Raw genomic sequence first — 41,713 nt, forward strand, 5'->3', positions numbered from 1 at the left:
GTGAAGCAAACCATCAGATGAACAGAAGGTCAGAGCTGATCCTGGAAGCCTTCCCAGATCCAAGTAAGCAATATGAAATTCCTGAGAGCTTTAAAGATCTTAATTTCTGTGATCCGGAGTCTTTATTTGAAGATATTCAGAAAGAGCTTGCTGCAATTCCTACCATCTACTTTGACTTTGACAAATCAATGTTGAGATCGGTACACAAGAAAGAGCTTGAGCGTACAGCCATAATGTTGAAGCGCATGCCGAACCTAATGCTGTACATAGAAGGGCATACAGATCAACGGGGATCGGACGAATACAACAAACCCTTATCAGAGCGCAGAGCAGAAGCAGTGAAGAAATACCTTACAGAAAGAGGGATCGAAGAGAACAGAATGGAAGATACCTGGTTTGGGGAAACCAAGCCAGTCAATGACTGTACTGAAATTACCTGTACTGAGGCGATGCACCAGTTGAACAGACGCACCGAACTTCGGGTAGGCAAGACATCCTTTACCTATACAGGCAGGAAAAAGAAAGTTGATACGTTGTAATACGTTATTGATGTGAATAGTAAAATGTAAAAAGAGGCTACCGTTTGGAAGCCTCTTTTTTGTTTAAATTTTTCTAAGAATTAGGGGTATTTTATAATTTTTGAAAATCTAATTAATTACATTTTGTAAGTAATGGTTCACTCTATGTTTTTAGAATATTACCAATAAATACAGATATACATTCTTCTAATAAAATCTTTAATAGGTGGCTTTTAAAAAGTGTTTTCAATTATCTTAGGAAAAACTAGGTAATAAACCATTTGAAATGATCAATAAAGCACTTTTCTTGTTTTTTATCGTGTTCGTCATTGGAGAAAAGGTGATGGCACAATTCGACACGAGAGGAACTGACTACAAACTAGTCTGGCAAGATGAATTTTATGTTAATGGTCAAGTGAATGCAGACAAATGGTCATTTGAAAATGGCTTTGTAAGAAACAATGAACTCCAATGGTATCAGCAGCCAAATGCCATCGTAGAAGATGGTAGGCTGGTAATTACAGGACGCAGAGAACAAGTAAAAAACACGAAATTTGATGCTGAGAGTACCGATTGGCGACGAAACCGTGAGTTTGCAGAATACACCTCCTCCAGTATCAATACCCGTGGGAAGTACGAATTCCAATATGGCATTATGGAAGTTCGGGCAAAGATAGATACTGCTTTAGGTATGTGGCCTGCGATTTGGACTTTGGGAATTACGAAGCCCTGGCCGTCGAATGGTGAGATCGATGTGATGGAATTTTACCGGGTAAAAGGCGAAGCTACTATCCTAGCCAATGCAGCCTGGGCCGATGAAGGACAATACAACGCCAAATGGGATGACGCGAAAATCCCATTGAAAAACTTTCTTCAAAAGGATCCTGAGTGGCCAAGTAAGTTCCACCTCTGGAGAATGGAATGGACCGAAGATTCCATAAAACTCTTTTTAGATGATGAATTATTAAATGAAATCGATCTAGCTAGAACTGTAAATCCCGATGGTTTTAACCCCTTTCACCAGCCTCATTATATCCTGTTAAACCTTGCCATTGGAGGTAATAATGGTGGTGATCCTGCATTTTCTGATTTCCCGAGTGAATATGTAGTGGATTATGTCCGGGTTTACCAGAAGTAGAATCGCTGCGACAACAGATTAACAGATCGTCATTTCGACCAACGGGAGAAATCTCCCTAAGAAAAAAAGTTTTTTATCATAGATTTCTCAGTCGTGCCTCCTTCGAAATGACTACGTTTTCAAGTCATTTGGGCTTTAGTCTTTTGTGCCCTCCGCGTTACTCTCTGTGCTCTCTGCGGTTAGATCAATCAATCAATCAAAAGTCTTCGAACTATCCGAAACCATTTCGTTGATTTCAGCCATCTCCTTTTCTGTCAAGTCCCGCCATTTTCCTACGGGAATATCCAAGTGTACATTCATGATTCTGATTCTTTTCAATTGAACCACTTTAAATCCAAAATGCTCGCACATTCTACGGATCTGCCTGTTCAAGCCTTGCTTCAGGATAATTCGAAACTTGAATTTGCTGATGCGTTCTACTTTGCAAGGATCAGTTACCGTATCCAAAATAGGAACTCCAGCTCCCATCAGTCTGATGAACTCATCATTCACAGGTCGATCAACGGTGACGATGTATTCTTTTTCGTGGTTGTTCTTGGAGCGAAGAATCTTGTTAACAATATCACCTTCACTTGTCAAAAAAATTAATCCTTCACTGTCTTTATCTAATCTTCCGATTGGGAAAATCCGCTGTGAGTGACCAATATAATCTATGATATTATTTTTTTCCCCTTTCGTATCAGTCGTGCTGACAATTCCCACCGGCTTATTAAAAGCGATATAGGTATGCACTTGTTTTGGCTTTCCTAGTGACTCTCCGTCAACTGCCACCACATCGCTTGGGCCTACTTTAGTACCAAGTTCAGGAACTTTTCCGTTGATGGTGATCCGGCCTTCTTCCAACAATTTGTCTGCGGCTCGTCTGGAGCAAAAGCCAACTTCGCTTAGGTATTTATTGATTCGTATGTATTGTTCTTCTGCCACTGGAAATCGAAAATGGATTAAGGACGCAAGTTACGTAATTGATTTTAACCGCGGTGGACACGGAGGATAACACAGAGAACACAGCTAATCAATATTGCGTCATTGAGAGTCTTATTAAATCATGAAAATTACAAAAAAGACATTCCACGGTCAGCCTGGGCGAAGTCGAAGGCCCGTTAAACTGTAAGTGAAATTACTGTGCACGATTTCGCGACTTCTGTCTCTCAAGTGCCCCAATTGGTTCAAGTCTTCAGACTTGGACCTGGACAAATTCAGCCTCCTGACTCCACAAATTAATTATAACACATTAATCCCGAGCAGTCTGAAGACTGCATTAAAAAAGGTCCAAGTCATGAGACTTGGACCAAAAAAAGCGCAAATCCGAAGACCTGCGCTTTTGAAATGATGTATTTGAAAACTACTCGCTTTTAGCAGGGATAACTGGCTTAGGAGTCTCCGCTACCAAAGTTTCAGGCTCACCTGGAATACTAATCGTTGCCAGTCTTTCCATATACTCTGCTTTGGTAGATTCAAAAGCAAGCTTGTTAGCTGATGAAATAGGCTCAGAAGGTGGAATCTTCTCTCTCAACCAATCTTCCTGCTTGCCATTTTTCCAAAACCTAAAGCAAAGATGTGGACCTGTAGCCAAGCCTGTGCTCCCCACATAACCAATTACTTGACCTTGCTTGATTCGCGTGCCAGGTTTGATGCCTTTGGCGATCTTAGACATGTGCAGGTATTGCGTGGTATAGGTGCCGTTGTGCTTGATTTTTACATAATTGCCGTTTGCAGAAGAGTAGCGTGCATCGGTAATTGTCCCCTCACCTACCGATCTGATTTCTGTGCCAGTAGGAGCTGCGTAATCTGTCCCTAAATGTGCTTTGTAACGCTTTTGAACTGGGTGAAATCTTTTCAAACTATACCTAGAACTGATTCTTGAGTATTTCAAAGGATCTCTCAGGAAGGCTTTTTTGAAGCTGTCACCATTTTGATCGAAGAAGGCGATTTCGCCATTTTGCTCAAAAGGAATCGCATAATATGGCGTTCCTTTGTGTTCAAAAAATGCTGTTTGGATGTCTGAAACACCGACAACCACCCCGTCAATCACTTTTTCTTGGTAGGAAACCTTGAATTTGTCACCTTTTTGCAAGGCTCCAAAATCAATTGACCATCCATACAAATCGGCAAACTGATCAATGATGTCATAGGTGATTCCCAAACCGGTCATATCAGCCGAGAGATTGGAATTGATAATTCCGCCAGCTTCCTTGGTTCTGAATTCTGCAGGCTTCTCTGCTTTGTAAATGTCAATCGAGTCCAAATTGAAGACTACATATTCTGCCGGATTTGGCTCGTAGATAAAAAATGCTGCCTGTGCAGAATCGGCTGGAGTAACTACTGTGAATTTCTTGTTTGCTGCTATCCCCCGTACGTCAAAAATCTCTTTTGACTTCTTTGCGATTTGATCAATAATCTGGTAGGGGACGTTGAAAGGTGCTAGGATTGACCCTAAGGTCTGATTTTTACTCACTGTGCCTTCTACAATATTCAACCCAGTAACGTTGATTCCGTAGAGAAATACCTGATTTTCAAGGGAATCAATAAGCGGCGGTTCTACGATCTCAGCTTCCTTTTCTTTCTGAAAAGGCAGGTCGAAAAATTGGAGTGAAGATGCTGCACCAATGGTGATAACGAGTGCAACAATTCCTATCCAGATCTTTTTCATTAATCTATTTCTATTTGGGGGAGGTGAAATTTATCTCAATAAGGCAAAAAAGGGCTTTTTATCCAAGACTTGGGGTATAAACCTTTCGCTCGCACTATTTCAACTATCATACCAACGATGAAAAAAGGCTGTTATTTTTTATAAATATGTTTTAGGCATTTTTTAAAGTTTAAAAGGGCTACCAAACTGCCTAGACTTCGCTCGGCCATGCTGCACTTTCCCCTTCCATCCTAAGAACTAGCCTTCTGGATACCGTGAGAAGCTGATGTGCGAGTATTTTTATTATGATTAGTGATCTAATTGCAAAAAGGTACATAAATCACAAGGCTTACTTCTTATTTCACTTTTCATAAAGAATCGAGGGGTTTTTCGGGAAAAATGTAAGGAAATCACTGAAATAAATGCTAATCCTTCAATGATTCGTGTGTTCTCACGGTCATTTCTTTATCTTTGACCTCCCAAAAAAAACTAAAATAACATGCTGAGAACGCATACTTGTGGCGAACTACGCCTGGATCACGTAAATCAAGAAGTAAGGCTTGCCGGCTGGGTTCAGCGGGTGAGAAATAAAGGAGGACTTATCTGGGTCGATCTGCGCGATCGTTATGGTTTGACCCAATTGATTTTTGAAGAGGATTCCAGTGAGAAAGCATTGTTGGAGAAAGCAGCAGAGCTTGGACGTGAATTCGTGGTGCAAGCAACCGGAAAAGTAATAGAGCGAACTTCCAAAAACGATAAGATTCCAACGGGGTCTATCGAAATCAAAGTGACTGCACTTGAAGTGTTGAATGCTGCGAAAGTTCCTCCGTTTATCATTGAAGATGAAACTGACGGAGGCGATGAGCTCCGTATGAAATACAGATACCTGGATCTTCGTAGAAATGTAGTCCGCGAAAAACTTCAATTGCGTCACAAAATGATGCAGGAGACTCGCAAATACATGGATGCGCAGGACTTTATAGAGGTGGAAACGCCAGTTCTAATTAAGTCAACTCCAGAAGGAGCAAGAGATTTTGTGGTACCAAGCCGTACCAATCCAGGTGAGTTTTATGCATTGCCTCAGTCTCCACAAACCTTCAAGCAGCTGCTGATGGTATCTGGTTTTGATCGTTATTTCCAGATTGTCAAGTGTTTCCGTGATGAAGATTTGAGAGCTGATCGTCAGCCTGAGTTTACTCAGATTGACTGCGAAATGGCTTTCGTAGATCAGGAAGATATCCTAAATACGTTTGAAGGCTTGACCAAGCATCTTTTTAAAAATGTTAAGGGCGTTGAGCTGGAAGAAGTGAAACGCATGACTTATGCGGATGCCATGAAATTTTATGGTAACGATAAGCCGGATGTACGTTTTGATATGAAGTTTGTTGAGCTGAATGAATTGGCTCAAGGCAAAGGATTCAGCATTTTTGACAGTGCAGAATTAGTAGTTGGGATATGTGCCAAAGGTGCTGCTGAGTACACCCGTAAGCAATTGGATGCGCTGACTGACTGGGTGAAGCGCCCTCAGATCGGAGCAAAAGGCATGGTTTACGCCAAGTACAATGCAGACGGGACCATCAAATCTACCGTGGATAAGTTCTTTTCTGCCGATGATCTTCAGGATTGGGCGGATGCCTTCGGAGCTACTCAGGGTGACTTGATGTTGATCCTAAGCGGAGATGCTGATAAAGTGCGCAAGCAGCTTTCTGAGCTTCGTCTGAAAATGGGTGAAGACCTAGGACTTCGTGATCGTTCGATTTTCAAGCCACTTTGGGTCATGGATTTTCCACTGTTGGAATGGGATGAGGAAACTGCCAGATTCCACGCGATGCACCACCCGTTCACTTCTCCGAAGAAAGAGGACATGGCTCTGCTAGATACCGATCCAGGAGCTGTAAGAGCCAATGCTTACGATTTGGTAATTAATGGCGTCGAAATAGGCGGTGGTTCCATACGTATTCACGATAGAGCTACTCAGCAATTGATGTTCAAGCACTTAGGTTTCTCTGAAGAAGAAGCGCAAAAACAATTCGGATTCCTCATGGAAGCCTTTGAATATGGAGCACCACCACATGGAGGAATTGCCTTTGGTTTCGATAGATTGTGTGCGATTTTCGGTGGTTCCGACTCGATCAGAGATTACATCGCCTTCCCTAAAAACAATTCCGGAAGAGATGTGATGATCGATTCTCCTAGCAGCATCGCAGACGAGCAATTGAAGGAATTGTCCATACAATTGGCGGTGAAATCGTAAATGCGAAATATTAGATTCCGTGGGCTGTGTCCCCACAGACCTTAACATAAATTCATTTCGGTCGGTATAGACTCCGATCTAGGCAAAAAAAGCTGTTTCAGAGATGAGGCAGCTTTTTTTGATTAGTTTTTAAGTTGTTTAAAGCTCTATTAGTTTTCTAGCTATCAAGATGCCCCCGCTGAATTCCTAACTTCTATTTTCTATAAGCTTCGATAAGTAAGAATTCTTGGTAGACTATAAGCAAATGGAAATAGCTGATCTTTAGTGAAGCGAAGGGAATTTAGCTGCACGATGCGTGCGCTGAGTATTACTAATTTCTTTAGTTACCAAAACTATTTATTATAAGTAATGCGCTTTGGCTAGCTTATTTTTAAATACTTTTCGTTAGAGTATAACAATCTTTTCCGCTATGAAACTAGTCATTTATCAAATTCATGTTGTACTGCTCTTCGTCATTGCAGCCTGTGGTAATTCTGGAGTATCTACAGATTACCTAGCTGAAGTATCCAATTATTCAGAACTCGAAGGCTCAGACCAAACGGCATCAAGCCAGCCTCCTACCGAGTTCATAGAGCGAAAAGTTATTCGCGAAGGCAGCATTAACTTTAAGTGTGGAGATATCTTGGAGACTGAGACGTTTTTGAGAAAAGAGGTGAAAGTACTTAATGGTTTTATTTCCATGGAATCCAAAAATGCCTACGGAGAACGAACCGAGAAAAGTATGACGATCAGAGTACCTTCGGAAAACTTTGATTTATTGAATGAAAAGATAAATCTACATGCGTTGAAAATTGATAACGCTACCAGTAGCAGTGAAGATGTGACAGAGCAATACATTGATGTAGAGGCTAGGCTTAACGCCAAAAAAGAGTTGGAAAAGCGGTACACCGAATTAGTGCAACAAGCGGAAAATCTGGAGGAGGTTCTCGGATTAGAAAGAGAGTTAGCCACTGTGAGAGGAGATATAGAGTCACTTCAAGGCCGTATAAACTACCTTCGAAACCGGATAAGCCTAAGCACGCTGCATGTCACTTTCTATCAGGAATCAGAAAAAGCCTTTGGGTTCATTTCTAAGGTAAGAGAAGGAATCAAAAATGGCTGGAAAAATCTCCAATGGTTCGTGATATTCCTAGTTAATCTTTGGCCGTTTTTTCTAGTAATGGCAGCGCTTCTATTTCTTCTTTTGCGAAGAAAGAAAACTCCCCCTCCAGTAAAATAGCCACACGTTAAAATTGAAGAATGAGTGCTAGACTTTGTATAAAACTATTTTACCTTCCCCTATGAAATCGAGCATGACTAAAAAGTCACACACTGGCATGATTATAATCGCTGCGAGATTCTCCCGAAGAAAAATCGGGACAGGCTATGTGGCCTATAAAAATCAAATTATAAACACATGAAATGCCCATGAGAATGGCATCTCACTCAGGGAAATGATTATTCAGGGCATTACATATGACCGCTAAAAAATAATTATAAACAGATGAAATGGATACACACCTTCCTAGTCCTCATTCTATTTACAGCCTGTCTTCCAGAGAAAAGGGAATTTCAGCTTGATCTTGAAGAGCTTTCGATTGAGAGAATCCACGAGCTATATGCTTCGGGTGTAATGACCTCCGAATCGCTAGTCCAAGCTTACCTGGCTCGTATAGATTCCGTAAATCCTAAAATCAATGCGTTGACAATTGTAAACCCCAAAGCATTGGAAATCGCAAAAGCCTTGGATGCTGAATATCAGAAAACAGGAATTCTTCGTCCGCTTCATGGCATTCCCATGATCGTGAAGGATAATATCAACACAGTTGGTATGCCGACAACTGCAGGTTCACTGGCTTTGGCAGATTTCTATCCTGAGACAGATGCATTTATCATACAGAAATTAGAGCAGGCGGGCGCAATTATTATTGCGAAATCAAATATGGCTGAATGGGCATTTTCTCCCATGCATTCCGAAAGCTCTACAGCTGGCACTACTCGAAATCCATATAATTTAGACTACGTACCTGCAGGGTCAAGCGGAGGAACAGGTGCTTCAGTGGCTGCAAACCTTGGAACTATTGGACTGGGAACAGATACTGGTAATTCCATTAGAGGACCTTCCTCACATAATTCTTTGGTTGGATTCAGAAGTACACTTGGACTGGTGAGTAGGGAAGGGATTGTCCCGCTTTATCTTCGAAATGACGTCGTTGGACCTATGTGTAAGACAGTTGAAGATGCTACCAGAACCCTTCAGGCGATGGTAGGAATTGATCCGAAAGATCCTTTGACTTCCTATTCCCAAGGAAAAGCTGAGACTGATTACATCCAATATCTTGATAAAGATGGTTTGATAGGAGCGCGAATAGGCGTATTCAGAACGCTAAGTGAGCAGGATCCAGATCCTGAGATCTCAGCACTTTTTAATCAGGCTTTAAAAGACATGGAAAGTTTGGGAGCCTTGATTGTTGACTCAGTCGCAGTTCCAAATTTCGATGAGTTGAGGCAAGATCAATGGTGTCCTGCTTTTCGAGAAGACTTGGTAGATTTTCTACAAACCTATGTCAAAAGGGATACAATGAGTAGTTTGGAGGATGTGATTCGGGTAGGGACCAAATCGGATTTTGCACGACAGCGGATAAGTTCCTTCCGAGGAGATTCTTTTCGCAGAGGAAATCCAGAAATCCCATGTGGAAATGCCTATGAGGATGAGCGCAGAGTTGCTTTTCGCGATGCGATCGAGAAGACTATGGATTCCTTGCAATTGGACGCATTGGTTTACCCATCCTGGAATAATCGTCCTGCGAAAATTGATCAATTTCAAGAAGAATATCGAGGTGACAATTCCCAGATTATTTCTCCTGCTACAGGTCAGCCTGCCTTCACTGTGCCGATGGGCTTTAGCTCAGGAAATCTTCCTGCTGGCCTTCAGTTTCTGGGAAGAATGTATGCTGAGCCAACATTGATCCGGTTGACCTACAGCTACGAGCAAGGAACTAAGCATAGAGTGGCTCCGAAACTTTAAGAATAGCTACTCGCCATTAGGTGCAAATGGAGTTTCGATTGCTGATTTATTTCTAATGGATCAGAATCATATAAGTTTAATTATTAATCTCGTGTCGATCATAACGACTTCAAGCCTGTTTTCTTTCCAGCTTGGTCTGCCAAGGTCAATAATTTCAATATTGCCATTAAATAGTGTTCTGAAATTCGAAATAGATAAGTATTATTCCTAATTCATTTATCTCATTGTTCCTAAGTTAGCTTAAAGTTGGCTGGATTATATGCGACCTTATGCCCATGACTATCATCAACTGGGCGATAGCATATGTGCCCATAATCAGAATGCCAGCATCCTGAATTGGAAGATAGAATTTATCCAAAGCGATCAAACCATCGGAAATAAAGAAGAGACTAGCTCCAATGAAAACCTGCCAAAAGGAGGCTGGATTGCACTTGCCATATCGCTCTCTGGCTGTAGTCACCATGCTTACAATCGTAATAATGTAGACAATCACAGGAATCTTCAATGCGCCAAGATTCGGATTGATCATGTAGAATGTGAAGGCTGCCAAAAAATAAATTGGGAGATTGACAAAGAAGGTTTTTACAAAATTCACATTAAGAAGAGATTCCGGAGCTTTTTGAGCAACCTTGAATCCTATGATATAACAGACATGGGCAAGTAGGAAAGCTCCGATTCCATAGATGAACAGGTGATCCCATAATAGTAGAATATCCCCAAGTAGGGAGAAAATCAAAGCTCCTAAAATAGATTTGGATAGTAAAGTGGAGGAAATAGGTTTGGTGATTTGGTAGAAATACCCAATTAACCCCAAAATAATCAGAGGTTTGGAAAAAAATCTCAGCTCTATTTTTTGCTCAATAATAAAGGCTAAATCGATTAAAGTCGCGAATAAAAACAGGTAAAGCCAAAGGACATTTTTCTTTTTCAAGTGAAGGATAATTTTGAGTAATTTTTAATAGACGTAATTTTTATTTGAGTTATCAACTTATTCAAAATATATTATCGATAACAGCTCATTTTCCAGTTTTCAGTAAATCGGGGTTTTTCTGAAATTTTATTCTAAAATAAGCCTACTTTTCTAGGCAAAAAGAATGTGAAACAAATCTTTTTGGACTTTTAGCAGAATTTTATTCACCTCTCTATGTTAAGAAATAGTTAAAATTAGTGAAATTTGTATCGAAAAACTTAACGGTATGTACCCGCAGTTCAGCGCGGGTGAATTTACCTTTGCAGGGAATAATTTCAAACCAGTTTATATCAAATCGTACAAATTATGAGGAAAAATTTACTTAAAAGTTTGGTTTCACTCGTATTGGTGGTCATTGCCACTATCGGTGTATCCCAAGCACAAGTGACTACCAGTTCTGTTGTAGGGCTAGTAGTTGACGCACAGGGGGAAACACTTCCCGGCGCAAATGTTGTTGCAACACACGTGCCTTCAGGTACGCGTTATGGTGCTGTCACAAACTTAGACGGCCGCTTTACCATTCCTAATATGAGAATTGGTGGGCCTTACACAATTCAGGTTAGCTTTATTGGATTCCAAGCTGCATCGTATAACAACGTGGTGCTTAGACTTGGAGAGCCTTTTGCACTTTCGGTAACGCTAAACGATGATAGTACAGAACTTGGCGAGGTAATCGTTTCCGCGTCTAAATCGTCAGAATTTGATTCCAACAAAACAGGTACTTCCACTAGCATCTCTACTAAGCAGTTGACTGATCTTCCTCAGATCAACAGATCTGTCACAGAATTTACCCGATTGACACCACAAGCAAATGGTACTTCTTTCGCTGGTCGTGATTCTAGGTATAACAACCTTCAAGTGGATGGAGCTAATTTCAACAACGGCTTTGGTCTGAGCAGTAACCCTCTTCCTGGTGGAAGTTCTCAGCCGATTTCTTTGGATGCAATCGAGCAAATCTCTGTAAACATTGCACCGTTTGATGTAACGCAATCTGGTTTTACAGGAGCTGGTATCAATGCGGTAACTCGTAGTGGTACAAATACATTCACTGGTTCTGCTTACTATTTCAATAAAAATCAAGACTTGCAAGGCAAGAAAATTGGTGAGACTGAACTAGAGGCAACAGAAGCTGCTACCAATAATTTTGGTTTCAGATTAGGTGGTCCAATCATCAAAAACAAGTTATTCTTCTTCGTTAATGCTGAAAGAGAAATTAATACTGGAGCAAATGCTTCTGGAGCTAACCTTTGGAAAGCTTCAACAAATGGTGTTGCTGATCCTGACAATAACATTGCAAGAACTACTGTAACTGATCTTGAAGCTGTTCAAAGTCACTTACGTAACCAGTGGGGATATGATCCAGGCAGATACCAGGGATTTGCAAATGAGGCAGAGCAAGCAAGCACTAAATTTTTGGCTAGAATTGACTGGAATATCAGTGATAAACATAAGCTTGCTGTGAGATACAACCAAGTTGTGGGTACTTCTCCTCAAATAACTAACGGATCTTCTGGTCCAAGACCAAGAACTCCAGGTTCAGCACAAAGAGTTAGTCAAAACTCTATTTCTTTTGAAAACGCAGCTTACGGTTTCGAAAATACTGTGAGATCTTTAACTGCAGAATTGAACTCCTACTTCAGTCCTAAGATTTCTAACCAGTTCTTGGCGACTTATTCTAAAATCCAGGATACCAGAACTACTCCAGGTGCTGAATTCCCAATGGTAGATATTTGGGATGGTGGAGGAAGAGGTGATGGAAACGCTAACTACATGTCTTTTGGTACTGAGTTATTCTCTTATAACAACGATGTGATCAATGATAACTTCTCTTTCATCAACAATTTAACTTATACTGAAGGTCGCCACACAGTGACTGCAGGTGCTGCTTTTGAGATACAAAAATTTGGTAACTCATTTGTAAGAATGGGTACTTCCTATTACAGATATGCTTCTGTTGAAGACTTCTTGACTACGGGTACAGGATCTAATGAAGTGGCTCCAATCATGTTCGGTTTGACTTACCCGTATGAAGGTCAGGAGACTTATGCTAGAGTTAACTTTGGTTTGGCTTCTCTGTACGCCCAGGATAAATTCGCCGTTAATGATCAATTGACTTTAACGCTAGGTATAAGAGCTGAATTACCAATTTATTTGAATGACCTTACTCCAAATGAGGCGATCAACGATCTTACTTTATTAGATACAGAATATCAACCAAAAAATTACGATTCTGGTAGCTGGCCTAAATCACGTGTGATGTTGTCTCCAAGGTTCGGATTCAACTATGACGTAATGGGAGACAGAAGCCTAATCGTAAGAGGTGGTACAGGTATTTTCTCTGGTAGAGTGCCATTCGTATGGTTAACAAATATGCCAACTGGAGCAGGTGTCCTTCAAAATACAGTTGAACCTGGTAGCTATAATGATGTTGCTGGTTGGATTGGGAATGTAAATTTCCAGCCTGAGAAATACTATTATGTAGAAAACCCTCCACAAGGTGCTGAAAGTGTATTCATCAAGAATCCAACTCAAGGAGCGCCAAACTCTTTTGCTTTGGTGGATACTGATTTCAGAATGCCAATGGTATGGAGATCAAGTTTGGGTGCGGATTACCAATTAGGTGATTCTCCATTTATGTTGACGGCTGATCTCCTTTACACTAAAGATATAAATGGCGTATTCCAATTCGGAGCAAACAGAACTATTTCTACAAATACTATGAATAGTGCTGGTGACAACAGAGAGGTTGTATTGCCTGGTACCAGCGTAGCTTATAATTCAGCATTAGGTGCTAATAATGCAACTATCTTGACTAACACCGATATAAAAGGTCATGCAGTAAGTGCAACTATCGGTTTGTCAGTTCCTGAATACAATGGCTTCTCAGGAAGTTTATTCTATACTTACTCTGCTGCAAAAGAGGTTAGTTCTAATTCTGGATCTAGTGCAAGTTCTGCTTGGGGAGCATCTCCAAACATCAACTCGCCAAACGATCAGCGTTTGAATATCTCAGATTTTGCGCTACCAAATAGAGTAGTTGCAAACATGAGCTATAGAGTGGAATACGCAAACTTCCTAGCAACTACTATTGGTGTATATTACACAGGTGAAAATCAAGGTAGACTATCTTACACTTATGGAAATGATCTAAATGGTGATGGTATCAATGCTGATCTGCTATACATTCCAGCAAGTACAGCTGATTTCAACTTTGTGGATATTGTATCTAATGGCAATGTAGTTTACACTGCTCAACAGCAAAGAGCTGCCTTCGATCAGTATGTGGCTGAAAATGACCTTGAGCAGTACAGAGGTGGGTATGTTCCTAGAAATGCGATCGTTCAGCCTTGGTTGAGTAGATTTGATGTGAGAGTGCTTCAAGATATCTTCACAAATATCGGTGAGAGAAGAAACACACTTCAAGTAAGTTTGGACGTAGTGAACTTCGGTAACTTATTGAACAAAGACTGGGGAATTCAGCAGAGAACTAACGGAGCTCAGAATCTTCTTTCTCGCTCTGGTGCTGTTAGTGCAAATCCTAACTATGTGATGAACCAAGTTTCTGGTCAGTTGCCAACTTCTCCTTATCAGAATGTAAGTAACTTCTCTACTACCTGGAGTATGCAGATAGGTTTGAGATATATCTTCTAAGAATAAGAAGTCTTATAATTGTGAAAGCACCTCAGAAATGGGGTGCTTTTTTCTTTTAAACTTGTGTCCTGTCTTAAAATGGCGTTACGCAAAAAGTAATGTTCTGAAAGAAGAACCAGTGAGTAAGTAGGTTAAGTGCATTCAGCACGATTACAATTATGCTTCTAAATTGTCCATGGTTTCAGAGGTTGAGCTTTGAGAATTGGGGATAAAAATAAACTATGGTAATCAGCCAGTCGCTGGATCAGCCACACTGGATAATATTATTCAAACTACGGTGGGTTGGCAGCTTTAGGCTAAATCCTATTTTACCCAATCCCAAATACCCGATATCTTGTTTGATCTTAGGTATTTTTAAATTAAGTATCCTCATTTTCCTCCATTGGTGGCAAAGATTTGCCTTCAGTATGTTTTGTTCCTTTTTCCTGTATTTACTAAGTTATTTTTGTATTCTGACAACCTTAAGCAGGTCCTAAAAGTTAAGCTACCATGTTGTATTATAAAATATTTTCTCATTCAGTGAGTAAGGAATGGGTCGTGTTTATACATGGTGCTGGAGGATCATCTGCGGTTTGGTTTAAGCAGTTAAAAGATTTCAGGGAGAAGTATAACCTTTTACTTATTGATCTTCGTGGGCATGGCAAGTCAGCCGACCTTCCACAGCAGATTTATAATGAGGAATATACGTTTACGGGAGTCACTAATGATGTCATTGAGGTTCTGGATCATTTGAAAACTCCTCCGGCTCATTTCATGGGGGTGTCATTGGGGACGATTATCGTTCGGCAATTGGCAGAGCTAGAGCAGTGGAGAGTGAAATCACTTGTCTTGGCAGGAGCTATAACCCGGCTCACCGCGCAATCAAGGGTATTGGTTTCATTAGGCAACGCCTTTAAGCGTGTGATCCCCTATATGTGGCTTTACAGATTATTTGCATTTATAATCTTACCTCGGAAGCAGCATGTAGAATCTAGAAATTTGTTTGTCCGTGAAGCTCAAAAACTTTGTCAGAAGGAATTTATTCGCTGGTTTCAATTGACTAAGGATATTAATCCACTCTTGAAATATTTTAAGGAATCTGACCTTGGAATTCCTACTCTCTATGTGATGGGAGATCAGGATGTTATGTTTTTGGAGCCAGTTAAAAAGATTATCAAAACTCATAAAAGCTCAGTACTGAATATATTGAAAAAATGCGGACACGTAGTGAACGTAGAAAGACCTGATGAATTCAATAAACTTTCGCTCGCATTTATTCAAAATCACCACAATTAAGCACATTATTTTTCTCAATGAAGAAGCAAACTAAAGCCATATTGATCATTGCAGTTATCGTGATTGCAGCTGTTGCATATTTCTACCCAAGAATGGACACTCGCAAAAGCAATGATACAGGTGTCGCGTCGGTAGGTGCGGGTCCTGGCACACCGTCTAATCTGCAAGTAAAAGTAGTAAAGCTTCAGCGTGAGACTTTAAGAAATCAGCTTTCTATTACCGGTACAATTATGCCAAATGAATCCGTAGATCTACGTACCGAGATCACTGGTTTAGTCACCAAAATTTCCTTTAAGGAAGGTCAATATGTGAGTAAAGGAACTCCCTTACTTTACCTGAACGACGATGAACTCCAAGCTCAATTCCAGCGTCTTCAGTTTACACAGAAGCTTTTTGAAACTCAAGAGAATAGACAAAAACAACTTTTAGCACGCGAAGCTATTAGTCAGGAAGAGTACGATATCGTACTCAATGAATATAACACGACCCTTTCTGATTTGAAGTTGGTGGAGGCTCAGCTTTCGAAAACGGTCATCAGAGCTCCCTTTAATGGGATTTTAGGTTTGAGACAAGTGAGTGAGGGGTCGGTGATAGGCACCAATGATGTAATCGCAAACTTCGTAAATATAGATCCAATCAAAATAGAATTTTCTATTCCCGAACGCTATGCCAATCAGGTTACTGTTGGGACTCCAATTTACTTTTCGAACGAATCTTCACCTGAGGAAATGATCGGGAAAGTTTACGCTTTTGAGCCACAGATAGATGCTGCTACTCGTACATTGAAATTAAGAGCAGAAAGTCCAAATAAAGACCGGAAATATTTACCTGGAATGTTCGTAAGGATTCGCTTTGTATTAGGAGAAACTGAAGATGCCCTTATGGTGCCATCTGAGTCAGTAGTTCCTGAATTGCAAGGGTATAAAGTTTTCGTAGTTGGTGCCGATAACAAAGCCGTGGAACGTACGGTGGAGATTGGTACTCGTACAGATACGCAAGTTCAGATCACGAGTGGTTTGGAAGTAGGAGATCTGGTACTCACCACAGGTGTATTGCAAGCAAGGACGGGAACGCCTGTTGAATTCACACAAATCAACTAACATGTCGAGCTTATCAAATGTAAGTATCAACAGGCCTGTATTGGCCATTGTGATGTCTCTGGTCATCATGCTTTTTGGTGCTATTGGTATTACACTTTTGGGAATCAGAGAATTTCCCAGTGTTGACCCCCCAGTCATAAACGTACGGACTACCTACGTAGGAGCTAATGCAGATGTCATTGAAGCTCAAATCACTGAGCCTTTAGAGGAAGCCATCAACGGTATTCAGGGAATTAAATCACTGACATCAACTAGTAATGATGGTGGAAGTAGCATCACAGTAGAATTTGACGTTGGAGCAGATTTGGAAGCCGCTGCAAATGACGTGCGTGATAAAGTTTCAGGTGCCCAGCGAAATCTTCCTCCCGATGCGGAGCCTCCTGTAGTTTCCAAAGCTGATGCAGATTCCGAGCCTATCGTTTTCTTGAACGTAAAAAGCGATGAAAGGAGCCTCTTAGATCTCTCAGATATTGCGGAGAATATTTTCAAAGAAAGGCTTCAGACCATTCCAGGTGTGAGCCGGATTCAGATATGGGGGGAAAAAGAATACGCGATCCGCCTAAGGATGGACCCGCTAAAGATGGCTTCCTACGGAGTGACTCCCTTAGATGTACTTTCTAAAGTGCAAAGTGAAAACGTCGAATTGCCTTCTGGAAAAATAGAAGGGGAGACGATTGAGCTATCTGTTCGAACAAAAAGTAGATTGAGCAGCCCCCAGGAATTCAATGACCTGATCATAAAAGAAGATCAAAATAACATTGTACGTTTTCAGGATGTGGGTAAAGCTGAGTTGGCCGCTCTCAATGAACGTAGTATTTTGAAGCGGGACGGAGTACCTATGGTGGGAATAGTTTTGGTCCCACTTCCTGGGTCCAACAGTATAGAAATTGCTGATGAGTTCTATAGGAGATTGGAATTTATCGAGAAGGATCTGCCGTCTGATGTAGGATTGGAGATTGGATTTGATAAGACCAACTTTATCCGAAGCTCCATATCTGAAGTAAAAGAGACAATTATCACAGCCTTTATACTTGTTGTTGCCATTATCTTTCTATTCTTGAGAGACTGGCGAACTACTTTTATTCCAGTATTGACAATTCCTATATCACTCATTGGAGTATTCTTTGTCATGTATTTGATGGATTTTTCCATCAACGTACTTACACTTCTGGGAATAGTCCTCTCGATTGGATTAGTAGTCGATGATGCGATTGTCGTATTGGAAAATATTTACTCTCGAATTGAAAAGGGGGAAGACCCGCAGGAAGCAGCTGAAAAAGGTTCAGAAGAAATATTCTTTGCAGTTATTGCTACCACAGTTGCGCTGGCCGCAGTATTCCTTCCGGTAATTTTCCTTACAGGAACGACAGGTCGACTTTTCAGAGAATTCGGTGTAGTAGTTGCCGGAGCCGTGATCATCTCATCCTTTGTCGCGCTGACGATGACTCCAATGTTGAGCTCAAAACTTCTCAAGAAAAGAGAGAAGCATAATGCATTCTATAATTTTACTGAGCCGGGTTTTGTATGGATAAATGACAAGTATGACGGAGCGCTCGCATGGTTTATGCAATTCCGATGGGTGTCATTTTTATTGGTAGGATTTATGGGATTTGGGATTTATTGGCTTTTCAATGAGATTCCTACAGAACTTGCTCCTACAGAGGATAGAGGTGAAATCGTAATCAGAATGTCAGGCCCGGAAGGAGCCACTTTCGGATATATGGATCGTGTAATCGATCAAATGGTGGCTGATTTTGGCGCAGATTACCCAAAAGATGAGGTAAGAGGAATGGTATCAGTTACCTCACCAGGTTTTGGTTCATCAAGCACGAACTCTGGTTTCATGCGATTTATTTTGACAGATGCTGAAAACAGAGAAAAAACCCAAGAGGAATATTTCAATGAAATTAACCAAAAGCTTAAAAAGTATACCGGTGTAAGAGCTTTTGCATCCCAGGCACAATCCATAGGAAATAGTCGTGGAGGTCTTCCTGTTCAGTATGTTTTGCAAGCGCCTACATTGGATAAATTGAAAGAAGTGATTCCTACTTTCATGGAAGAGGTAGGCAAGAGCCCAGTATTTATTTTCTCTGATATCAACCTGAAGTTTACCAAACCTGAACTTGAAATCGAGATTGATAGGGAAAAATCAAGAAATATTGGAGTATCTATTCAAGAAATCGCTAGAACATTACAGTTATCTTATTCAGGACAGAGGTTCGCGTATTTCATCAAAAATGGTAAGCAATATCAGGTAGTAGGAGAAATGAGGCTAGAAGATAGAAATGAACCTATAAACCTAAGAATGCTGTATGTGCGTGCCGAGAATGGTTCTCTGGTTCAGCTGGACAACCTAGTCACAGTAACTGAGAAGAGTACTCCACCGCAGTTGTATAGATTTAATCGATTTGTTGCCGGCACTGTTTCTGCCAACTTAGCCGAAGGTTATACCATCGGAGATGGATTGGACGAGATGGATCGAATTGCAGGAGAAGTCTTGGATGACTCTTTTACTACAGACGTTTCAGGTCCTTCAAAGGAGTTTAGAGAAAGCTCCAACAGTTTGTTATTCGCATTCTTATTTGCGTTGATTTTGATCTATTTGGTACTTTCAGCACAATTTGAGAGCTTTTTGGATCCACTTACCATCATGTTTACCGTACCTCTGGCAATCTTTGGAGCTCTGCTGACCTTATGGTCATTTGGGTTTACACTGAATATTTTCAGTCAGATTGGTATTATTATGTTGATAGGTCTGGTGACCAAAAATGGTATCCTGATTGTAGAATTTGCTAATCAGAGAAAGGCTTCTGGCATGTCTGTTCATGAAGCGATTTTTGGAGCGGCTGTTGCCAGATTCAGACCTATTTTGATGACTAGTTTATCTACTATTTTGGGGATTCTACCGATAGCACTTGGATTAGGAGCCGGTGCTGAAAGTCGTGTTCCTATGGGGGCAGCTGTCATTGGCGGATTGGCCTTTGCGACTATATTGACCCTTTTTGTGATCCCAGCTATTTATACTTATCTCACTTCCAAAGAAGGAAGATTAGCCAGAATTTAATGAAGAATCTTAGCCTATTGCTCTTAATGAGCATTATTGGAACTAGCCTTTTTGCCCAAAGTAATGAGTCTCTGGATTTGGAGAAGGCAATTACTATTGGTCTTGAAAAAAACTTGGATATTAAAATTGCCGTGGAAACGGTTGAAATTCAGGAAGGAAATCAGCGTATCGGCTCGGGTGATTACTTGATGCCAATCGTGGATGCTACCTATACCCGGTCTTTCAGTAATGAAGATGTGGAGCAGGTTTTTGCTACCGATCCCAATCCGAGGACTATCGACAATGCGCAATCTAGATCCAAGAACTTTAGCGTTGTAGGTATTTATGGGTTTCGTCCTGAGAGTTTTATTGTGATGAAGCGGTTGGGTGTGCTGACGGAAATTTCTGAATTGGATGCCAAGATCGCTGTAGAAAATACTGTGGCAAATATTTCATCGGCTTATTATCGCCTGGTGCTGGAGTTGCAACGCTATGAAGTTCTAAAGCGAACGCTGGAACTCAGTCAGGCTAGATTGAATATAGCAGAGGCTCAATATTCTCTCGGAGGAGCAGGTAAGCGTGATTTTCTGACGGCAGAAGTTGATTACAATTCCGATTTGAGCTTGGTACTTGGCCAGGAGCAGGTGATCCAAAATGCACGGGTAAATCTAAACGAATTGATGGCGCTGAATCCGGAAGAGCAATTTCTGGTTAATGATACCATCACCGTAGGAGAGCCTTTGCTTTTGCAGAATCTAGTTGAAAATGCATTCCTTGAAAATAAAACCTACCTCATTACCCAGCGCCAGGAAAATGTTGCCTTTCTCCAACTGAAAGAATTACGGGCAAGCAGACTGCCGGTCATCAACCTAAACGCAACCTATGCCACCAATACTTCCAATTCTGACGCAGGTATTCTAATTCAAAACCAACGATCAGGATTCAACTACGGAGGAAATGTCGCTTTAAATGTATTTAACGGCTTCACCTTGAACCGTAGGATCCAGAATGCAAAGGTTCAGCAGAAAATACAAGGTTTTGCTGTGGATCAATACGAGATTCAACTTCGATCTGATATCCATCGAGCTTTCAATACCTACACCACCAATCGAAACTTGCTAGAGGTGGAGCAGAAGAACTATGCTGTAGCCAAGGAAAGCTCCGAAATTGCGCTGGAAAGGTTCAGACTCGGGATTGCTTCTTACTTGGAATTCCGGGATGCACAGGTGAATTTGCTAACTGCTGAAAACCGATTGATCACCTCCATTTTCAACATTAAAGAGCAGGAAATCGAGTTGAGACGTCTTTCAGGCAAGATTTTCTTTGATAATAGTTTTGAGGAGTTGAACCTTCCTTCAGAGGATTAATTCCGAAATGGAGGCTTTGAAAAGAGCCTCCGTTTTATTTCCTGCTTTTTAGTACGAATGCTTACTTTTTCAATTGGCATAGCATTTGCCAAATGGGCATGCGTGTAACATCCAGAGTCTTACGACTCTAATGAATGAAAAAAGCGATAATTCTATTTTCCTCCATAGCAGTACTTCTCCTCTTCGGTGTGCAATGCACTTTTATTGAGAAGCATTTTGGGTCTATTTCTAAGGAAGATGCCTACGTACTTGACCTTCCGGGTATTCAAAATAGAGGTTTTATCCGCGCAGCAGTTGATAATAACTCAACGGGGTATTATATCTACCGAGGCCGTAGAATGGGCTATGAATATGAGCTTCTTCGTGACCTCGCAAAGCGTTTGAATGTTCAGTTACACCTAGTTTTGGTTTCAGATATTGATCGTGCCTTCGATTATTTGCAGGAGGGGAAAGTGGATATAATCGCTATGAACCTCGAAAAAAGCATGGAACGATCTGAAAAGACTTCCTTTTCACTTCCACTCGGTAAAATGAACACAGTGCTGGTGGGCAATGAGAATTCCGGTAAAATCACTGCTTGGGATCAACTTGATTCTGATACTATTTATGTACGTGAAGGAGCAGTTTACAAAACCCAACTGTGCAATTTGAAGGATTCGCTACAATTAAATTATACCATAATTCCTACTCCAGATCACGAAGAGACGCTCATCGATAAAGTGGCTGAAGGTGAAATCAAATGGACTATTGCTGATCAAAATATTGCTCAAGCCAATGCCACTTATTACGGAAGTTTGGATATTTCATGGAAAGTGCAGAAGGAAGGAGATGTGTCTTGGGTAGTGAGGGAAAACGCTCCAAAACTTCTTACTTCGCTGAATAATTGGTTGGAGGATAAGCAAAAAAGATTTATTCCAGATTTATACGCCAAATACTTCCTGAATTCTAAGAATAGTTATTTCAGAAGCAATAGTCCATTCTCCTCTTTAGCAGGGAACCAGATTTCTGTTTACGATGAGATTATCAAAGATGGTGCTGAGCAGTTAGGATGGGATTGGCGTTTGCTGGCTTCTTTGGTTTACAAAGAGTCTAGATTCGATACTGTTGCGACATCCTACGCTGGTGCCAGAGGGTTGCTGCAACTCATGCCAGTGACGTTAGAAAGATTCGGAGTGGATAATCCAAATGATCCAGCGCAGTCGCTTATGGGTGGAGTTCGCTACTTGAGATACTTGGATAAGTTTTGGATGGAAAGAGTCCCTGATACCTCGGAGCGCTTGAAATTCGTGTTAGCGTCCTATAATATAGGCCATGGCCATGTGGAAGATGCTTGGAGATTGACGTTGAAGTATGGAAAAAACACCCAGTCTTGGTCTTCAGTCTCAGAGTTTTTGGAGTTAAAAAGTGATCCCGATTATTACCGGGATCCTATTGTCAAGAGTGGCTTTGCCAAAGGGCATCTGGCAGTAAATTATGTCAAGGATGTGATGAGCGTATTTGAATCGTACAAGGCACTTGTGGAGCCTTAATTTTTCCTGTAGTGTTAAGTGTCTTCCACATTCCACTGTTTCAGCAATATCTCATTTGTCTCTTGTTCCCTTTGTTGCTTTGTGGTGTAATCTTTTACCACAAAGTAATAAAGGACATAAATTTTCGCATCGTAATTCTAAAAGATGTTACCGTGGTCTTATTCCCACAGACCACTTAATTTATTATTTCTAAGCACCTTCGTGTAGCTCAAACATGGCTTCTACTTCCACTGGAATATTTCCTGGTAGAGAACCCATTCCTGCAGCAGATCTTACTCCTACACCATTTTCCTCCCCCCAAACCTGCATGAATAGCTCGCTGCAGCCATTGACTACGTAGGGGTGTCGCTCAAACGAGGATTCGCAGTTTACCATTCCTAGAACTTTTATCACCCGCTTCACTCTATTGAGAGAGCCTAAGTTGGCTTTGATGGTGGACAGCATCGCCAGTCCTACTTGTCTGGCAGCGAGTTTCCCAGCTTCAATATCCAAATCTTGCCCTATTCTTCCAACGATCAAACTGCCATCTTCTTGAACAGTTCCGTGACCTGAGAGATAGAGGTATTTGCCATCTATCAGGCATGGTTTGTAAACACCCAATGGTTTTGGGGCTGGAGGTAGCGTGAGACCAAGCTTATTGAAGTTGCTTTCTGGAGTTTCCATAGGAATATAATATTTGATTTTTATATGAAAATGTCAAGTATAAGAACTCCAATTAAGCCTGAGACTGCTACAATCGTTTCCATCACTGACCAGGATTTGATGGTGTCTTTGATGCTTACATTGAAAAACTCTTTGTACATCCAAAACCCAGCATCGTTGAAATGCGAGAACATCAAACTACCTGCACCAATGGAAAGTACCAATAGATTAGGGTCCACATTCATGGTTGTTACCAGCGGAGCAATTATCCCGGCTGTAGTCAGCCCAGCCACAGTCGCTGAACCTACACAAACTCTAATGATAGCAGTAATGATCCAAGCCAAAATCAATGGGTGAATATCCCAGCTTTGTAGCCCTTCAGCAATCACCATACTCACTCCGGTATCTGTGAATATTTGTTTCAAAGCCCCTGCACCAGCCACGATCAACAGAATCATAGCGATGTCTTTGGTGGCTACCGTATAGAGTTCCATGATTTGTTTCATGGAGAAATCACGTCTCAGACCGAGCGTAAACGTAGCAATCAGCACTGAAATTAACATGACGATTCCTGGATCTGCCACAAAAGCAATCACAGGAGCCAAGCTGCTGTCTGAGGAAATATTTAGATTCAAAGCCGTGGTTCCTACCAGAAGAACTACAGGAAGCAAAGCTGTGAAAAAACTGTTTGATGTGGAAGGCAGCTCAGACTCAGGCTTTGTTTCTGCCTGAAAAGTCTTTAACGGTTTAGCTTCCATATTTTTGAGCGTTCTAGCGAAAATAGGCCCTGCCAGCGCAATGGTTGGAATGGCTATCGCAAAGCCATAGAATAGTGTCAAGCCCATGTTGGCATCAAACTGTGCAACTAGGGCTGCTGGTGACGGATGTGGAGGTAAAAAACCATGGGTAACAGACAGTGCTGCCAAAAGTGGGATACCCACATACACCGCGGAGATTTTGTATTGATAGGCTACGGTAAAAGCCAGAGGGACTAGGAGCACAAAGCCAACATTGTAGAACAAAGGGATTCCCACGACCAAACCTGTGATAGACATGGCCCAGGTGATGTGCTTTTGTCCGAAGATCTTCATCAGAAAACCGGCAATACGCTGAGCTGCGCCGGATTCTGCGACCAGCTTACCCAGCATAGCGCCCATCACGATGACTATGACCAAGTCGCCCAATAGGCCACCCATACCGCGCTGTACAGATCCGGCAATCTGATCTGCGGGAAGGCCGAGTAGAAATCCTGCAGAAATGGAAGCAATCAGAAATGCTAAAAAAGGATTGAGCTTTGCCCATACGATCAGCAGCACGAGAATGGCAATGCTGAGCAATACAAGAAGAATGGTCATAGGAATAGGTTGGGTTTAGCCGACTAAGATAAAAAACATTGGTGGATTTGGGTTTTACAGGTGGAGATTGTTGGTGAAAATAGGGCCTGTAGTTTGCAGTCCCAGTAATCAGTCTCAGGCTGTTAGGATACCGATTGTAGTAAATGACCAGGCTACAATCTAAATTTGACTATCTTTTGATCCATCTGATTTGAAGAGTTGTCACAGTATTTGAAAAAGTAATAAGGTATAGACCCGGTTTCAATACTTCCAGATGTTCGGAAATATCGAATTCATTATAACTGAAAGAGGAGAGCAAACTGCCTTGACTGGTGTAAACGATAACTTTTGTCTCTTGAGAAAGGAAGGTTTCAGGAAGATTTACTCTGATTTTTCCAATGGAATGAGGATTTGGAAAAATTGAGATTTGATCAGGGGATATGGTCGGGTTGTTTTCTAACCGTACAACTTTACTCCAAGACGATTGGCCTGAAAGGTCTAAAACCTTGATTTGATAGTAAGTTGAGGTTGATTTTGAAGTTACTGTATCTATAAAGGAATAATAAGCTGGAAGGTCAGAATTACCATGACTCAAAACTTCTCCTATTTTTTTCCACTCCTTCAAAGACCTGTCGGAACTATAGATTTCAAACTTTTCATTGTCTGTTTCACTTGCTACAGTCCAGCTAATTTCTTTTGAGGTTATATGGTTAGTGGCAATAAGGGAAAGCCAGGTGACTGGAAGAATACTTAAAGTTCGAAAGCTTCCAACAGTGAAGTTTTTACCTGGTAAATCATCAAAAGTCAAGTTTCTAATGGCCCAAAGGTTAATTGCATCGCTGCTTTCGACATGGGTTCCTGGAGCGGCATACCCTGTACATACCAAGCGAAGATCTTCTGGCTGATCTACAATTAAATTCATTGCAGAAACCCGCAACTCAAGTGGATTAGAAGAGGCATTAAGGCCTGAAAACTGGAAATAACTAAAAAGCCGATAAAGAATTGGAGTGCCATCTAGATCATTAAAGCTGGGGTTGAAATCTGCTCCTCGGTATTCAGTGTAATCCACAGTAAGATTTCCTCCCGCATTTGTACCAAGTAATTGCACCTTCCGGATACCACCATGATACCGATCTCCAAATGGGAACGTTCCATTTGAAGCAGTTAAAGTTGTTGGGGAATTTGAGTAGGTGAAAGAAGACAAGTTTTCCCAAGAGCCACCTTGATAATCGAACACTCCTGAATTTGAGCTATTAATAGTGAGCGAGTTGTTTTGGAAATCCAACTGGCCACTGAGCATTGTGAGATTTCTTAAGACAGAAAGGTTTTGATCTAGAATGACTTTACCTGAGGGCTTGTTTACAGTTAGATCTTGTGGATTGAGTGAGAAATTCGAAATAGATTGATCATATGTTCCTTCAAATGTGAGATGAGTGGTATTCATTAAAAATTGACCTGTGCCTGATTTTAGCATATCACCAGTTAAATTTAATGCAGAGGGTAAGAGCAGGTTTCTAGTTCCTTGTAACTCCAGGTCATGGAATGAAGTAATTGTACCAGCATCTGAAAAGGTAGATGTAGGCAGTAATTTTTGAGTTATTCCTGCTCTGAAGATTACTTTCCCATTTATTTGGAAATTGGCGGCTTCTATCTGTGGCGAGCTACCCTCCAATATCAATTTAGCTCCCGGCTGAAGATCGAAAAGGTTGGCACTTCTTGTTGCAGATCTAAAGACAATATTGGTATTGCATCTAGATATTAAACTACTTCCATTTTCTACTATAAAATCTCCAAAAACTCCAGATCCATAAATTGGATTTATGTTAAATGAAAATGTTGAGCAAGCACCAAGATTTGTCAGGTTCTGAATAACTTCTCCTGATTTGATGATGAATCTAACTGCTTTAAAGGGTTCTTCAATTGACAATTGAACACCTGGTCCAGGGTCGAAAATCACAGTATAGTTACTGTTTTGAGCGTTTCCAGACCAAGCTCCATCCAAAATAATAGCTCTTGAACTTCCTTTGAAAGTTAATGTGCTTGTTATGGAATTCCCAATCCAGTTAGAACTGTTATGGGCTCCATCTGGAGCTCCCGGCGCATTTCCAGAAAAGCCCTGAAGGGTTCCGTAAATATCTAAATTGTATCCATTAAGATTTAATTTTACTACTGCATCTTGTGCGTTTATAAATACACTCTTTGCTTCCTCGTTGCCGATTAATGTCACTTGTGTATACCTATCAATATAAATATCATTTGTCTGATTAGGCTTATTCGAAGCCGCAGTCCATACTGTTCCGTCATAAACTTGCCAAATAGAAATATTTCCAAAATTTCCGGAAGCTACTGTGCGATAGGCCCCAGTTTCTTGGCAGAGTGTGACATTATTGTAAAGACAATGAAATGCTACTGCCGAGAATATCAAGTATATTCGGCTTTGAAAAAGTGCCTTACAGGCCAACGTTTTGCCCCGTGTTTTCATTTTAAAAAGTATTCTGAAAAAGCGTCTATTAATTTAGTGAAATGAATTTTAAAAAAACAATAATTAGTTTTATTTTTTTCTTGATTGTCAGTGCTTTAGCTCCTATACAAGCCCAGCAATATCAGATTTCCTTACTGACCTGTGACCCGGGAGAGATGATCTACAGTTCTTTTGGGCATAGCGGGATTCGGGTCATCGAGCTGACTACGGGTAGAGATGTGGTGTATAACTACGGCACGTTTGACTTTGGCGCGCCTAATTTCGTATTGAATTTTGCCGGAGGCAGACTGGATTACTACCTATCGGTTTCCACCTTCGATCGCTTTATTGCAGAGTATGATTACTTCAACCGTAGCGTTAGAGAGCAGATTCTAAGTCTGAACGAGCAGCAGAAGTTGGATCTGATTCGGTTTCTCGAGACGAATTACTTGCCTGAGAATAGAGCTTATCGCTATGATTTTTTCTTTGATAACTGTGCTACCCGTGTGCGTGATGCGATCAGTACGGTTCTAGGAGAGCAGCTGATCTGGGATGATGAAGTGCGAGAGCCGGTGGATAAGACATTTCGGGAATTGATAGACGAAATGGTGTATTATATGAGCTGGTCGGATTTGGGAATTGATTTGGCACTGGGTTCCCGACTGGATAGGGATGCTACTCCGCTGGAGGAGCAGTTTCTGCCTAAGTATGTGGAAGGAGCATTTTCTAGAGCGATGATCCAAGGCGATGGACCTACCCGGCCATTGGTAGAGAAAAACAGGACTATCTTGAATTTTGAAAAACCTGAAGGTTCATTCGGAGCGATCAATCCCTACTGGATTTTCTGGGTAGTGGCGATCATTTTTACGGGAATCACATTTTTTGGATTCAAGAAGAGAAAGCTATTTGTAGGTTTTGACATCGCATTCTTTGGGATATTGGGTATCATAGGAATAGTCATATCCTTGCTGTGGATAGGTTCGGAAATTCAGTCTACCAAGTATAACTGGAATATTCTCTGGGCATTTCCGGGACATCTGGTTTTAGCTTTCGTTTTATTCAAGAAAACGATCAGACCCTGGGTGCCGAAGTACCTGCTTTTTGCTTTGATTATGGCAGATGCAGCAGTGGTGTTTTGGATTTTGGGTTGGCAGTCTTTTCATCCAAGCCTGATTCCATTGTTGTTGGTGCTGATTCTCAGAACTAACTATTTGTATTATAACATCGGGAAATTTAAACGAGTGGTATGACCTCTCGATTTCGAGACTCTCGTCTATAGTTGCTAAAGGTGACACAGCATGTCAGTTTAGCTAAGTCGAACCCAGATGATTCCTGGTACTTTACTCCATAAATTCTTTCCTTTCTAAACTATTGCATAGGGGATTGGTGTTGGGTATTTTCGGACGAAGCTTATGGAATTCAAACTTACCTCAGATTATCAACCTACGGGAGATCAGCCAAAGGCCATAGAACAGCTAACCGCTGGAGTCAATAATGGCGATCAGGCCCAGGTACTATTAGGTGTAACCGGTTCGGGGAAAACTTTTACAGTTGCTAACCTAATCCAGCAAACCCAGAAACCAACACTGGTGCTTAGTCATAACAAGACCTTGGCAGCACAGCTTTACGGCGAGTTCAAGCAGTTTTTCCCTGAAAATGCTGTTGAGTATTTTATTTCCTACTACGATTATTACCAGCCCGAAGCGTTTATTCCAACTTCAGGGACCTACATAGAAAAGGATCTTTCCATTAATGAGGAGATCGAGAAGCTTCGATTGAGTGCATCATCAGCTTTACTTACAGGCCGTAGAGATGTAATCGTGGTGGCTTCTGTGTCGTGCATCTATGGTATAGGAAATCCAGACGAATTTGGCAAAAATGTCATCAAACTTCAGGAAGGTGATCGTATTCCTAGAAATCAGTTGCTCTTCAAGTTGGTGGATATTCTGTACAGCCGGACGCAGCATGACTTGACTCACGGTACTTTTAGGGTGAAAGGAGATACGGTAGATATCTTTGTTGCCTATGCCGACTGGGGATATAGAATTTTCTTTTGGGGAGATGAAATTGAGGCGATTCAGCGGTTTGATCCGGCTACTGGTAAGAAACTCAATGACGAGAAAATCATCTCGATTTTCCCTGCTAACTTATTTGTGACAGGAAAAGACACCTTGCAGACGGCTATTCATGAGATCCAATATGACATGGTGGATCAGGTGAATTTCTTTGAAAAAGAGGGCAAATTCATGGAGGCTAAGAGACTTCAGGAACGAACCGAATTTGATTTGGAAATGATGCGTGAGTTGGGCTATTGCTCAGGAGTGGAAAATTATTCCAGGTATTTTGACCGTAGAGCTCCAGGCGCTAGACCGTTCTGTTTGTTGGATTATTTCCCAGATGATTTTCTTATGGTAGTGGATGAAAGCCATGTGACATTGCCGCAAGTACGCGCTATGTGGGGAGGGGATAGATCCAGAAAAATCAATTTGGTAGATTTTGGTTTTAGGCTTCCTTCTGCTTTGGATAATCGTCCTTTGAAGTTTGAGGAATTTCAGGATTTGACTAATCAGGTGGTTTACGTCTCTGCGACTCCTGCAGATTATGAATTGTCCTTGACCGAAGGGGTAGTAGTAGAGCAAATCATACGACCTACCGGGCTTTTGGATCCTACCATCGAAGTGAGGCCAAGTCAGAATCAAATCGATGATTTGCTGGAGGAGATCGATCAAACGATTAAGACCGGTGCAAGAACTTTGGTGACTACGCTAACCAAACGAATGGCTGAAGAGCTTCAGAAATTCCTCGAAAGAGCCGGGGTAAAGTCACGTTACATTCACTCTGAAGTAAAAACACTTGATCGGGTGGAGATTTTGCGGGAGCTGAGATTAGGGATTTTCGACGTGCTTGTCGGGGTGAATCTGCTTAGAGAAGGGCTGGATTTACCGGAGGTTTCTTTGGTGGCGATCTTGGATGCCGATAAGGAAGGATTCCTTAGAAATGAGCGTAGTTTGGTACAGACGATTGGTCGCGCTGCGCGAAATTCAGAAGGACGCGTGATTATGTATGCGGATAAAATCACTGATTCCATGCAGCTAGCGATCGATGAAACCAAGCGTAGAAGAGCTTTACAAATAGAATACAACGAGAAGCACAGTATTACGCCTACAACCATTTTGAAATCGCACGATAAAATCATGGGACAGACAAAGGTGGCCGATTCCAAGAAAAATGCCAAGTTCTACGCCGAACCAATGCCGGGTGAAGAAAGTATGGCAGCTGATCCGGTGGTACAATATTTAAGCAAAGACAAGTTGGAAAAACTGATCATACAGACTCAGAAATTAATGGAGAAAGCTGCCAAGGAATTGAACTTCATGGAAGCTGCTCGACTTCGGGATGAGTGGCAATCCCAGAAATCCAGATTGGAACAATTGAATCGTGGAGTAAAGAAATAGGCTTGAAAGAGCCAAAAATTAGTAAAAATGACGCTTCAAGAGGTGAAGTTGCTTGCTGCCAAAGGCGAGGGGCTGAGAATAGAATTTAAGAAGAAAGCGACCTATCCGGAGAAGATTGTCCGTGAGTTAATTGCCTTTGCAAATACTGCTGGAGGAGATTTATTGATTGGTGTGGATGATGATGGGACGGTATGTGGGCAGCGATATATTGAAGAAGAGATTTTTGTGATGGAAAAGGCGATTAAGGAGTTGATTTTTCCAACATTAGCCTATGAACTGTCTTCTTTGAAGCTGAATGAGAAAAAGGGTATTGCAGTTTTCAAGGTTCCTGTAAGTCCAAATCGTCCTCATTATCTGAAAGATAAAGACCGGAAACAAGCTTTCATACGAGTAGCAGACCGCTCGGTGCAGGCGAGTAGGGAAGTTTGGGAGATTTTGAGAAGAGGTAAAAATCCTCGTGATATGGTCTTTACCTATGGAAATAAAGAAGAAATCCTGATGAAAGCGTTAGGAGAGACGGATAAAATCACCTTGAAGGAATTTGCCAAGCTTGCAAAGCTTCCAAAATTTTTAGCTTCCAAAACCTTGGTTCGATTAACCTTAGCCAATGTTTTACTGATTCATCCCCAGGAATCGGAGGATTTTTTTACACTGAAAGAGTAGGTAGTTTTATCCTAGTCCTTTCGGTAAAACCCATATTTCCCTGCAGTCCTCCTGAGTGAATCATCAGAATTTTTGAGCCTTTGGGGAAGTAGCCTTTTTTGATTAAGTCCCAGATTCCAAATGCCATTTTCCCAGTATAAATTGGATCAAGTACTATCTCAAATTGTTCATAAAACCACCAGATAAAATCAATTAACTCTTGTTTGTATTTGGCATAGCCACCGGAGTGGTAATTAGTGAAAATCTCGTAGGAGCCTTGGCTCTTTAGCTCATGTTTTTCGAGTAGTCCAGCAATTTCTTGATGTATGAACTCACCTTTCAGAGAAGAAAAACCAAGTAACTTTTGGTTTGAATCAAGGGAAGCAAAAAGTCCTGCGAAAGTGCCCCCAGTTCCTATGGAAGAGCAAATATGGGAGAATTGCTGATCGTCTAAGTCTAAGATTTCCTGGGTGCCTTTGATGGCAAGTTCATTGGTTCCTCCTTCTGGAATGAGGTAGAAATCACCAAACCTAGCTTTTAGATCAGCTAGAAACTCAGGATCAGTTTTATTTCTGTAGGCAGTTCTGTCAATAAAGTGAAGGTGCATTCCAAGCTTTTCAGCATGTGCAAGCGTGGCGTTCAAAGGTTCAGATCTTTCTCCACGTATGATTCCAATTGATTCAAGGCCTTCAGCTTTTGCCGCCTCGGCAGTGGCATAAATATGATTGGAAAAAGCGCCTCCAAAAGTCAAAATAGTTGATTTACCTTGTGATTTCGATTGTTCCAGGTTGTGTTTGAGTTTGAAAAATTTGTTTCCCGAAACCATTGGATTGACTAAATCCAAGCGCTTGATTGCCAATTCTATTCCCTTTTCCTCCAAAAAAGAATGTGAAATGAATTGTGTAGGAATTGGATTGGGGAGGAGCATTTGCGCTGCTTTTTTGCTAAGGTGTCAAAGTTAAGCCTGATAATCCTATTTTTGCAGCATGAGCATGCACCCAGAGGAAGATTTTGATGAGGAGGAATTAGAGCTTTACGAACATTTTAAGTTTGTAATCGACAAAGGCCAGACTCCAATCAGGATCGATAAATTTTTGACAGGCAAAATAGCTTTTGCTACCCGAAATAAGATACAGCAAGCCATAGACGCTGGGGCTATTCAGGTAAATGGGGAATCTATCAAGGGAAGTTACAAGGTAAAACCGCTGGATGATATTCGCGTGCTGATGGGCAAACCTCCCCGCGACACGGAAGTTGTGCCTGAGGATATCCCGTTGGATTTTGTGTATGAAGACCAGTACTTGCTCGTGGTGAACAAGCCTGCGGGGATGGTCGTGCATCCTGCTCATGGTAACTGGTCAGGAACACTAGTAAATGGGCTGGTGCATCATTTTCAGCATCTGCCAGAAATGAAAGGCAATGAAGGCCGACCTGGTCTGGTGCACAGGATAGATAAGGATACTTCTGGATTGCTTGTAATAGCGAAAGCTGAAGAAGTGATGACACATCTTGCCAAGCAATTTTTTCACCATACAATTGAGCGGACGTATTTGGCGTTGGTGTGGGGAGAGCCGGAAGAGGATAGTGGGACTATCACTGGTCATGTAGGGCGAAGTGCCAAAAACCGCAAGGTCATGGATGTGTATCCAGATGGAAGTCAGGGCAAGCATGCCGTGACCCACTGGAAAGTTCTACAGCGATTGAGGTATGTGTCACTGATCCAGTGTAACCTGGAGACAGGACGTACCCATCAGATCCGTGCACATATGAAATTCTTGGGACATCCGCTTTTCAATGATGCCATGTATGGAGGAGATAAAATCCGCAAGGGAACCCAATTTTCTAAGTATAAAACTTTTGTGCAAAATGCTTTCGAGCTGCTACCGCGCCAAGCGCTACATGCAAAGTCACTCGGATTCATACATCCTGTGACTAACGAAAAACTCTATTTCGAAGCTCCCTTGCCTGATGATTTTCAGTCAGCTTTAGCTAAGTGGGAAAATTACGTGAACTTTGAATAGGGTGTTCCGTTAAAGAATAATCAATATTTAATCTATAATGCTATGAATTCGGCAATAAAAACCCTGTTTAGGAGCTATATTGGCAATATTGATGGGTTTCGTTGAAAAATAGTCAATTTGAGCTCTGATTATTTACCTATTTTTGATGATATAGCATTTTACAAGTGATTTTATTAAAAATACTGTAAATATTCAGTTTTATTTTTGAATTATTTGCAAAAAATAAACCGACCTTCTATATTTGAATCATACAAAGAGGGAAAAACAAACGGTTTACTCTCAAAGCACTCAGAATACATTGAAATTAAACTACACTGTAGGATGTTGAAATTGGCAGACAAGCCCTCCTGTCTCGGGGGTGGAGGTCATAGGATAAAGCATTTAGCGAGCTCGTAAATTTGCCTAACTACTCCGTGGAGGTTCGAATCCTTCTCCTACAGCAGGTTATTTTGGGTTTATTGTTAATTGACTAAAACCATGAAATTTTGTTTCATGGTTTTTTTTATGTCTTGTTTCTACTGACTATGATTTTGTGATAATTATAAAAATCCCAATAAGATTTGGCTGATGTAGCTTTATACCTTCATTATTAAATCATTAATTGCCGGGCTTATATTTCCTATTTGTTTATTGATAATGTAATAGAATGCCTGATAATATTCTGTTTCTATAAAAAAATAAATTATATGTTATCATAATTGTAATAAACCAATCATATTTCTAATTTTGGCCTAGCGAAATAAAAGATGGCGTGTTTGATTACTAATCAGTGGCTATACAACTATTGCTTTCAGACCTATAAAATTTTGATTAATAAAAATCAAATCGATTGGCAAAAGGCCAGTTAAGCGTAACATTCATCATTGTAGGATGTTGAAACTGGCAGACAAGCCCTCCTGTCTCGGGGGTGGAGATCCCGATAGCTATCGGGAATGGAAAAAGCGTAATTCAACCGGACTATTGCCTAACTTCTCCGTGGAGGTTCGAATCCTTCTCCTACAGCATATAAAGCAGCACCCATGTGCTGCTTTTTTCGTTTAAATTTGTCTTAAATGTCTAATTTAGACAAAAAACCAACTGAATGACAGAAGAGCAAACAGGCAAGCATTCGAAGCACCCTTTTCGAAAGAAAATATTGAGGTGGGTTATGTTTACTTTTTTGGCTGTACTTTTTCTCGAGTTCATCGTGTATTTTGGATCCAACCTAGTGCTTTCCAACTGGGCTAGGCGTGAAATCAATGAAATTGCTAAAGGTGTTTATTTGGTTGATTTTAACCGAGTTAGGTTTTCGTTGTTACGGCGTGGGATCTTCATGGATGGCATAGTAATGAAACCTATAGGAGAGCGTAAGCCAGGACAGAATCAAGCTTTATTTGATTTGACTTTAGATGAATTAGCTCTTAAAAAACTATGGTTTAGCTTTTCTGAAGGCATTTTGTATGTTGGTAAAGTGGAGTTTGACAACCCTAACATTAGTATGGACTTGCCTCCCAAAAGTCAATCCGGCAGCGAGGAAGAGGTTCGAAATGATCAGAAAAAAGGATCTCCTGTAAAAGCACTTGAAGATGAGTTGAAGAAGATAATTGATAAGATCAATTTCACGGGCGTTTACATCAGCGAACTTGAAATTGATCATGCGGATTTATTCTTTTTAAATTTTCTTAGTCAAAATTCATTAAAAGCAGAGAATACCAGGCTAGTCGTAAGAGATATTAACTGGGCAACCGAGGAGGAGTGGACGACTCCCTTTAATGCTAGAGGTTTTGAATTTGACTTGGACAATGTAAACTTTCCCCTTCCGGACGGTGTGCATTTTATTCAGTCTGAAAATGTGTACATCAGCTCTCTTGATAATAGGATTCTAATAAATGGCTTTCAGCTTAGTCCGGATAGGAGCATTCAAAGTAAATCCTATTATGACGTTTATTTAAGTGAGTTAAGGGTAGGGAATGTTGATTTGAATGAGGCTTTTATGTCCTCAAATGTCATAATCGATGAAATTGTCTTAAATGATCCTCATTTTAAAGTTGAGCAAAATGTCATCAGTGAAAAGGATAGTACTGCAGGTGGAGATCTAAATGAGTTGATTCAGGGAATTCTAAAATCCTTTGAGGTTCAGGAGTTATCCGTGAACAATGGAAAGTTCACTACCTATAGTCTGGCAGATACATTGAAAAATCGGATTGATATTCAAAAGCTTGATTTCAAGATGATTAATTTTTATTTGGGAGCTGATGAATCCAGAAAATCTAATCAATTTTTCTATGGGGAGGATGCTGCTATGGACATAGGAAATGCTGACTTGTACCTGTCAGATGATGTGCATGTGATCTATGGGGACAGGGTGAGTGTTTCTTCGTTTAAGGATGAGATTGTCGTAGAAAATATTCGAATAGAGCCTAGGGAAGATGCTTTGAAAAGTGGCCTTGCTAACCATATCATGCGTATTTCGCTTCCTAAACTTGCACTCACGCAAGCCAACCTGAAGGGTTTGTATAACGAGGGTGTTTTTAATATCGAGGAAATGCTTATTCAGTCTCCAAAGGTGGAAATCACTGAACTTAGGCAAAGTAAACAGAACTCTGAAAGTGTACCAGTAAAAGAGCTTCTAAAAGGATACATGAATGAGCTTGCCATCGGAACAATGGATCTGAGGGATGGGGAAGTTCAGTTTAAAAATGAAAAGGGCGTCCGAAGTGATGATATAGGTTTTGAGAAATTCAGCTTATTGCTCGAGAACGTCTTTTTACAACCCAATCTGGATCTTGACAGCGATGTCAGAAATCAATTCCTAGCTGACGAAATGGTATTAAGTCTGGATAAGTACAGATTGAAATTGCGGGATAATCTCCATGAGTTTTTGGCAGATAGAGTTTTGATAGATAGTAAGAATTCACGTGTAGTGGTAAATAATTTTACCCTAAGGCCAGAAAACCCAGATTCAGCACAGGCTATACTAGATACTTATGGCAAGTCTGTTATTCTGGATATTTCAGTCCCAGAATTTCGGGTGGAGGGAATAGATTTGATGTCTGCCTATATGGATGAGAAGTTGATAATCAATCAAATTTTCATTCCCTCACCAGTGGCTAGTTTCACGAAATTCAGAAAGAACAAAGTAGACGCAAACACCACATCTACCTTGGTAGAATCTTCTGATGAAATAGAGGAATTATTGACTTCTTATTTTTCTTTGATACAGATTGACTCCATCAGTTTCAGTGATGGCCAAGTTCAGTACAGAAATTTTGCAGGAAAGAAAAACTTAGCTTTGAGCGAAGATAGCCTTTCATTGAGCCTTAAAGGGTTTCACTTAGAAAGAGGCATGTCCAAAAACCAAGGGAGAACTTTTTTTTCAGATGAGATTGATTTGAAATTAAGGAAATATGACTTCAGCGTAGCTGGAGGAAATTATGAGGTGGATACCGACGGACTTCGATTTAATTCTCGCTCCAAAACCATAGAGATTGAAAACCTGACCCTAAGTCCAAGTAGCTCTATAAATAGTAAGATTGCCTTGTCTTTAAATCTTCCCAGTGTTTCTTTTGAAGGGGTAGATATTGAGTCTTTTTTATTCGAAAATGAGTTGCAGCTCGAAAAACTTGCTGTAGATGGGAGTACGATAAATCTGGAGATTAACCGGGATTATCAAAACGAGGATGCTGGAAAAGTTGCTGGTTCAGTCGCTGAAAAAACGCTTCCAAAATCTATTGAACTGGTTTCTATCGGAGCAATAGAGGCAACGAATTCTAAATTAAGTCTGAATTACAGAGTTGGGGAAAATGATTTTGAATCCATACAAACCGATTTTGATATAGGCATCAAAGGCTTGATCCTTGATTCTGCTGCAAATGCGAGGGAAGATATTGCAGGCTTGTTTGACGAGATCAGCCTCAATCTGAATGATTTTTCTTACGCCTTACCGGATAGTATTCATACCATTCGGTTTTCTAATCTCTATGTTGATAATACAGCTGATGAGACTGTTTTTTCAAATTTTGAAATTATTCCGCGCAATACTTACGGTAACCCAGGTTCACCGATTTTATCTGCCAAGATAGATGAGTTGGGGGTGAGGAATAATACCATCAGAGATATTCAATCAACAGGGATTTTTGATCTGGCTCAGCTTAGATTATTAAATCCTAAGATCGATCTGTACTTAGATACTGCACCTAAAGCCCCTAAGTCAAGAAAATCGTCTGATAGCCCTAGCTCTAAAAGCACTGGACTAATTGAGTCGGTATTGCTTCAGGATATATTAGTCAATAATGGAGATATTATTATTCACAATAAAGAGACTGGACAGATCCCAAAAATGGCTTTCCATAAAGTTAATTTTGGCCTAAAGGAGTTGAACTTTGACCTGATGAATAATAATGCTGAGCTGAGTCCTCAGTTTCTGCTGGAAAAGGACTTGAGCCTTTCCCTATCGAACTATCAAGTTTATACAAACGATAGTATGAATAAATTGAGCATTGGAAAAATTAGGTACTTGGATAATACCATCGTCATAGATAGTGTTTATTTCCAGCCTGCCTTTGGGCGCTATGATTTTTTACGCAGAAAAGGGTATCAGGATAATGCGATAGATGCTTTTGTCCAAGAGATCAGGCTGGAAGACATAGATTTTGATACTTATTTCATTAATAAAAATCTCAAAGCCCATGCGTTAAGAATTAATGGTCTAGAGCTTGATATTTTTAGAGATAAGAGAATACCGCTCAAAGAAGGTGTGAGTAAACCTATGCCTCAAGAATTAATGCAAAATGCTCCATTTGATTTAGCGCTTGATTCTGTGCTTGTGAATAATGGACTGATACGCTATCAGGAGTTTGCCCCAAAAGCTATGCTCCCAGGCTCTATTCAGTTTGAGGAGGTTAATGGTTCTATAGCACCTTTTGCGATGCGAAAGAGTAGCGAGGAATTTCCACTGAAATCCAGTATGCTTTCGGTCACGAGCGAATTAATGGGAGATGGAGATGTTAAGCTAAATGCAACTATGTTTTTTGATGCGCCTTATCCTATGGATGTTGACGTAGAAATGGGTGAATTTGATCTTTCACTTCTAAATACCATGCTTGCAAATAATGTATTTATAAAAGTGGTAGATGGGCAAGTGACTGACGGGAAGTGGAATTTCAGAATGGATGATGATGTCGCCAGAGGTGAAATGAACTTTAGATATGAGGATCTAAAGCTTCAGTTTTTGGATTCATTAACCTTGGAACGCGGAACTGGTAAGCTTGGAATAATGACTTTCATGGCAAATATTTTTACTAAAAGCAGTAATCCTCGAAAATTTTTTAATCGCCGAGTAACTTCCCGAGTGTACTTTGAGAGAGATAAGTCTAAGTTTATTTTTGGAGGTTGGTGGCGCGCAACCTTTAGTGGGTTAAAAGGCGCTATAGGTCTTGGTCAGCCAAAAGAACCGAGGAGGAGGGAAGAGGAAGAGTATTAACTAGTCGCAGCGATCAGTTTCAGTTAGTGTTCCTCGCTTGTAATTAATACCCTAATCTATCTTTGAAATATCTAGGTTTGAAGCATAATTTTCAAACCAGGAACGGGATCTTGAAACCTCAAAATTATCTTACAAGTCAAAAGGCTTACAAAATTTGAATTGACTTGAACTAACTATCTTAGTTTACCTCAAAACCAAAAACCCCATATGGAATATTTCCATATGGGGTTTTCTGATTTATCTGGGAAGAGTTTTACCTCCTGATTATTTTGAGTTGCTCACTATGCTCACCCCAAATTAGCTGTACGATATGAATTCCTGGGGATGCTTTTTCTAAGTAGTTGTTAACCGTTGTACTAACATCTTCAATTGTTCGCACAGAATAGGAATCAAAAGCACCCGTTACATTAGCAATTCTAACCAAAATTTGCTCGTCTCTGTAGCTGCTTCTGTCCAAAAGATCTAGGGTCACGTAATTCCCTGGGCTGCTTGGGTTAGGATAGACTATCCAAGAGGACTGGCCTTTGAGTCCTTTTACCTGAATCGAACGAGTAACGCTATAGCTAAACGAGCCATCCGCATCGATTTGCTTCAATCGGTAGAAAATATTGCCACCCGTTGCTGGAAGTTCTGTATCCTCGAAGTTGTATTCGGTAGGGGTTTCTTTATATCCTTGTCCTTTTACTTCTCCAATTTTAGTCCAAGAGGTCAAATCTCCATTTGTAGCTCGTTCTATCTCAAAATGGTCATTTTCCCATTCTTGGGAAGTAGCCCAAGTGAGTTCTCCACTTCGGTTTTCAGGGTTAAATTCAGCATTGAAGTAGAGGTATTCGACTTCGAGGATACGGAAGTTAAAGAAAGAAATATATACTACTCCACTTCCTCCACTTCCACCCCCGTTATATCCTGCTCCACCACCTGAACCGGAGTAAGGTACACCTGGGTATCCTACACCTCCGTTTACTGTAGTAGTTAAGTTCCCATCACCCCCAATTTTTTGTCCCCCAGCAAGACCTCCTAATCCAATTTTATCGGTACCATTGAATAGAGCTCCTATACCTCCTCCGCCTGCGCCATAATTTATTATCGCTCCTCCAAAGTTTAAGGAAGCACCTTGCCCTCCATTTCCACCTTCTCCTTGACCTTTTCCCGCTGCCTTTCCATTTTGACCTATGGCCAATGCTGGGTCCGGATTTATTCCACCACCACCTCCTCCTGCAATAGCGGTTGATTGATTGTTTTCGCCATTTCCTCCAGCTCTGCCTGGATAAACCGTCCCTCCTATACTTCCTGAAGAGTTAGGAGAACCTCCATCTCCTCTGTTTCCGGTACCACTTTTTGCAGCACCACCTCCACCTGCCGCTCCCACGTTTCCGACATAATTACCAGTAGATGCAGATGCTCCTCCTCCACCTCCTACAGCTGTCACGGTAACAGTACTTCCATTTACTGAGCCAGTAAAGGTTGAGGAGCTGCCATTACCTCCTTTTGAATTAATGTTTGTTGATCCTAGTCCTCCTGCCCCTATGGTAATTGGATAATTTGACCCTGCTGGCATGCCGTAAGGATTGGTAATAGAATATGACTGAGTTACTAAGGAGCCTGCTCCACCTCCTCCGCCACCGTCTCCTAATCCACCACCACCCCCTGCTCCGCCAACCAAGACAGAAAAATTGGTTAACCCTTCTGGAGCATTCCAAATTCCACTACATATAAACCTAATAATCGTGGTTCCACTAGTGGCTCCATCATCTACAAATTCAATACAATCAGTTTTATTAGCATCAGGGCAAGAATAGGAGATTCTTATTTGTCCATTATTACCCGCATTGTTTGAATTTCCACCTTTTCCTATAGTTGACCCTAATGGACCTCCTCCGTTGCCTCCATTAATACCACTTCCCTTTATTCCAGCTGAACCTCCAGTGTATCTTGTATCTGTTATTCCTCCATCTGCAGTTCCTGCTCCAGATATGCCGCCTCTTGCATATAATAAACTGTTTCCAATTTGATCTGCAATGTTGGAGTCTCTTGTAACATAAGAATCTCCTCCATTTCCATCCCTATTTCCTCCAGCCCCTACAAATACTGCGATTGCTTCACCCGGAGTAACTGAAATAGTTCTAATAGAATAGCCACCGCCACCTCCGCCTTTTTTATTAGCTCCATTTTCTCCACCGCCACCTCCGCCATATACCTGAATGGTGATACTATAAATATTAGGTGGGACATAGAATGTTGTGTTTGTAGTAAAAACTGCTGCGCATGCTCCGAAATAAGTGGTTGGAGGAGAAGCTGATAAATCAACCCAACATGCATCTGTTATTTTTCGAATACTTACAATTTGAACGGTATAAGTAGCAGTAAGACTATTGATAGGGCTTATGCCAAAACTGCCTTTGCCATTGTTTACTATGAAGTTACTAGATGTAGTAATCGGGCCGAAAGCACCTACACCTTGAGCTATTTGATATTGAACTTGATATGTCCCATTTGTGACTAAAAGTGGATCGGCATTAACCGTTACAGTTGCGGTTCCACCAGCACTAGTAGCTGATACAGAGGATACAGATGTTATTTGGTAATTTGGGGTCACATCGATCGTCCCTGTGGCGGTTAAGCCATTGATACAAGTTCCAGTTAATGGTATGCTGTAAGTATAAAGTCCAGGAGTTGTAGCAGTTCCAGAGAAAGTGATTGTGTTTCCTGAGAATGAAGCAGAAATACCAGGAGGTAATCCATTAACTCCTGCGACACCCGATTGATCTATCCCTGTAACACCTGAAGTGGTTTGAGTAAATGGGGTAAGGATTGGGCTACTAATACAAACATTTGGATAGGCTACTGAAGTAGGTCCTACGGTTGCTAAGGGATTTACAGTGATAGTACCTGTTGCGTTAACAGCAGGAGTATTACATCCACCAGTCAAAGGAATAGAATAATTGAAAGTTCCCGAAGTTGTAGGCGTACCATTGATTCTAATCTGTCCAGAAACAAAAGTTGCAGTAACACCAGCAGGCAAATTAGTTGGCGCACCAATACCTGTTGCCCCCGTGGTGGCATGTGTGATCTGCGTCAACCCTGTGTTGATACAAAGAGTAGGAGTAGAAGAAGCAGGGGCTACTGTATTATTGGGATTTACAGTGATAGTACCTGTTGCGTTAACAGCAGGAGTATTACATCCACCAGTTAAAGGAATAGAATAATTGAAAGTTC

At 41.0% G+C, this 41,713-nt stretch carries 24 protein-coding genes; 16 read left to right on the top strand and 8 right to left on the bottom strand.

The genetic code is table 11. The annotated features are described in order from the left end of the window. Together LV83_RS20460 and LV83_RS20465 are read left to right on the top strand one after the other, a co-directional pair. Positions 1-539 (top strand): OmpA family protein (locus LV83_RS20460; RefSeq protein WP_146613770.1); only part of this gene is annotated, 539 nt, incomplete at its 5' end. A 265-nt stretch (positions 540-804) separates the two neighbouring features. Further along, positions 805-1,656: a glycoside hydrolase family 16 protein gene (locus LV83_RS20465; protein ID WP_111613431.1), complete on the top strand. Its 852-nt coding sequence runs from the start codon at positions 805-807 to the stop codon at positions 1,654-1,656. 192 nt (positions 1,657-1,848) lie between these two features. Here LV83_RS20465 and rluF read toward each other — a convergent pair whose 3' ends face one another. Both rluF and LV83_RS20475 read right to left on the bottom strand, forming a co-directional pair. Next, positions 1,849-2,580: a 23S rRNA pseudouridine(2604) synthase RluF gene (gene rluF / locus LV83_RS20470; protein ID WP_111613432.1), complete on the bottom strand. Its 732-nt coding sequence runs from the start codon at positions 2,578-2,580 to the stop codon at positions 1,849-1,851. 418 nt (positions 2,581-2,998) lie between these two features. After that, positions 2,999-4,306: a peptidoglycan DD-metalloendopeptidase family protein gene (locus tag LV83_RS20475; RefSeq protein WP_111613433.1), complete on the bottom strand. Its 1,308-nt coding sequence runs from the start codon at positions 4,304-4,306 to the stop codon at positions 2,999-3,001. Between the two features lie 478 nt (positions 4,307-4,784). Here LV83_RS20475 and aspS point away from each other — a divergent pair, with 478 nt between their 5' ends. The 3 genes from aspS (at position 4,785) to LV83_RS20490 (ending at position 9,546) form a co-directional block, all read left to right on the top strand. Next, complete coding sequence (aspS, locus tag LV83_RS20480) at positions 4,785-6,539, top strand: aspartate--tRNA ligase (RefSeq protein ID WP_111613434.1); 1,755 nt, start codon at positions 4,785-4,787, stop codon at positions 6,537-6,539. A gap of 409 nt (positions 6,540-6,948) precedes the next feature. Then, complete coding sequence (locus tag LV83_RS20485; protein ID WP_111613435.1) at positions 6,949-7,758, top strand: DUF4349 domain-containing protein; 810 nt, start codon at positions 6,949-6,951, stop codon at positions 7,756-7,758. A gap of 264 nt (positions 7,759-8,022) precedes the next feature. Beyond that, a complete protein-coding gene (locus tag LV83_RS20490) occupies positions 8,023-9,546 on the top strand; it encodes an amidase (RefSeq protein WP_111613436.1) in 1,524 nt (507 codons plus the stop codon). Between the two features lie 235 nt (positions 9,547-9,781). Here LV83_RS20490 and LV83_RS20495 read toward each other — a convergent pair whose 3' ends face one another. Continuing rightward, complete coding sequence (locus tag LV83_RS20495) at positions 9,782-10,477, bottom strand: lysoplasmalogenase (protein ID WP_111613437.1); 696 nt, start codon at positions 10,475-10,477, stop codon at positions 9,782-9,784. 345 nt (positions 10,478-10,822) lie between these two features. Between LV83_RS20495 and LV83_RS20500 the strand changes: the two genes are divergently transcribed. From LV83_RS20500 to LV83_RS20525, 6 genes are all read left to right on the top strand, one after another. After that, the gene (locus LV83_RS20500) at positions 10,823-14,167 is read left to right on the top strand and encodes a TonB-dependent receptor (protein WP_111613438.1); all 3,345 of its coding nucleotides are present in this window, start codon (positions 10,823-10,825) and stop codon (positions 14,165-14,167) included. 489 nt (positions 14,168-14,656) lie between these two features. Further along, entirely contained in the window at positions 14,657-15,442 is a 786-nt protein-coding gene (locus LV83_RS20505; RefSeq protein WP_111613439.1) for an alpha/beta fold hydrolase, read from the top strand. 17 nt (positions 15,443-15,459) lie between these two features. Continuing rightward, complete coding sequence (locus tag LV83_RS20510) at positions 15,460-16,542, top strand: efflux RND transporter periplasmic adaptor subunit (protein ID WP_111613440.1); 1,083 nt, start codon at positions 15,460-15,462, stop codon at positions 16,540-16,542. Between the two features lies 1 nt (position 16,543). After that, on the top strand, positions 16,544-19,606 hold the full coding sequence (locus LV83_RS20515; RefSeq protein ID WP_111613441.1) for an efflux RND transporter permease subunit: 3,063 nt from the start codon (positions 16,544-16,546) through the stop codon (positions 19,604-19,606). Next, positions 19,606-20,952 (top strand): TolC family protein, encoded by a 1,347-nt coding sequence (locus LV83_RS20520; RefSeq protein ID WP_111613442.1) that lies wholly within the window; start codon positions 19,606-19,608, stop codon positions 20,950-20,952. Before LV83_RS20515 ends, LV83_RS20520 begins: the two co-directional genes overlap by 1 nt. Before the next feature lie 134 nt (positions 20,953-21,086). Continuing rightward, a complete protein-coding gene (locus LV83_RS20525; protein ID WP_111613443.1) occupies positions 21,087-22,481 on the top strand; it encodes an MltF family protein in 1,395 nt (464 codons plus the stop codon). 189 nt (positions 22,482-22,670) lie between these two features. On the opposite strand, the gene LV83_RS20530 is transcribed toward LV83_RS20525, so the two are convergent. The 3 genes from LV83_RS20530 to LV83_RS20540 all read right to left on the bottom strand — a co-directional run bounded on the left by LV83_RS20530 (position 22,671) and on the right by LV83_RS20540 (position 26,939). Next, a complete protein-coding gene (locus tag LV83_RS20530) occupies positions 22,671-23,144 on the bottom strand; it encodes a RidA family protein (RefSeq protein ID WP_111613444.1) in 474 nt (157 codons plus the stop codon). 20 nt (positions 23,145-23,164) lie between these two features. Beyond that, positions 23,165-24,478, bottom strand: a complete 1,314-nt coding sequence (locus LV83_RS20535; RefSeq protein ID WP_111613445.1) for a gluconate:H+ symporter — start codon at positions 24,476-24,478, stop codon at positions 23,165-23,167. A 169-nt stretch (positions 24,479-24,647) separates the two neighbouring features. Further along, on the bottom strand, positions 24,648-26,939 hold the full coding sequence (locus tag LV83_RS20540; RefSeq protein WP_111613446.1) for a T9SS type A sorting domain-containing protein: 2,292 nt from the start codon (positions 26,937-26,939) through the stop codon (positions 24,648-24,650). 41 nt (positions 26,940-26,980) lie between these two features. Here LV83_RS20540 and LV83_RS20545 point away from each other — a divergent pair, with 41 nt between their 5' ends. The 3 genes from LV83_RS20545 to LV83_RS20555 all read left to right on the top strand — a co-directional run bounded on the left by LV83_RS20545 (position 26,981) and on the right by LV83_RS20555 (position 31,036). Continuing rightward, positions 26,981-28,168, top strand: a complete 1,188-nt coding sequence (locus LV83_RS20545; protein WP_111613447.1) for a lipoprotein N-acyltransferase Lnb domain-containing protein — start codon at positions 26,981-26,983, stop codon at positions 28,166-28,168. 162 nt (positions 28,169-28,330) lie between these two features. Continuing rightward, positions 28,331-30,373 (top strand): excinuclease ABC subunit UvrB, encoded by a 2,043-nt coding sequence (gene uvrB / locus LV83_RS20550; RefSeq protein ID WP_111613448.1) that lies wholly within the window; start codon positions 28,331-28,333, stop codon positions 30,371-30,373. Positions 30,374-30,400: 27 nt separating this feature from the next. After that, entirely contained in the window at positions 30,401-31,036 is a 636-nt protein-coding gene (locus LV83_RS20555) for an AlbA family DNA-binding domain-containing protein (protein ID WP_111613449.1), read from the top strand. Here the strand turns inward: LV83_RS20555 and LV83_RS20560 are convergent. After that, a complete protein-coding gene (locus LV83_RS20560; protein WP_111613450.1) occupies positions 31,020-31,943 on the bottom strand; it encodes a 1-aminocyclopropane-1-carboxylate deaminase/D-cysteine desulfhydrase in 924 nt (307 codons plus the stop codon). The two genes, LV83_RS20555 and LV83_RS20560, sit on opposite strands and share 17 nt — an antisense overlap. Before the next feature lie 58 nt (positions 31,944-32,001). Here LV83_RS20560 and LV83_RS20565 point away from each other — a divergent pair, with 58 nt between their 5' ends. Both LV83_RS20565 and LV83_RS20570 read left to right on the top strand, forming a co-directional pair. Next, entirely contained in the window at positions 32,002-33,036 is a 1,035-nt protein-coding gene (locus tag LV83_RS20565) for an RluA family pseudouridine synthase (protein ID WP_111613451.1), read from the top strand. A 1,081-nt stretch (positions 33,037-34,117) separates the two neighbouring features. After that, entirely contained in the window at positions 34,118-38,497 is a 4,380-nt protein-coding gene (locus tag LV83_RS20570; protein ID WP_111613452.1) for an AsmA family protein, read from the top strand. Between the two features lie 253 nt (positions 38,498-38,750). Here the strand turns inward: LV83_RS20570 and LV83_RS21455 are convergent. Continuing rightward, on the bottom strand, positions 38,751-41,713 hold a 2,963-nt coding region (locus LV83_RS21455; protein ID WP_394335808.1), incomplete at its 5' end, for a glycine-rich domain-containing protein.

Source organism: Algoriphagus yeomjeoni (assembly GCF_003259505.1).
GTDB classification, from domain to species: Bacteria; Bacteroidota; Bacteroidia; order Cytophagales; family Cyclobacteriaceae; genus Algoriphagus; species Algoriphagus yeomjeoni.

Excerpts from the sequence above, each read along its gene's own strand:
- LV83_RS20465 (WP_111613431.1), top strand. The coding sequence starts at position 805 with ATGATCAATAAAGCACTTTTCTTGTTTTTTATCGTGTTCGTCATTGGA.
- LV83_RS20475 (WP_111613433.1), bottom strand. The coding sequence starts at position 4,306 with ATGAAAAAGATCTGGATAGGAATTGTTGCACTCGTTATCACCATTGGT.
- aspS (WP_111613434.1), top strand. The coding sequence starts at position 4,785 with ATGCTGAGAACGCATACTTGTGGCGAACTACGCCTGGATCACGTAAAT.
- LV83_RS20485 (WP_111613435.1), top strand. The coding sequence starts at position 6,949 with ATGAAACTAGTCATTTATCAAATTCATGTTGTACTGCTCTTCGTCATT.
- LV83_RS20490 (WP_111613436.1), top strand. The coding sequence starts at position 8,023 with ATGAAATGGATACACACCTTCCTAGTCCTCATTCTATTTACAGCCTGT.
- LV83_RS20500 (WP_111613438.1), top strand. The coding sequence starts at position 10,823 with ATGAGGAAAAATTTACTTAAAAGTTTGGTTTCACTCGTATTGGTGGTC.
- LV83_RS20505 (WP_111613439.1), top strand. The coding sequence starts at position 14,657 with ATGTTGTATTATAAAATATTTTCTCATTCAGTGAGTAAGGAATGGGTC.
- LV83_RS20510 (WP_111613440.1), top strand. The coding sequence starts at position 15,460 with ATGAAGAAGCAAACTAAAGCCATATTGATCATTGCAGTTATCGTGATT.
- LV83_RS20515 (WP_111613441.1), top strand. The coding sequence starts at position 16,544 with ATGTCGAGCTTATCAAATGTAAGTATCAACAGGCCTGTATTGGCCATT.
- LV83_RS20520 (WP_111613442.1), top strand. The coding sequence starts at position 19,606 with ATGAAGAATCTTAGCCTATTGCTCTTAATGAGCATTATTGGAACTAGC.
- LV83_RS20525 (WP_111613443.1), top strand. The coding sequence starts at position 21,087 with ATGAAAAAAGCGATAATTCTATTTTCCTCCATAGCAGTACTTCTCCTC.
- LV83_RS20530 (WP_111613444.1), bottom strand. The coding sequence starts at position 23,144 with ATGGAAACTCCAGAAAGCAACTTCAATAAGCTTGGTCTCACGCTACCT.
- LV83_RS20535 (WP_111613445.1), bottom strand. The coding sequence starts at position 24,478 with ATGACCATTCTTCTTGTATTGCTCAGCATTGCCATTCTCGTGCTGCTG.
- LV83_RS20540 (WP_111613446.1), bottom strand. The coding sequence starts at position 26,939 with ATGAAAACACGGGGCAAAACGTTGGCCTGTAAGGCACTTTTTCAAAGC.
- LV83_RS20545 (WP_111613447.1), top strand. The coding sequence starts at position 26,981 with ATGAATTTTAAAAAAACAATAATTAGTTTTATTTTTTTCTTGATTGTC.
- uvrB (WP_111613448.1), top strand. The coding sequence starts at position 28,331 with ATGGAATTCAAACTTACCTCAGATTATCAACCTACGGGAGATCAGCCA.
- LV83_RS20555 (WP_111613449.1), top strand. The coding sequence starts at position 30,401 with ATGACGCTTCAAGAGGTGAAGTTGCTTGCTGCCAAAGGCGAGGGGCTG.
- LV83_RS20560 (WP_111613450.1), bottom strand. The coding sequence starts at position 31,943 with ATGCTCCTCCCCAATCCAATTCCTACACAATTCATTTCACATTCTTTT.
- LV83_RS20565 (WP_111613451.1), top strand. The coding sequence starts at position 32,002 with ATGAGCATGCACCCAGAGGAAGATTTTGATGAGGAGGAATTAGAGCTT.
- LV83_RS20570 (WP_111613452.1), top strand. The coding sequence starts at position 34,118 with ATGACAGAAGAGCAAACAGGCAAGCATTCGAAGCACCCTTTTCGAAAG.